52 protein-coding genes and 4 pseudogenes (1 of these 56 cut by a window edge) are annotated in these 57,226 nt (G+C 59.3%); 28 read left to right on the plus strand and 28 right to left on the minus strand.

The genetic code is table 11. The annotated features are described in order from the left end of the window. Positions 1 to 9 precede the first annotated feature (9 nt). On the minus strand, positions 10 to 567 hold the full coding sequence (locus QQL24_RS04095; protein ID WP_284310634.1) for an alpha/beta hydrolase: 558 nt from the start codon (positions 565 to 567) through the stop codon (positions 10 to 12). Beyond that, on the minus strand, positions 564 to 1,712 hold the full coding sequence (locus QQL24_RS04100; RefSeq protein ID WP_284310635.1) for a Gfo/Idh/MocA family protein: 1,149 nt from the start codon (positions 1,710 to 1,712) through the stop codon (positions 564 to 566). Before QQL24_RS04100 ends, QQL24_RS04095 begins: the two co-directional genes overlap by 4 nt. Before the next feature lie 185 nt (positions 1,713 to 1,897). Between QQL24_RS04100 and QQL24_RS04105 the strand changes: the two genes are divergently transcribed. After that, a complete protein-coding gene (locus tag QQL24_RS04105) occupies positions 1,898 to 2,719 on the plus strand; it encodes a sugar phosphate isomerase/epimerase family protein (protein ID WP_284310636.1) in 822 nt (273 codons plus the stop codon). A 22-nt stretch (positions 2,720 to 2,741) separates the two neighbouring features. On the opposite strand, the gene QQL24_RS04110 is transcribed toward QQL24_RS04105, so the two are convergent. Beyond that, positions 2,742 to 3,503: a DeoR/GlpR family DNA-binding transcription regulator gene (locus QQL24_RS04110; protein ID WP_284310637.1), complete on the minus strand. Its 762-nt coding sequence runs from the start codon at positions 3,501 to 3,503 to the stop codon at positions 2,742 to 2,744. A gap of 179 nt (positions 3,504 to 3,682) precedes the next feature. Between QQL24_RS04110 and QQL24_RS04115 the strand changes: the two genes are divergently transcribed. From QQL24_RS04115 to QQL24_RS04140, 6 genes are all read left to right on the plus strand, one after another. Further along, positions 3,683 to 4,483, plus strand: a complete 801-nt coding sequence (locus QQL24_RS04115; protein WP_284310638.1) for a class I fructose-bisphosphate aldolase — start codon at positions 3,683 to 3,685, stop codon at positions 4,481 to 4,483. Between the two features lie 2 nt (positions 4,484 to 4,485). After that, positions 4,486 to 5,412 (plus strand): PfkB family carbohydrate kinase, encoded by a 927-nt coding sequence (locus QQL24_RS04120; protein ID WP_284310639.1) that lies wholly within the window; start codon positions 4,486 to 4,488, stop codon positions 5,410 to 5,412. Positions 5,413 to 5,593: 181 nt separating this feature from the next. After that, the gene (locus QQL24_RS04125; protein WP_284310640.1) at positions 5,594 to 6,739 is read left to right on the plus strand and encodes an ABC transporter ATP-binding protein; all 1,146 of its coding nucleotides are present in this window, start codon (positions 5,594 to 5,596) and stop codon (positions 6,737 to 6,739) included. A 361-nt stretch (positions 6,740 to 7,100) separates the two neighbouring features. Continuing rightward, complete coding sequence (locus QQL24_RS04130; RefSeq protein ID WP_284310641.1) at positions 7,101 to 8,348, plus strand: ABC transporter substrate-binding protein; 1,248 nt, start codon at positions 7,101 to 7,103, stop codon at positions 8,346 to 8,348. A gap of 143 nt (positions 8,349 to 8,491) precedes the next feature. Next, complete coding sequence (locus tag QQL24_RS04135; RefSeq protein WP_284310642.1) at positions 8,492 to 9,388, plus strand: carbohydrate ABC transporter permease; 897 nt, start codon at positions 8,492 to 8,494, stop codon at positions 9,386 to 9,388. Positions 9,389 to 9,394: 6 nt separating this feature from the next. Next, positions 9,395 to 10,237, plus strand: a complete 843-nt coding sequence (locus QQL24_RS04140) for a carbohydrate ABC transporter permease (protein ID WP_284310643.1) — start codon at positions 9,395 to 9,397, stop codon at positions 10,235 to 10,237. On the opposite strand, the gene QQL24_RS36530 is transcribed toward QQL24_RS04140, so the two are convergent. The 3 genes from QQL24_RS36530 to QQL24_RS04155 form a co-directional block, all read right to left on the minus strand. Next, positions 10,180 to 10,317, minus strand: coding sequence for a DDE-type integrase/transposase/recombinase (locus QQL24_RS36530; protein ID WP_284310644.1), 138 nt, complete (start codon positions 10,315 to 10,317; stop codon positions 10,180 to 10,182). The genes QQL24_RS04140 and QQL24_RS36530 overlap by 58 nt on opposite strands. After that, positions 10,292 to 10,570, minus strand: a complete 279-nt coding sequence (locus QQL24_RS04150) for a hypothetical protein (RefSeq protein WP_284310645.1) — start codon at positions 10,568 to 10,570, stop codon at positions 10,292 to 10,294. The genes QQL24_RS36530 and QQL24_RS04150 overlap by 26 nt, the downstream gene beginning before the upstream one ends. A gap of 289 nt (positions 10,571 to 10,859) precedes the next feature. Next, complete coding sequence (locus tag QQL24_RS04155) at positions 10,860 to 11,951, minus strand: LacI family DNA-binding transcriptional regulator (RefSeq protein WP_284310646.1); 1,092 nt, start codon at positions 11,949 to 11,951, stop codon at positions 10,860 to 10,862. Positions 11,952 to 12,063: 112 nt separating this feature from the next. Between QQL24_RS04155 and QQL24_RS04160 the strand changes: the two genes are divergently transcribed. The 3 genes from QQL24_RS04160 (at position 12,064) to QQL24_RS04170 (ending at position 15,735) form a co-directional block, all read left to right on the plus strand. Continuing rightward, positions 12,064 to 12,882, plus strand: a complete 819-nt coding sequence (locus QQL24_RS04160) for an ABC transporter substrate-binding protein (protein ID WP_284310647.1) — start codon at positions 12,064 to 12,066, stop codon at positions 12,880 to 12,882. 120 nt (positions 12,883 to 13,002) lie between these two features. Further along, a complete protein-coding gene (locus QQL24_RS04165; RefSeq protein WP_284310648.1) occupies positions 13,003 to 14,550 on the plus strand; it encodes an amino acid ABC transporter permease/ATP-binding protein in 1,548 nt (515 codons plus the stop codon). Positions 14,551 to 14,601: 51 nt separating this feature from the next. After that, the gene (locus tag QQL24_RS04170; protein ID WP_284310649.1) at positions 14,602 to 15,735 is read left to right on the plus strand and encodes an NAD(P)/FAD-dependent oxidoreductase; all 1,134 of its coding nucleotides are present in this window, start codon (positions 14,602 to 14,604) and stop codon (positions 15,733 to 15,735) included. A gap of 201 nt (positions 15,736 to 15,936) precedes the next feature. On the opposite strand, the gene QQL24_RS04175 is transcribed toward QQL24_RS04170, so the two are convergent. The 9 genes from QQL24_RS04175 to QQL24_RS04215 form a co-directional block, all read right to left on the minus strand. Next, complete coding sequence (locus QQL24_RS04175) at positions 15,937 to 17,004, minus strand: ABC transporter ATP-binding protein (RefSeq protein WP_284310650.1); 1,068 nt, start codon at positions 17,002 to 17,004, stop codon at positions 15,937 to 15,939. 2 nt (positions 17,005 to 17,006) lie between these two features. After that, the gene (locus tag QQL24_RS04180; protein ID WP_284310651.1) at positions 17,007 to 18,086 is read right to left on the minus strand and encodes an ABC transporter ATP-binding protein; all 1,080 of its coding nucleotides are present in this window, start codon (positions 18,084 to 18,086) and stop codon (positions 17,007 to 17,009) included. Positions 18,087 to 18,103: 17 nt separating this feature from the next. Next, entirely contained in the window at positions 18,104 to 18,997 is an 894-nt protein-coding gene (locus QQL24_RS04185; RefSeq protein WP_284310652.1) for an ABC transporter permease, read from the minus strand. A 10-nt stretch (positions 18,998 to 19,007) separates the two neighbouring features. Next, complete coding sequence (locus tag QQL24_RS04190; RefSeq protein WP_284310653.1) at positions 19,008 to 19,961, minus strand: ABC transporter permease; 954 nt, start codon at positions 19,959 to 19,961, stop codon at positions 19,008 to 19,010. Positions 19,962 to 20,033: 72 nt separating this feature from the next. Beyond that, positions 20,034 to 21,731, minus strand: coding sequence for a peptide ABC transporter substrate-binding protein (locus tag QQL24_RS04195; protein ID WP_284310654.1), 1,698 nt, complete (start codon positions 21,729 to 21,731; stop codon positions 20,034 to 20,036). Between the two features lie 75 nt (positions 21,732 to 21,806). After that, positions 21,807 to 23,135 (minus strand): NAD(P)/FAD-dependent oxidoreductase, encoded by a 1,329-nt coding sequence (locus QQL24_RS04200; protein WP_284310655.1) that lies wholly within the window; start codon positions 23,133 to 23,135, stop codon positions 21,807 to 21,809. Between the two features lie 36 nt (positions 23,136 to 23,171). Next, complete coding sequence (locus QQL24_RS04205) at positions 23,172 to 23,879, minus strand: SDR family NAD(P)-dependent oxidoreductase (protein WP_284310656.1); 708 nt, start codon at positions 23,877 to 23,879, stop codon at positions 23,172 to 23,174. 33 nt (positions 23,880 to 23,912) lie between these two features. Beyond that, positions 23,913 to 24,455, minus strand: coding sequence for a MarR family winged helix-turn-helix transcriptional regulator (locus tag QQL24_RS04210; protein WP_284310657.1), 543 nt, complete (start codon positions 24,453 to 24,455; stop codon positions 23,913 to 23,915). Between the two features lie 105 nt (positions 24,456 to 24,560). Beyond that, entirely contained in the window at positions 24,561 to 25,880 is a 1,320-nt protein-coding gene (locus QQL24_RS04215) for an NAD(P)/FAD-dependent oxidoreductase (protein WP_284310658.1), read from the minus strand. Between the two features lie 327 nt (positions 25,881 to 26,207). Here QQL24_RS04215 and QQL24_RS04220 point away from each other — a divergent pair. The 4 genes and pseudogenes from QQL24_RS04220 to QQL24_RS04235 all read left to right on the plus strand — a co-directional run. Beyond that, positions 26,208 to 26,327: pseudogene (locus QQL24_RS04220) on the plus strand (IS6 family transposase); the annotation flags it as partial. Positions 26,328 to 26,930: 603 nt separating this feature from the next. Then, a pseudogene (locus QQL24_RS04225) lies at positions 26,931 to 27,726 on the plus strand (IS5 family transposase); the annotation flags it as partial. 17 nt (positions 27,727 to 27,743) lie between these two features. Then, a complete protein-coding gene (locus tag QQL24_RS36535) occupies positions 27,744 to 28,016 on the plus strand; it encodes a hypothetical protein (RefSeq protein ID WP_431310638.1) in 273 nt (90 codons plus the stop codon). A gap of 85 nt (positions 28,017 to 28,101) precedes the next feature. After that, positions 28,102 to 29,160, plus strand: a complete 1,059-nt coding sequence (locus tag QQL24_RS04235; protein WP_284310659.1) for an acyltransferase family protein — start codon at positions 28,102 to 28,104, stop codon at positions 29,158 to 29,160. Positions 29,161 to 29,908: 748 nt separating this feature from the next. On the opposite strand, the gene QQL24_RS04240 is transcribed toward QQL24_RS04235, so the two are convergent. Further along, positions 29,909 to 30,316: a MerR family transcriptional regulator gene (locus QQL24_RS04240; RefSeq protein ID WP_284310660.1), complete on the minus strand. Its 408-nt coding sequence runs from the start codon at positions 30,314 to 30,316 to the stop codon at positions 29,909 to 29,911. Between the two features lie 505 nt (positions 30,317 to 30,821). Between QQL24_RS04240 and QQL24_RS04245 the strand changes: the two genes are divergently transcribed. From QQL24_RS04245 to QQL24_RS04255, 3 genes are all read left to right on the plus strand, one after another. Then, on the plus strand, positions 30,822 to 31,064 hold the full coding sequence (locus QQL24_RS04245; RefSeq protein WP_348536425.1) for a GDCCVxC domain-containing (seleno)protein: 243 nt from the start codon (positions 30,822 to 30,824) through the stop codon (positions 31,062 to 31,064). A gap of 409 nt (positions 31,065 to 31,473) precedes the next feature. Continuing rightward, positions 31,474 to 34,044 (plus strand): hypothetical protein, encoded by a 2,571-nt coding sequence (locus QQL24_RS04250; protein WP_284310661.1) that lies wholly within the window; start codon positions 31,474 to 31,476, stop codon positions 34,042 to 34,044. Further along, a complete protein-coding gene (locus QQL24_RS04255; RefSeq protein ID WP_284310662.1) occupies positions 34,014 to 35,099 on the plus strand; it encodes an NAD(P)/FAD-dependent oxidoreductase in 1,086 nt (361 codons plus the stop codon). Before QQL24_RS04250 ends, QQL24_RS04255 begins: the two co-directional genes overlap by 31 nt. Before the next feature lie 384 nt (positions 35,100 to 35,483). On the opposite strand, the gene QQL24_RS04260 is transcribed toward QQL24_RS04255, so the two are convergent. The 4 genes and pseudogenes from QQL24_RS04260 to QQL24_RS04275 form a co-directional block, all read right to left on the minus strand. Beyond that, positions 35,484 to 36,191: an IS6 family transposase gene (locus QQL24_RS04260; protein ID WP_284310663.1), complete on the minus strand. Its 708-nt coding sequence runs from the start codon at positions 36,189 to 36,191 to the stop codon at positions 35,484 to 35,486. Positions 36,192 to 36,200: 9 nt separating this feature from the next. Further along, on the minus strand, positions 36,201 to 36,467 hold the full coding sequence (locus QQL24_RS04265; RefSeq protein ID WP_284310664.1) for an RpiB/LacA/LacB family sugar-phosphate isomerase: 267 nt from the start codon (positions 36,465 to 36,467) through the stop codon (positions 36,201 to 36,203). Between the two features lie 485 nt (positions 36,468 to 36,952). Next, complete coding sequence (locus tag QQL24_RS04270; RefSeq protein ID WP_284310665.1) at positions 36,953 to 37,627, minus strand: protein-L-isoaspartate(D-aspartate) O-methyltransferase; 675 nt, start codon at positions 37,625 to 37,627, stop codon at positions 36,953 to 36,955. Between the two features lie 239 nt (positions 37,628 to 37,866). After that, a pseudogene (locus QQL24_RS04275) lies at positions 37,867 to 38,205 on the minus strand (DDE-type integrase/transposase/recombinase); the annotation flags it as partial. Between the two features lie 479 nt (positions 38,206 to 38,684). On the opposite strand from QQL24_RS04275, the gene QQL24_RS04280 reads away from it, so the two are divergent. Next, on the plus strand, positions 38,685 to 39,221 hold the full coding sequence (locus QQL24_RS04280) for a peptidoglycan-binding domain-containing protein (protein WP_284310666.1): 537 nt from the start codon (positions 38,685 to 38,687) through the stop codon (positions 39,219 to 39,221). Between the two features lie 317 nt (positions 39,222 to 39,538). Here QQL24_RS04280 and QQL24_RS04285 read toward each other — a convergent pair whose 3' ends face one another. Together QQL24_RS04285 and tnpA are read right to left on the minus strand one after the other, a co-directional pair. Beyond that, positions 39,539 to 40,165, minus strand: a complete 627-nt coding sequence (locus QQL24_RS04285) for an HAD-IA family hydrolase (RefSeq protein ID WP_284310667.1) — start codon at positions 40,163 to 40,165, stop codon at positions 39,539 to 39,541. Positions 40,166 to 40,311: 146 nt separating this feature from the next. Further along, the gene (gene tnpA / locus QQL24_RS04290; protein WP_284310668.1) at positions 40,312 to 40,740 is read right to left on the minus strand and encodes an IS200/IS605 family transposase; all 429 of its coding nucleotides are present in this window, start codon (positions 40,738 to 40,740) and stop codon (positions 40,312 to 40,314) included. A gap of 149 nt (positions 40,741 to 40,889) precedes the next feature. Here tnpA and QQL24_RS04295 point away from each other — a divergent pair, with 149 nt between their 5' ends. The 3 genes from QQL24_RS04295 to glmM all read left to right on the plus strand — a co-directional run bounded on the left by QQL24_RS04295 (position 40,890) and on the right by glmM (position 43,653). Then, positions 40,890 to 41,327, plus strand: a complete 438-nt coding sequence (locus tag QQL24_RS04295; protein WP_284310669.1) for a hypothetical protein — start codon at positions 40,890 to 40,892, stop codon at positions 41,325 to 41,327. 229 nt (positions 41,328 to 41,556) lie between these two features. After that, positions 41,557 to 41,775: a hypothetical protein gene (locus tag QQL24_RS04300; protein WP_284310670.1), complete on the plus strand. Its 219-nt coding sequence runs from the start codon at positions 41,557 to 41,559 to the stop codon at positions 41,773 to 41,775. 537 nt (positions 41,776 to 42,312) lie between these two features. Next, a complete protein-coding gene (gene glmM, locus QQL24_RS04305) occupies positions 42,313 to 43,653 on the plus strand; it encodes a phosphoglucosamine mutase (RefSeq protein WP_284310671.1) in 1,341 nt (446 codons plus the stop codon). 597 nt (positions 43,654 to 44,250) lie between these two features. Here glmM and QQL24_RS04310 read toward each other — a convergent pair. Continuing rightward, a complete protein-coding gene (locus QQL24_RS04310) occupies positions 44,251 to 45,147 on the minus strand; it encodes a glycosyltransferase family 2 protein (protein ID WP_284310672.1) in 897 nt (298 codons plus the stop codon). Between the two features lie 27 nt (positions 45,148 to 45,174). On the opposite strand from QQL24_RS04310, the gene QQL24_RS04315 reads away from it, so the two are divergent. The 7 genes and pseudogenes from QQL24_RS04315 to QQL24_RS04345 all read left to right on the plus strand — a co-directional run bounded on the left by QQL24_RS04315 (position 45,175) and on the right by QQL24_RS04345 (position 50,981). Continuing rightward, a complete protein-coding gene (locus QQL24_RS04315; RefSeq protein WP_284310673.1) occupies positions 45,175 to 45,369 on the plus strand; it encodes a hypothetical protein in 195 nt (64 codons plus the stop codon). Positions 45,370 to 45,654: 285 nt separating this feature from the next. Beyond that, entirely contained in the window at positions 45,655 to 45,873 is a 219-nt protein-coding gene (locus tag QQL24_RS04320) for a hypothetical protein (RefSeq protein WP_284310674.1), read from the plus strand. 386 nt (positions 45,874 to 46,259) lie between these two features. After that, the gene (locus QQL24_RS04325; RefSeq protein WP_284310675.1) at positions 46,260 to 47,249 is read left to right on the plus strand and encodes a DUF535 family protein; all 990 of its coding nucleotides are present in this window, start codon (positions 46,260 to 46,262) and stop codon (positions 47,247 to 47,249) included. Positions 47,250 to 47,493: 244 nt separating this feature from the next. Then, positions 47,494 to 47,928, plus strand: a complete 435-nt coding sequence (locus QQL24_RS04330; protein ID WP_284310676.1) for a Ros/MucR family transcriptional regulator — start codon at positions 47,494 to 47,496, stop codon at positions 47,926 to 47,928. A 157-nt stretch (positions 47,929 to 48,085) separates the two neighbouring features. Continuing rightward, positions 48,086 to 48,913, plus strand: a pseudogene (locus QQL24_RS04335) (DDE-type integrase/transposase/recombinase); the annotation flags it as partial. Between the two features lie 126 nt (positions 48,914 to 49,039). Further along, entirely contained in the window at positions 49,040 to 49,870 is an 831-nt protein-coding gene (locus tag QQL24_RS04340; protein WP_284310677.1) for an alkaline phosphatase family protein, read from the plus strand. Positions 49,871 to 50,600: 730 nt separating this feature from the next. Next, complete coding sequence (locus QQL24_RS04345; protein WP_284310678.1) at positions 50,601 to 50,981, plus strand: phage integrase N-terminal SAM-like domain-containing protein; 381 nt, start codon at positions 50,601 to 50,603, stop codon at positions 50,979 to 50,981. Positions 50,982 to 51,184: 203 nt separating this feature from the next. Here the strand turns inward: QQL24_RS04345 and glmS are convergent, their stop codons facing one another. The 5 genes from glmS to QQL24_RS04370 form a co-directional block, all read right to left on the minus strand. Further along, positions 51,185 to 53,011: a glutamine--fructose-6-phosphate transaminase (isomerizing) gene (gene glmS / locus QQL24_RS04350; protein ID WP_284310679.1), complete on the minus strand. Its 1,827-nt coding sequence runs from the start codon at positions 53,009 to 53,011 to the stop codon at positions 51,185 to 51,187. Positions 53,012 to 53,155: 144 nt separating this feature from the next. After that, positions 53,156 to 54,070 carry a hypothetical protein gene (locus QQL24_RS04355; RefSeq protein ID WP_284310680.1) on the minus strand — a complete coding sequence of 305 codons (915 nt, stop codon included), beginning with the start codon at positions 54,068 to 54,070 and terminating at the stop codon, positions 53,156 to 53,158. Beyond that, positions 54,067 to 54,819, minus strand: a complete 753-nt coding sequence (locus QQL24_RS04360; RefSeq protein WP_284310681.1) for a hypothetical protein — start codon at positions 54,817 to 54,819, stop codon at positions 54,067 to 54,069. Before QQL24_RS04360 ends, QQL24_RS04355 begins: the two co-directional genes overlap by 4 nt. A 14-nt stretch (positions 54,820 to 54,833) precedes the next feature. After that, the gene (locus tag QQL24_RS04365; RefSeq protein WP_284310682.1) at positions 54,834 to 56,372 is read right to left on the minus strand and encodes a hypothetical protein; all 1,539 of its coding nucleotides are present in this window, start codon (positions 56,370 to 56,372) and stop codon (positions 54,834 to 54,836) included. Continuing rightward, a protein-coding gene (locus QQL24_RS04370) for a Wzz/FepE/Etk N-terminal domain-containing protein (RefSeq protein ID WP_284310683.1) crosses the window boundary here: on the minus strand, positions 56,369 to 57,226 show its 3' portion. 918 nt of this gene lie beyond the right edge of the window; 858 of the gene's 1,776 nt are visible here — the last part of the coding sequence; the start codon falls outside the window, past its right edge — the gene reads right to left on this strand; its stop codon occupies positions 56,369 to 56,371. The genes QQL24_RS04365 and QQL24_RS04370 overlap by 4 nt, the downstream gene beginning before the upstream one ends.

Consider the following 57,226-nt stretch of genomic DNA (forward strand, 5'->3'; position numbering starts at 1 on the left):
TCGACAACCTCAATCTTCCCGGTCGCTTCCGAATGGACAACCTCCTGAAAGCTCACACCTAGCCATTAGAGCAAGTACGGCAGCAAGGTTTCCGCCGGAGCTGTCCCCGCCTACCGCGATCCGCCTCGGATCGAGCCCGAGCCTTGATGCATTTCGATGGAGATACCGCAGCGCATCCGCACAATCCTCGAGACCTGACGGGAAAGGCGCCTCCGGGGCCAGACGGTAGTCCGGCGCCGCGACGACGGCCCCTGCAAGATTGGCGATCCGGCGGCAAATTTCCTCATGCGTTTCGGGCGAACCGAACAGCCATCCACCCCCATGCAGATACATCAGCGAGGGAGCACCAGCCACCGGAGCCGAAATCCCGCGCCAACATTTCAAGCGTACCGTGCCGCACCGGATCTCTTCGATTTCGGCGACGGGCTGGAGGGGCGCCTGATCCAGCGCAAATCCATCATGAAAGCGCTTCCGCGCCGCCGCCGCTGAAAATTCGACAAGCGAAGGAAGTCGCGCCGCCTCTGCTCGTTTCAGAAATGTCGCGGCCGAAGGGTCGAGCTTGCTCATGCCAGCAACTTCCGCGCATCTTCTTCCGGCAAAGCCTCCGGCCGGCATGACGTAGGGGCGATATCTTGTGGTCCTCCGGACTCGCCTGCGGTCAGGATCGCCTCCATGACTTCAAGGACGTGGAGCGCAAGGTCGCCGGATACGCGTGGCTTGCGTCCCTCGCGCAAGCCGGCGGCAAGATCGGCGAGCCCCAGCATGCGGTAGTTTCCCCGATCTGGCGCCTCGGCCGGCCAGTTCAGCGCGCCGAACGGCAGAGCGCTGGTGTCCACGTTCGACCACGGCCCGCCATGGTCCGACAGGCTGACGATGCCGCTGAAATTGTCAGGATCTGGTAGCCCTATTGAGCCCTCCGTCCCATGCAATTCAATGGGCCGGTTGCTATGACGGAACACATCCCAGGACGCGCCAAACGTGATCTTTACGCCGGAGGCGAATTCCAAGAGTGACAATAAGCTCGTGGGCGTAGCAACCGGGACGCGAGTGCCTTTGCGTGGGCCCTCAGCGGTAATCAACCGTTCAGGGTATGCGCTGGTCGCGATGGCGTGGACGCGACGGATCGGGCCAATCAGATTGACAAGCATGCTCAGGTAATAGGGACCCATATCCAGCACAGGGCCACCGCCTGGCTGGTAGTAGAAACCAGGATCGGGGTGCCAGTGCTCCATGCCCCGGCCCATCATGAACGCGGTGCCGATAACCGGCATCCCGATTTTGCCGCTCTCGACAAGCATGCGCGCATGACGCCCGGCAGCACCCAAAAACGTATCAGGAGCGGAGCCAATGACCAGCCCATATTTTTCGGCAGTCTCCACGAGCATCCGCCCTTCCTTCGCCGTGGCACTCAGGGGCTTTTCGGTAAACACATGCTTGCCCTCATTGAGGGCCCGCATTGATATTTCGAAATGCGCGCTCGGGACCGTCAGGTTCAGTACCAGATCGACGCTGGGCGACTTGATCAACTGATCGCTGTCCAACGCCTGCAGTCCGAAAGCCTCAGCCTTCTCTTTCGCCGCCGCAGGGTTCAGATCGGCACAGGCAACGATCCTGACGCCGTGAAAAAGAGGTGCATTCCGCAGGTAGGCGAGCGAGATACTTCCGCACCCGACGACGCCGATCCGCAACTGGTCGCTCGTTCCTTTTGACATTGTCTTTTCCGTGCCCCCTTGTCGGCAGATGACACTCTTTCGCCGTTTGACCAAATTAATTGACAGATTGTAAAATTCTAAATTACATTATGCAAGAAAAAGGATAATAGGAAACGCGCTGAAAGCCTCGTTCGGAGTGGCGATTGAACGCCGACCATGGACGCGCGTCGCGCAGGAGGACGATGATGAGTAAAAACGCTTTAAAATACGGTTGCCAGACGTTCACTTGGGAAATGTTGGGCAGCAATTGGACGGGCAGCCCGGATGATCTCGTTCAGGCCATTAGCGCCGGGGGCTACGAGGGCATCGAAATCACTGACAAAATGATCGGAGACTATGCCCACCGTCCGGCGGACTTCTCAACCCGGCTGGCAGATGCCGGTCTCAGGCTCGTCTCCTTCGCCTATGGTTCGGATGGCGGCTTCACTGAGCCAAGCCGGTTCTTGTCCGATCTTGATACCTGCAGAAAATGGGCCGACTTCGCCTCGCATTTTCCCGGCGCCCTGTTGTCAATGGGATCGGCGACGGTGATATCCGCCGGTTCGCGGAATGATAAGTTCGAAACCGCCGCCGAAATCTATAATCGGTCCGCCGAGATCGGGCGTGGTGTGGGTGTGACGGTGGCACTTCACCCCTCCTCGCACCACAACACACTTTTGTTCGACAAGGCGGACTACGATCTCATGTTTTCCCTGTTGGATGAGGGCTTAGGCTGGGTGCCGGATACCGGTCACATCCTGCGCGGTGGTCAAAGCATGGCCGAGACACTGACCGCATTCGCGGAGCGCATCCGTTACGTGCACCTGAAGGATGTGGATGCCGCTGGAAACTGGACGATGCTGGGCGAAGGGGTCTGCGACCTGGCTTTGGTCCTCGATAGGGTCTGCCATGCGCCGGAGTTCAACGGCTGGGTAGTGATCGAGGAGGAGTCCGACAGCGCCAGAAACGACCCTGCCGCAGCGGTCAGCGCAAATCTTCGGACCTTGCGCGCATTGAATTTTGTCTGAAGGGCCGGCAACCCCGGTGGCTTCAGGCATAGATGACCTGGGTCCCTATCCGATCCAACTGGCTTCGTATTGTATCCGGAAGACCGTCGTCGGTGATGACAAGATCGACGGATGAAAGCGAAAATGCCTTGGAAGTCGCGCTGATGCCCCACTTGCTCGAATCGGCAAGGAGGACAACACGCCGGGCCATGCGAACGAGGTTCCGCTTCGTTCGCGCCACATCCTCACTTACGTCGACCACATCCAATGACGAATCTATGGCATGCGCCCCGACGAAGACCTGATGGGCGACAAGCCCGCCGAGGGCTGCCTCGGCGTCGGTGATCAGTGTGCTTATCGTGTCGGGATAGACCCGGCCACCGATCATATGCACGTCGAGCCCTGGACGATGCATGAGATGCTGCACGACGTTCATGGCAGTGGTCGCAAGCACAACATTGTTGACCGGAGGCAACTGCATTGCCACCTGCAACAACGTCGAGCCTCCGTCGAAGATCACCGACTGGTTATCCTCGAAAAACTCGACCGCTGCCCGGGCGATGCGCTTCTTTGCCTCGAGATTTGTCTGCATCCGCGTGGCAAAGGCGGCCGAGGTCGAGTCGGTGGTCCGAGTTACCGCCCCCCCGTGGATCTTGGTCAGCAGCCCTTTGCGGTCCAACATCTCCAGATCCGCACGCACAGTGACTTCCGAAACGCCAAAACCATCTGACAGGTCCTTCGTGCGAACCTGTCCATTGCGCTGCACTTCATTCAAAATCAGCTGTCTTCTCTGCTCGGTCAACATTGCCGGCTTACACCTCCACGTCCTGGCCGAACCGTCCCGTGCCAAGCGTCCGTTTGTGACCTCAACCCGAACAGCCCAAATAAGCAAATTCGAAAGATTTCGAAATATTGCATTTTTCTTTCCTTTCGCACAAGACTGATCATGGATTTCAAATCCTTCGAATAAGGAATTCGTCACTCATGAGTTTGGGAACCAAAGTGCGCCTTGCGCGCCTCTTTTCGCATCCATCGGGGAACCTTTTTGGTGGTGCGGTCGATCACTTCGTCGGCTATGGCGACGTGCGCAAGGGCGGCCTTGCCGATCTACCCGGCGCTCTGGCACGAGTAATGGCGGGCAAACCCGACTACGTCAGTATCCAGCCTGGCGCGGCGCGCCACCTGTGGCCGCAATATGCGGGCAAGGCTTCCTTAGTAATCCAGGCGGGGTGCTTCACGGCGGACGATCGGATTAGCGAGTTGATTGCCACGCCTGAGGATGCGGTGCGTGCTGGGGCCGATGCATTGGCCGTGGCCATTCCGGTGCGGGGCGCGACTGAAGGTAAGTACATCCGCTGGCTGACCGATTCGGTGAATGCGGCGGCCCGCTACGGGATGCCGGTGGTGGCACATATCTATCCTCGCGATTTCACCGATGGAGCAAAGATCGTGTTCACGCCAGAGGAGATCGCCTATGCCGCGCGCATCGGCTATGAAACGGGCGTGGACGTGATCAAGATCGGCTACACAGGGGATTTTGAGTCCTTCAAGGAGACAGTGCGGACCTGCCCTGTACCGGTTGTGATCGCCGGTGGCCCAAGAACCGAGTCCCTGCTCGGTGCGCTTCAACAGACTGCAGATGCCCTTCGGGCCGGAGCTCGCGGTGCGGTAGTGGGCCGCAATCTCTGGGGGCATGGCGATCCAGCCAAGGCAGCACATGCCTTTCGGAGCGTCATACACGACGGCCTTTCGGCGGCAGATGCCATCGCGAAGGCAGGCGCCTGAACATGCCGGCGGTGCCTTCAATTCTGGGCTTCGGCTCCATTGCCATCGACGAACTTATCTACGTTGATCAGTCGTTGTCGGCGGGCAAGGGGAAGGTGCTGCATAGCACCCAGGCTTTCGGTGGTAATGTCGCGACGGCCCTTGCCGCCGTCGCGCGTCTCGGGGGAACCGCGGGGTTCGTAGGGTGGCTCGGCAACGCGACGGATGACCTTGTACTGTGCGATCTCGCCGCTAGCGGTGTCGAAACGGCATTCGCGCCACGCCACCCCGGCGCCCGTCCGATCCGGTCGCGAATTATCGTCGGCCCAGACGGAGACCGATTTATCGCCTATGATGACGACGCAATGCTGGGCACCGCCTCAGATCTGCCAGACGAAGTCCTGGGTAGCGCTGCGGTTCTGATCATCGATAGCTATGCGACGCAGTCGTTGGACGTCGTGGCTCGGGCTCGAAATCTTGGCGTAGCAATCCTGGGCGATATCGAATGGGGCAGCGGTCCAGCCACGGACAGGCTAATTGGGCTCTGTGATCACCTGATCCTTCCTCTGGGCTTTGCACGGCTCGCGACAGGCTGTTGGTCGCCCACCGAGATACTTGATGCACTCTGGTCGCCATCGCGGGCCGATGTGGTTCTGACCGATGGCGAGAGGGGCGTCTATTTTCGCGGGCGCGACGAGACAAAACTCTGGCACCTACCGGCTCACTGCGTCCCTGTCGTTGACACGACCGGCGCGGGGGACTGCTTCCACGGTGCCTATGCCCATGCATTGACCCGCGGAGCCGACAGTGCAGGCCGGGTCGCCTTCGCAGCTGCTGCTGCGGCCCTGTCGATAAAGGGGCGCGGCGGGCGCGAGGCACTTCCGACCTGCGATGAGGTCGCGCAGCTCCTCGCATCCGCTGACGCTCCGTCCGCAGCCGAATTGAAATAAGGGACGCTCTGCCGTCGTCATCAAAAAAATTTCTGATATGTAATTAATATTTTACTTTCTGTAATATTTGTGCAATAGGAAAAAATAAGGGAGGCACGGGACGCGGAACACTCTTCCGCGAGTTCCGAGCAAAATGGAGTTGCCACCGCAGTGGCACCCGTAACGCTTGTGGAGGGAGGATATGGCGGAAGTCATTCTGGAGAATATCTACAAGACCTACGGAAACAAATTCCACGCGATCAAGGAATTGAATCTCTCGGTGAGGGATGGTGAATTCTTGATTCTCGTCGGGCCATCCGGCTGCGGCAAATCCACCGCCCTGCGGATGATTGCGGGGTTGGAGGACATCACCACTGGTAGCCTGCGCATCGGCGGTGTCGACGTGGCCGACATGCCTCCCAAGGACCGCGACATCGCAATGGTTTTCCAGAGCTATGCGCTCTATCCGCATATGACGGTGTCCGAAAACATTGCCTTTTCGATGCGGCTGGCGGGCAAGTCAAAGGCCGAACGTAAAAGGCGTGTGGATGAGATTGCCAAAACCCTGCAACTGACCTCGCTTCTGGATAGCAAGCCCGCGAACCTGTCCGGCGGGCAGCGTCAGCGGGTCGCCATGGGTCGCGCGATGGTACGCGAGCCCGCCGCCTTTCTCATGGATGAACCTCTGTCCAACCTTGACGCGAAACTGCGCGTCCAAATGCGCGCGGAAATCACCAGCCTCCAAAAGCAACTTGGCGTAACAACGATCTATGTGACCCACGATCAAGTCGAAGCAATGACAATGGGGGACAGGGTCGCGGTCATGAAGGGAGGCGTGCTCCAGCAGGTCGACACGCCCAAGAAACTCTACGAGTCGCCAGTGAATGCTTTCGTTGCGGGCTTCATCGGTTCCCCTTCGATGAATCTTTTCGAAGCGACGCTGAGGAGCGGTGAACTCTTGTTTCGTGAGTGTGCCATCCGGCTACAGGACACAGCCTTCGATCGTCGGCCAGGCTTGAAGTCATATGAAGGGCGCAAGGTCGTGTTCGGCATCCGACCGGAGGATCTTTATGACAGCGATCTCGAGTCGGGCCGCAAGTATCAGACGATACCGGCTAAGGTGACTTCGATGGAGGAGCTCGGGTCTGAACATATCGTCCATCTCAATATTGATGCAGTCCGGGTGGACTCGGGAGATCCGGACGCGGTTGACGATTTCGGCTTGACGTCAAACGCGGTGGCGAAATTCGAACCCGTTAGTGTTGTTCGGGCGGGCTCGGAAATCCGGCTGGCCCTGGACAATGCCAAGCTTCATTTCTTTGATCCCGAGACGCATTTGGCGATCTGACTTTACGCTGGGGTCCCGGCCGGAAGGACAGTGACTCCAGGATAAGTCCAAGTTGACGTTTCATTCGCGAAGGCCGGCCTGTCAGAAGGTCTCGCAGAAGGAACTGCCCAATGCCTGTTTGATGGTTGGGCATCCAGTGAGGGAAGGCGTGTTGTGCCTTTACGTCGTATCCGTTTGCAAGTGTCAAGAGCGTAATTGAAGAATCTCGTTAATTAACAATGCTGTAGCAGGCAGAAGTTTCAAGTTTGGAGATACTAGTTACCAAAATGCCAACCAAATATCGAGAGATGTCGCAATTGAGCTTCTAAATTAACCAGATGTCGGCCGCACTGGGCGTGCCGTCTTGAAGAGGGAGGAAAAAATGACATTTCGGGTACATCCCGCAACGCTAAAACTGGCGGCCGCCGCCTGGTTGCTCGGCGCAACAGGCGCCATGGCGCAAACCACACTGGAGTTCACCCAATGGTGGGAACCCGAGCTGCCGCCTGGCTCCCTGCGGGCGATCATGGATGACTTCGAGGCCGCGAACCCTGGAATCAAGGTGACGTTGGTCAGCGGTCCTTACGCGACCACGCGGGACCAGATTTCGGTCGGCGCCGCTACTGGGACCCTCAGCGACGTCGTCGGTCTTGACGGCGCCTGGGTGAACAATCTGAATGCCCAGAATGCGCTCGCCGACATGAATCCAATGATGGATGCGAGCAAGTTCGACAAGAGCCAGGTCGCGGATATTATCAAGGTAGACGGCAAAGCGGTCATGTTTCCCGTGGCTTCGTTCGTCTATCCGGTCTTCGTGAACTTGGATCTTGCCACCCAGGCAGGCGTGACCAAGCTGCCGTCGACCCGCTCCGACTTTCTCGAAGCTGCCAAGAAGATGACTCATGCCGACAAGAACCAGTATGGCTGGGTGCTTCCCCTCTCGCTGCAGTCTCCGTCTGGTGTCCAGAACGACATGATGTCCTGGGTTTGGGCATCCGGTCAATCGATGATGACGAACGGCAAACCCAGCCTGGAGGGCAAACCGGTCGTCGATATGCTCACCTACGTCAAGTCACTCAATGACGCAGGCGTCATCTCTCCAGGCATCGCCAACAAGAGCGAACAGGAGAAGGTCGAGGAATTTGTAAACGACCGGGTCGGAATGATGATCGACTCGCTTGCGCATGTGAACCTCATCCGCAAACGCAATCCCAAACTCAATTTCGACATCATTCCGATCCCGGTCGTGGAAGGATACACCGGAAAGCGCGGCCTTCCCTATGCCTCATGGGGCATCGGCATCTCTTCGGCCTCGAAGCACCAGGAGGAAGCCTGGAAACTCGTCCAGTATCTGATGAGTGAAAAGGTGAACGCCCGGCTCGTATCCCTTGCTAATGCTTTCCCGGGGAACGTGAATGCCAAGCCTGACTTCGTGACGTCCGACAAGGCATTCGGCAAGGCGTTCGACATCTTCAAGACGGGCTATCTCGCCAACGAGTTTACCGGCCTGCCCGTCGCCGAAGACCTTATGACCCAGTTCGACGTGGAAGCCCAGAAGATGCTCGCCGGCGAGCAAACGCCCGAACAGGCTGCGGGCGCCGCCCAAACGAACTGGATGAAGCATTTCTGAATGGCGTTAGGCATTTTTGCGATCCGCTTGTATCGGGTGGTCTGCCTTTGGGCGGGCCACCCGGCAACAACAGATCTGCAACGCCAGACGGCAGGGTTCCGAAGCTTGCCTCATCCCTTGAAGGCGTACCCTAAGGCTGACACATGACCCGGCAGAAACGCCCCTATTACAAGCTGAAACGAGCGGCCGCACCGTATCTTTATCTTTCGCCCTCGCTGCTCATACTCGGCCTCCTAATGTTGCTGCCAATGGTGACGGTGATCACCTATTCTTTTCAGAATAGTGCCATACTCCGTCGCGATCCATCCTTTGCTGGGTTAAAACACTACCAGGCGATCTTTAACGATCCCGTATTCTGGGCCTCGCTGGGCCACACACTTTACTTCACATGCATGAGCGTCATCTTCCACATGATCATCGGCATGGTCTTTGCTCTTATGCTGAATAGTGATCGGATCAATCCGACGCTGCGCAACGTTCTTCGCGTGCTCTATATATTGCCTTGGCTATTTACCGCGGTAATCATAGCGGTGATTTGGCGGCTTCTTTTAGAGCCAAACGGCGTCGTGAATAGTATTCTCATGCAACTCGGCATTATCGGTTCCAAGATCGAGTGGTTTTCCTCGCCTGAAACCGCGCTGCATGCCGTCACCTTCGCCAATATCTGGGCGGGATACCCTCTGTTCATGGTCAGCTTGCTTGCTGGCTTGCAGGGCATTCCCAGGGATTTTTATGAAGCGGCCGATATCGATGGCGCTAAAGCCTACCAAAAGCTGATCTTCATCACCATCCCACAACTCATGCCGATTATCATCAGCATTTCACTGCTCGACTTCATCTGGACGATGCAGGTCTTCCCGCTGATTTGGATAACGACAGGCGGCGGTCCGATCTACGCGACCGAGGTGCTCAGCACCTACACGTACAAGCTGGCCTTTTCGAGCTACAACCTGTCACAAGCGTCAGCCAGCGCCGTGGTCATCTTGCTGCTCTCTCTCGGCCTCACCCTTTTCTATATTCGCTATCAGAGGGCTCGGTAGGACACCATGAGGAAAAGGACCACGCCCAAAGACAGATTGATCACCCTCGCGCTCCACATAGCTCTTGCCGGGGGACTCTTCTTCGCAGCCTTCCCGATTTATTGGATGCTAGGCAGTTCGTTTAAGTCGAATACCGAAATCTTTGCGCTGCCCCCAACCATTTTGCCGAAGGCCTTCACGCTGGAGGCCTATGCAACCATCTTCACCGACCCGGTAAAGCTGCGCTTTTTCTTCAACAGCTACTTTGTGGCGGGGGTGGTGACCGTCCTCACCGTACTGATCGCTTTGCTGGCAGCCTATGGATTCAGCCGTTTCAACTTCCGGGGCAAGGGCAGTCTGAACACACTGATCATCAGTACCCAGACGATACCCCCAATCACGCTTCTTATCCCTTTCTTCGGGCTGGTGGTCTCATATGGCATCTTCGACACCTATGCCGCCCTCATCCTGACCTACCTGGTCTTTACGCTGCCTTACGCGATCCTGTTGATGACAGGATATTTGAATACTTTGCCTCGTGATCTGGACGAAGCGGTCGCTGTCGACGGCGGCACAAGCTGGACGGCGCTCTGGCGGGTGATCGTCCCAATTTCACTGCCTGGCATTGTGGCCACTTCGGTCTACACCTTCCTTTTGTGCTGGAATGAGTTCCTTTTCGCCCTGACCCTGACCAAGTCCACGTCCATGCGCACTGTCCCGATTGGCATTCAGCTTTTGATGGGGCAGCACGCCTTCGAATGGAATCAGATGATGGCGATGAGCGTTCTTGGCTCCCTACCGCTCTTGCTCATTTACCTCTTGGCCCAGCGCTTCTTCCTCGCTGGCATGACAGCTGGCTCGGTCAAGTAGCCTGGAAATATCGCCTCGCCCTCGTGATCGACGGCCCGCCAAAGATAGTGGAGCTTACCGCCGACCTTCACAAAACTCATCGACGTGCCAGCGCCAGCGGCTGAAGTTTCTAGCTCTCACTCGCCTCTTGCGGATATCGCCAGCGAACAATGGGCCAAAACGGTTCCACCAAAACCTCACCGTCTCATCGCAGATGTCGATGCCGCGCTCATGCAGCAGATCCTCCATATTCCTCAATGACAATGGGTAACGCACATACATCATCACAGCGAGGCGGATCACCTCCGGCGACGAATTGAAATGGCGAAACGGATTGGGTTTGGGGCTCACCATCCTCGCTCCCTACCCTTCCAGGCCACCTTCTGCAATTTGCTCTGACAGAGCCCTCACTGGCGATGGGCGGGAGAGCGGCAGCTGTCAATTCGGCGCCGTGCCGGGGAAAATCAGCGCGAGAACTGGCAAAGAACTCAGCGAAGAGGACCGTAAACGGCGTTTTGCGAATCCAGCGCGTATTCGACAGACGGTGCTCGTCTGTGATTGCGACCGCACCTTTGTGTGTTCGCTCCGCAATTGTGTAGCACCAATTTGCGGCAGGCTCCCGTAGGGAGAGTTAGCTCCAACGTCACAGCCGATTCTTGACGTGCAAAGCCGGCCAGACAGATACGGACTCTCGATTAATCAAGGCTGTTTCCAGAACGCAGCGTCGCGGTGCCACCGTATCGCCACTGATCCGGTCGATCAGCATACGCGCAGCCGTGTGACCAAGTTGGTAGGAAGGTTGAGACACCACCGTCACTGTCGGTGATACGGCGCTCGTCCAGTCCGCGTCGTCAAATGTGATGAGCGACAGATCCTGGGGCACGCGTAGACCAAGAGCCCTTGCCGCACGAAAGACTTCAAGCGCGATCTTGCTGTCGGACGAAAGTACGGCGGTCGGCCTGTCGGGCTGGCGCAGGAGTTCCAGGAGGATCGCCTGCGACCGAGTAGTCGTGGATGCACCGAGGCGGATCTGCCGCTCGGATTCGGTCAATCCTGCCGCTGTCGCGGCTTCGAGAAACCCGGCGATACGGTTCTGGACGGTTGTCAGGGCGATCTGTTCTGAGCCGTAGTATCGCGTGTCGGAAGCGGACGTCGCGGTTATATACGCCAGGCGTCGATGGCCCGACGCGAGCAGAAGGTCTGTTGCCTCCCGCGCGGCCGCCTGATCGTCGATGAACGCGACGTCGACGGGCAGGCCCGGCACGTCGCGGTCGAGCAGTACGAGCGGACATCCCTGCGCCAGCGCGTCCTTCAGATGAGCGCCGTCATGCATTGTTGCCGGAGCAACGATCAAACCGTCGACGCGTTTGGTCAGGAAGACCCGTGTGGCAGACTGTTCGGCGGCGAGCGTTTCACTGGAATTGGACAGAATGACGTCGAAGCCGGCTTCGGCCGCAAGATCACTGATCCCACGCACAGCGAGGCCGAAGAAAGGGTTCTCGATGTCGCCGATAATCACGCCGATGGTACCAGAGCGCCCCGTTGCCATGGTTCGCGCGAGTTCATTCGGGCGGTAGTCGAGACGACGGGCGGTCTCGAGGACTCTCTGCGTTACGGCAGCACTGACCGAGCCATAACCTCCCAATGCCCGGGCTGCCGTCGCCTTCGACACCTGCGCGGCCCGCGCCACATCGGCCACGGTGACCGCCCGTCTAGCGATGATATCGTTGTTCATAGCTCGCCACTATCTCCTTTGCCATAGGGGCGTCAATGTAGATTTACGATTGAAGAGACCGGTCTCATTATGCTATGAGACCGGTCTCAACAACATGCCAGGGGATAACGCAATGAAAAGGCTCAATCGTCGCGAGTTGATCACCGCGACGGCGTTCGGTGCGCTGACATTAGCAATGACGGGGCGTGGCTTCGCAGCGACAACCGACAATCCTTACAATCTCATCGACCCAACGACGATCAGCGTCGGCAGCATGGGGGATGCCAAGCCTTATACTTTCACGGATGCCAACGGACAGTTCGACGGCTTCGATGTCGAGCTTTTCCTGGACGTTGCGCGCCGTATCGGCTTCGACAAGGAGCATGTGACATTCACCGGGCAGGACTTCTCGGCCTTGCTGCCTTCAGTCGCGAATGGACGCTTCGATGTCGCGGTTGCTGCGATCGGTACCACCGACGCGCGCAAGAAGACGGTGGACTTCTCGGACGGTTATCTTGCCGGCTACTTGACCGTCATAACGTCCGACGCTGCGATCAAGAGCGCAGACGACCTGGCCGGAAAGCGTGTCGGCACCGTGCAGGGCACGCTGCAGGAAACCTATGCCAAGACCCATTTCACAAAGTCCGACATCGTCAACTTCCCTGACAATAATTCGGCCATCTCGGCCCTCAATAGCGGGACCGTGGACGCACATTTCCTCGACTACGAAGCAGCCAAGCAATATGGCGAGCGCTTCAACGGACTCCACCTCGCCATCAATATTCCCTCTTTCGATGCCCCGGCGGGCTTCGTCGTCAAGAAAGGCAACGATGCCTTCCGCGAGGCCCTGAACAAGGCGCTGCATGAAGCCATGCAGGATGGCACCTGGAAGACACTTTATACCAAATGGTTTCCGGGCTCCCCGATGCCTGAGCAATATCTTCCCAAGTAAGCGCACCCAAGCAAGGACTTCTCGACCAAACACCAGCGGACACCGGCCAGGTCGTGTGCCCGCTGCTGGACCGTCTGGCCACCGTCCCTCATTTTCAAGCATGCCGGGAAAGACAGCTGCATGAGCTGGTTCGAAATCATCCAACGCAGCTTCTTCGATTGGGATTCTATGGCCGCCGTGCTGCCGAACATGCTGATGGTCGGCCTCAAAAACACGTTGCTGCTGGCCGTCGCCTCCACGTTCCTGGGCATTGTCATCGGCATGATCCTCGCGGTCATGGGCATTTCCCGCTCCATCTGGATCCGAACCCCTGCCCGCGTCTACACCGACATCTTCCGGGGCCTCCCGGCCATCGTCACGATCCTCTTGATCGGCCAGGGCCTCGCCGGCATCGGGCGGCAAGTCTTTGGCCCTTCGCCCTATCCTCTCGGCATCCTGGCGCTGAGCCTGATCGCGGGTGCCTATATCGGTGAAATCTTCCGCGCCGGTATCCAGAGCGTCGAGCGCGGCCAGCTGGAAGCCTGCCGGGCCCTCGGGATGACCTATCCCAAAGGCATGCGCCTGATCGTCATCCCCCAAGGCGTGCGTCGCGTCTTGCCGGCGCTCGTCAACCAGTTCATTGGCAATATCAAGGACTCCAGCCTTGTCTACTTTCTCGGCCTCCTGGCTTCCGAGCGGGAGCTGTTCCGGGTCGGACAGGACCAGGCCGTGGTATCAGGCAATCTCTCGCCCTTGATGCTGGCTGGAATTTTCTATCTCCTCATCACGGTGCCGCTGACGCATGTCGTCAATGCCATCGATCGTCAGCTGCGCACGGGCCGCAAGATCTCGACAGTAACCAGCGGGCTCGACGAGGTGAAAGAACTCGCCGACGCTACCCGCGGCCTCGATGAAGCCGGCACGGTCATGCCCGAAAGAGCCATCAGTCCCTCTGCAAAGCTCAAGGGCGCCGCGCTGGACGTCGTCGCTCTCGATATGGCCTATGGCGATTTCAAGGTGTTGCGGGGCGTGAGCCTGAAGGCCGAAGCGGGCACCATCACCTGCGTGATCGGACCTTCAGGGTCAGGCAAGTCGACGCTGCTCCGCTGTCTCAATCGCCTCGCCGAGCCCGTGGCGGGCGACATCCGTCTCGATGGAAAAAGCATCCTGCGCACCAGGGCCGATCTGTTGCGCCGCCGCGTCGGCATGGTATTCCAGCAGTTCAACCTGTTCCCCGATCATACTGCGATCGGTAACGTCCAGCTCGCCTTGCGCAAGGTCCAGGGACTTCCGGCCGCCGAGGCCAAGCGGATCGCTGAGGAGCGTCTTGCCGAAGTCGGGCTCGCTGGCCGCATGAGCCACCGCCCGATCGATCTCTCCGGTGGCCAGCAGCAACGCGTCGCTATCGCCCGGGCGCTTGCCCTGAAGCCGGAGCTGATGCTCTTCGATGAGGTGACGAGTGCTCTCGATCCAGAACTCGTCAAGGGCGTCCTCAATCTGATGGCGGGCCTCGGCAAGAGCGGTATGACCATGGTGGTGGTTACCCATGAAATGAATTTCGCGCGGCGCGTCGCCGACCAGGTGGTGTTCATGGATGAAGGAAAGGTCGTCGAGGCCGGGCCGCCGGAAGCGATCTTCGGCAATCCACAGAGTCTGCGACTCCAGCGCTTCCTTTCAGAGATGCTCTGACCGCGAGCGCTATCACCCTCGTGTTTTTCCAAATGCCTGAAAGTTTTTGAAATGACTGCATGCTCTCCCGTTTCACGCGCCATTGTTGTTGGCGCCGGCATTTTTGGCGTCTCATCCGCCGTTCATCTGGCCCGTCTTGGCGTTTCGACAGTCCTGGTTACGGACGGACAACCGGCGAATGGTGCATCGGGACGGTCGCTTGCCTGGCTGAACTCGTCGCGCAGGCGCTCCGACGCCTATCACCGCCTGCGGATGATCGGCATCGACCGCTATCGCACTTTGGCGGCGAAGTATCCGGATGCCAGCTGGCTCCGTTTCGACGGAGGTCTGACCTGGGACGCCGACGATGACAAGAACGACATTTCCGGGGTTTTTGCCCATGAAAAGACACTTGGATATGATGCCCAGCTCCTGTCGCCCAAGGAAGTCGGCGCGGTTACGCCAGGTGTCGACGCCCGTTCGATTACTGCCCAAGGTGCAATCTTCAATCCGGGCGAAGGCTGGGTCGATCTTCCTTCCCTGATCGGCGTGCTGCTTGGGGAGTTCCAGCAAAGGGGTGGTGAACTGGTCACCAATGCGGGCAAGGCGACGGTCTCGCTCACAGGGGGACGCGCTACCGGTGTTCTGACGGCTGACGGCCGACATTTCGATGCAGACGCGGTTCTTCTGGCCACCGGTGCCGACGTGCCCGCCATTGTCGCCCGGGATGGACACCACATCGCCGATGGCACGCCAATCGCATTGCTCGTTCGCACCAAGCCGGTGGATCATGCGCTGCGTGCTGTCTTGAACACACCCCGTGTCGCAATCCGGCCGACTCCCACGGGAGCATTGGTTCTCGACTCGGCCTGGTCGGAGGAGGAAATTGTCCTTCACCCAGGCGGCGGCTTCGAGATCAAGGATTCAACGGTGCGCGGGTTGCTCGAAGAAGCCTCAAATGTCCTGGAAGGAAATCCCAGCCTTGAGCTGGACTCTTACGGGGCAGGCCCGAAACCTATCCCGGGCGACGGCGAGCCGGTATTTGGACAGTTGGAAGGCATTCCGGGCTATCACGTCGCCTTCAGCCACAGTGGCGCGACCCTTGGTCTTATCGCCGGCGAGTTGCTGGCAGGCGAAATTGCCAGTGGAGAGCCCCACCCCCTTCTTGCGCCCTTTCGGCCTGGGCGCTTTTCCAAATCAACCTGACCTTCGGCTGGATCGTTTAGACGCATGCCCGAGCAGTGGCTCGGCAGGTCGTAAAGGTTCAGCGCAGGATGAGGTGACGTTCGACGTTGAAGGCTGTGGACGCAGCGTAAGCGGGCAAAAAGATGCGCTGATCTATAGTACAGCCAAATGACGCCTTGAGTGACCGTGAGCTGGAAACGATGGCGGGTGTGAGGGTCGACGTCATTTCCTACCTATCCCAAGCCCGGCTGTTTCCGTGACAATGCCGAACTTTGCAATCGGACCGAGATCATCGCGAATGCAACGGATCATGTGGCCGTCGGCGACCTGCCTCAGCGGCGGCACGGCTTCGGCACAGGCCGGCAGGGCATAGCGGCACCGCGTGCGAAAGGCGCACCCCGAGGGCGGATTGATCGGGCTGGGCATGTCGCCCTTCAAGATGATGCGCTCGCGCCGCAGCGTCGGATCGGGAACCGGAACAGCCGAGAACAGGGCCTGCGTATAGGGATGGCGCGGCTGCCGGAACAGGGCGTTGGTTTCGGCGATCTCGACGATGCGGCCAAGATATATCACCGCCACCCGGTCGCACAGATGTCCGACCACCGCGAGGTCATGGCTGATGAACAGAACCGTGAGGTTGAGCCTCTTCCTGATGTCGATCAGCAGGTTGACGATCTGGGCTTGGATGGAGACATCAAGGGCCGAAACAGGTTCGTCAGCGACAAGCAGGCTGGGTTCGGTGATGAAGGCGCGCGCAATGCCGATGCGCTGGCGCTGTCCTCCCGAAAATTCATGCGGATAGCGATCGGCATACTGGTTGGACAGACCGACCAGTTCCAGCGCCTCAAGGACGCGCGCCTGGCGTGCCGCCTCGTCCAGATCCGCCCGCTGGATCACGAGCGGGGCGGCCACGATCTGGCGGACTGTCATACGCGGATTGAGCGAGGAGAACGGGTCCTGGAAGATCAGCTGCATGCGCGGGCGCAAGGGCCGCAACTGGCGCCGGCCCAGGTCCGTGATGTCCTGCCCGTCAAGAAAGATGCGGCCTCCAGTCGGATGGGTCATGCGAAGCACGGCTTTTCCGAGCGTGCTCTTGCCCGACCCTGACTCGCCGACGAGCCCTAGCACCTCACCGCGCCTGATATCGAAGGACACGTCCTCGACGGCGCGGACGAGATCCCTGCGGCCGAGAAAGCCCGAACCGATACGGTACCACTGCCGCAGGTTTTCCACCCGCAGAAGCGGGTCCGCTTTCCCGGCTGTCGTCGAGGAGTCAAAGGCCGCTGCCATCGTCATGCTTCCCCCGCAACAGCCTGCCACCGGGCACAGCGAACCAGATGGCCGGCCGCCACCGGTTCCAACGGCGGAATCGCGCTGTCGCAGATGCCCGGTTCGGCATGGGCGCAGCGCGGCTCGAATGCGCAGCCCGGCGGCGGGTTCAGAGGGTCGGGCACGCTGCCGGGAATTGCCTCCAGCGGGCGGCTTCCCAGCCCGGCGAAATCCATGCGCGGCACGGATCGCAGCAGTCCTTGCGTATAGGGCATGCGCGGCTGTTTCATCACCGGCACGACGCCGCCCTGCTCGACGATGCGGCCGGCATACATCACCATGACCTGGTCGGCGATCTCGGCGACCACGCCGAGATTGTGGGTGATGAAGATGATCGCCATGCCGGTGGCGGCCTGCAGCTCTTTCAATAGTTCCAGGATCTGCGCCTGCACGGTGACGTCGAGCGCGGTGGTCGGTTCGTCGGCGATGAGGATGCGAGGATCGCAGGCCAGAGCTATCGCGATCATCACGCGCTGGCGCATGCCGCCGGACAGATGATGGGGATAGGACGACAGGCGGTGCCGGGCTTCAGGGATGCCCACCCGATCGAGCAGTTCCTCGGCACGCGCCAGGGCGGCACGGCGGCCGATGCCGCGATGGAACATCACCGCCTCAGCAATCTGGTCACCGATGCGGTGAACGGGGTTGAGCGAGGTCATCGGCTCCTGGAAAATCATCGAGATCTCGTTGCCGCGCACCAGGCGCATGGCCTGGCTATCGAGCGTGGCGAGATCGCGCGGTGCTCCGCTGCCCTGCAGGAGCACGGAACCGCCCAGCCTGACCTTGGGCGCCGGCGGCGTCAGGCGCATGATCGCCAGGCTGGTGACGCTCTTGCCCGACCCGGATTCGCCGACCAATGCCAGAGTCTGCCGCGGTCTCAGGGCGAAGGAGACGTCCTGCACGGCACACACGGGGCCGTTCTCGGTCTGGAAGGTAACGGAGAGCTTGCGCACATCGAGGATCGGAGGCTCGCCAGCCGCCGTGACGTCCGCGGTCGGGCCCGGGATCGAAATCGCAGCGGTAGGTTCGGTTTCCGACATCATGCCCGCCGTCCCGCCTCTCATGCCAGGTCGAAGCGAGCGTCGAGCGCATCGCGCAGGCCGTCGCCGACAAAGTTGAAGCTGGTCACCGCCAGCGTGATCATTAGGCCCGGGAAGATGGCGAGCCAGGGGGCGGAGCCAAGATATTGCTGCGCATTGTTGAGCATGTTGCCCCAGCTTGCGGTTGGCGGCTGGATGCCATAGCCGAGGAAACTCACATAGGCCTCCATCAGGATCGCCCGCGCCACAGTCAGCGTGGCTGCGACGATGATCGGCCCCACCGCGTTGCGCAGCAATTCATTGAACATCACATAGCGGCCGGAAGCCCCGAGCAGCTCGGCCGCTGCGGTGAAATCGCGTTCGCGCAAGGTGCGGATCTGGCTTTCGACCACGCGCGCCACTTCCATCCAGCTAGTCGTGGCGATGATCAGGGTCAGCGTCACCACATTGGGATGAATGAAGGCGGCGAGCACCAGGAGCAGGAAGATCGAAGGGAAACAAAGCATTGCATCGACAAAGCGCATCAACGCGATGCCGACCCATCGCCCGTAATACCCCGCCGTCACGCCGACCAGGATGCCGATCGCGGTGCTGACGAGCATGGCCGCAAAGCCGATGGTGAGAGAAATTCGTCCCGCCATCAAAAGCCGGACGAGAAGGTCGCGGCCAAGCTGGTCGGTGCCGAACAGGTGTCCTCCGGCTGGTGGAGGCGCGAAGCGGTAGCGCAGGTCGATATGGAGTTGGTCGAAGGGAATGACCCAGGGCCCTGCGATCGTCGCCAGGACCAGGAGAGCAATCGCACAGGCGCCGAACACCGCGAGCCGATGGCGCAGGAAGCGCCGCAGGGCGCGGCTTCGCGGACGCGCCACTCGCAAAGAGGGCGTGGACGGCAAGGTCACGGCTGGCGTCGCCATCAGGGCCTCCTCATGTGAGCCGGATGCGCGGATCGGCAACGGCGCAGAACAGGTCTGCCAGCAGATTGCCGAGAAGAACCAGCATGGCCGAGAACATCAGCACGCCCATCACCACCGGATAGTCGCGATATCCCAGCGAATCGAGGAAGAGCCGCCCCATGCCGGGCCAGGTGAACACCGTCTCGGCAACCAGCGCGCCGCCGAGCAAGGTCGGCAATTCCAGCCCTGCCAGCGTGATCATCGGCAAGAGCGCATTGCGGAAGGCATGGTGCAGCAGGATGGTCCGTTCCGGTAACCCCTTCGCCCGCGCGGTGCGGATGTAGTCCTGGTTGATCACATCGAGCATGGAGGAGCGCATGTAGCGGCTCCAGACCGCCACTTCGACAAGCGCCAGCACCAGGGCCGGCGCGATGAGATGATGCAGGTAGTCCAGGAATGACCCGCTGCCGCCGATGGTCGTGCGGTTTCCCGCCGGCAGCCACTGCAGTTTGACGGCGAAGACATAGATGGTGATCAGGCCGAACCAGAAGGTGGGGATCGAAAGCGCGATCATCGCACCGACGGTCGCCAGCGTGTCGAATATCGAATAGCGCCGGACCGCGCCCATAATACCGATGGATATGCCGACGACCACGGCAATCAGGATGGCCGTGGTCATCAGTTCCAGCGTGGCCGGCAGGCGTGAGCCGATGACGGCGAGGACAGGCTGGCTGTCGCGATAGGACTGCCCCCAATCCCCGGCCAACAACCTCGAGAACCATTCCCAATATTGGATCGGAAGCGGCCGATCGAGCCCCATCTCATGGGCAATGCGTGCAATATCGGCCTGGGACATGCCGGGCACGAGCGCGAATTGCGACAGCGGCCCGCCTGGCGCCAGGTGCAGCACGGCAAAGCCGATGACGGAGACGATCACCAGCAGGACCAAGCTCTGCACGAGGCGACCGATAAGGAAACGGACCATCTGCGATGCTCCCAGCCGATTGCAGCAGAGCGAGGCGGAGTGATCCTCCGCCTCGCCGGATTGCCGGGGGAATCAGGCCGCCCAGTACCAGGTGTTGGCGTTCCAGCAATTCTCCTGCACGTTGACGTTGGGGGTGAAGCCTTCGAGCTTGGACTTCACCCCCGAGACCATCGCATATTGGAAGATCGGTAGGTAAGGCAGTTCGGTGCGTGTCACTTCCTGCATCTTCTTGTAAGCCGCCTTGCGCTTTTCGATGTCGACGGTCTTGGCGCCCTCGGCAAGCAGGCCATCGACCTCGGCATTCTCGAATTGCGTGGTATTCTGCCCGGCGCCCCCTTTCGCACCGATGGAGCGGCTGGCGAAGAAATCGGTGGCGTCGGGATCGGGGCCGATCATGAAGCCGATGCCCACCATCGCACTTTCGAACTTGGACTGCATCCAGTAATCGCCCCACATCACCGCTGGGGGCAGATTGTTGATGGTCATCTTGGCCCCGATATCGGCCCAGTTCTGCTGCAGCAATTGCTGCGCCTGCTCGCGGACGTGGTTGCCGGCCGTGGTTGAGTTGACGAATTCGAGACGGACGCCGTCCTTGGCCCGCACCCCGTCCGAACCCAGCGCCCAGCCGGCGTCGTCGAGGATCTTCTTGGCCTTCTCCGGGTCGAATTCATGCTTGGGCAGGTCGGGGTTGAAAGCCCAGGACTGCTTGGGCAAGAAGGACTCCGTCTCGCTCGGCAGGCCGTAATAGATCTGCTCGATGACGCTCTTCTTGTCCATGCCGTAGTAGAGCGCCTCGCGCACGGCCTTGTCCTTGAACACCGGCAGGCCGGTGTTGACGGCGATGTTCTCGATGAAGGGCTGCGGCACCGGCATGACGGTGCGGTCGGCCAGGCCCTTGGCTTCGTCGTAGTGATCGGGGGTGATGCCCTGCAGGCCGATATAGTCGATGTCGCCAGTCTGGAACTGGGTGTAGAGCACAGTCAGATCGGGAATATACTTCACGATCAGCCGTTCCAGATGCGGCCCTTCGCCGTGATAGCCGTCATGGGCGGCCAGTGTGATGTGGTCGCCCGGCACGCGCTCGACCCATTTGAACGGGCCGGTCCCCACCGGGCTGGTGGTGAAGGCTGGCTTGTTGATATCGGTTTCCTTTTCCAGGATATGCTTGGGCACCAGGAAGGTCCAGGACAGGATGGCCGGATAGGGCGCATAGGCCTTTTCCATGCGCCAGGTCAGCTCCGTCGGACTGACGACCTTGATGTCGCGGACCAGTTCGTGGCCAGCGCGACGGCCTGCGATGAACTTGGGATTCTGGATCAGCTCGATGTTGAACTTCACGTCATCGGCGGTAAACGGCGTGCCGTCATGCCATTTCACGTTGTCCCTGAGCTTGATGTGCCAGTTGAGACCGTCGGCAGAGATGCCGCCATTCTCTACCGTGGGAATTTCGGCGACGAGATCGGGCTGGAAGGCGCCCTTGGGATCGACGCGCCACAAGGCGCTGAACAGGTTGAAGTAGACGGCCTCGTCCACCTCGATATGCACGAGGAGGGGATGAAAGACCGTCGGCTCCTGCGAGAGGCCGACGATCACCTGGCCGCTCGGCTTGGCCGGAGGGGTGGCGGCATTGGCGGTCTCGACCCAGCCCCGCTGCGGGCCCAGCCACGTGAGAAAACCGGCGGACGCTCCCAGCGCGAGAAGCTGGCGGCGTGAGGGATTGAGAATTGACGTGCCTCGAAGACCCGTCTTGTCCTTGCTATGCTCAGTCATGATGGATGGTCCTCTGTTTTTCTGGTTTTTCGCAGCCTGTGCCATGACCCGCCGCGCCTTGGGCCCCGATATTTCCTAGATCCCCGCAATCGGGCGGGGTTTCGAACCGTCACTGAAACGCGAGAAACGGAACTCGCGGGGGTCGACGACCGGCGTTGCTCCGGTCACGAGGTCGGCGATCAGCCGCCCCGCCCCCGGGCCGATGCCGAAGCCGTGCCCGGAAAAGCCGGTCGCGACGACAAGGCCGGGAACGTCCTCGACCGGCGAGATCACCGGGATGGCGTCGGGCATGACGTCGATGAGGCCGGCCCATTCCTGCACGACCCTCGTCCCGGCAAAGGCCGGATACATGCTGGACAGACTCGCCAGCGCCTTGCGCAGGTAGCGCCGGTCCGGCGCGGGATCGAGCACCCGAGTCTTCTCATAGGGAGAGATCTGGTCCAGCGGCACTGGCGCCGCCTCGCGCCATTCCTGCACGAAACGGCCGTCCGGTCGAAGTTTGAGGCTCTTGTGGTCCGACCGCAGCGCCGGCAGGAAATCGGCAAAGAAGCGGAAGCTGTCAGGGACGATCGGGACGACATTCACATTGCCGTTGGCAATGTTGTAGCCGCCATCGAGGCGCCTGCGAAATGCGAAGTCCTTGCACCACAGCGCTGTCTCCGGCACCCCTTCCAGGGGCGCCGTGCGCATGACGCTCGACCGCACCTTGAGTTGCGGCAAGGTCAGGCCGAGATCCTTGAGGAAGCGCCGCGACCAGGCGCCGCCGGCCACCACCACGCTTTTGCAGCGAATGTATCCGCGCTCGGTCACGGCGGCGACAATCCTGCCGCCCTGCCGGTCCAGTCCCCGAACGGCACAATCGGTGAGAATGACGGCGCCGCGGCGCCGCGCCGCCGCCGCGATGGCAGGCGCCGCCTTCTGCGGTTCGGCCCTTCCATCGGTCCCGCAAAACAGGGCCGCCTTCCAGCGCGAGCCGGCTCCCGGCATCTGCTGATCGAGTTCCGAGCCGGAAATCAACCTGGCATCGATCTGGTAGGGCCGCGCATGGTCGAGCCAGGTCTCGTAGCGCGCGACGTCCTCTTCGTTATCGGCCGCGAATACGATGCCGGTGCGGCGAAAGCCGGTCTCGGCCTCGACGGTCTCGTTCATGCCCTCCCACAGCCGCAGACTCTCGACGATCAAGGGGATTTCGCGTGGATCGCGCCGCGCCTTGCGCACCCAGCCCCAATTGCGGCTCGACTGCTCGCCGGCAATGTGGCCCTTCTCGCAGAGCACCACGGAAACGCCGCGCTGTGCCAGGAAGAGCGCGGCGCTCACGCCGATGATGCCGCCACCGACGATGACGACGTCAGCTTGCGCGGGAATGTCAGGATCTGGCGCGAGGGTGTCGACTTGCGGCCCCATGTCAAGCCGGACCCGGGCAGGAGATACCTATCGCAGTCATAGCATTTCTTCCAATGTTGAATTGATAGGGATTTCCGCAACGCTGGCGGTGTTGGGCAGGTCAAGAATGACGCCTACGAGGCGGGCGATATCGGCAGGCTGGGTCATGTCCTCGGGGGGCCTGGCCGTCAGGCCGATGGCCATATCGGTGGCCACGAAACCGGGGCAGACCGCCGTCGCTCGGATGCCGTCGTCCCACCCCGCATGCCGGACGGCATGCGTCATCGCCAGGGCCGCGAATTTGCTGGTGGCATAAAGCCCGGCCTTTGCTGCCTTCACCCGCAACCCGGAAAGCGAGACGATGGTGATCACTCGCCCTCGCCCAGGTCGAACGAGCCAGGGCCACGCTGCGCGGACGAGGCGCAGGGGCGAGCGCACATTCACCTGGAAGAGATCCTCGAGTTCCTCATCCTCGGCCTCGATCACTGTCTTGGCGGCGGCGACGCCGGCATTGGCGATGACAGCATCGATGCGGCCGAAATGATCGGCCGTCGCCTGCACCCACGCCTTTTCGCTGCTGGAACGTCGAGCATCGAAGTCGTGGACGAGAGTTCGCGCCTTGTCGGCCGGGGCCGAAAGCCGGGAGGGATCGCGCACCCCCAGGCTCAGCCGCCAGCCCTGCTTGGACAGATGGTCGGCAATAGCGGCACCGATGCCGCGATTGGCTCCCGATATCATGGCAACACGGGATGAAAGGTCAGCCATGGCCCCCTCCCCTCTCCCACGTGGCACCTGTCGTCAATCGGCGCTTGGCACCATATCGATATAGGTCTCGTAGACCTTGCGCAGCAGGCTGAGCAGGGTCGCGCGCTCGGCTGGGCTGAGGACGGCAAAAAAGTCGTCGTCCTGGCGCTTGATCACTTCGCGGATCTTCTGGACGACATTGCGTCCCTTGTCCGTCAGATAGAGTTCGCGTGCCCGGCGCTCGACCCGCGAGACCCTCTGCTCGATAAAACCGTCGGTTTCCATCTGCTCGAGCAGCTTGCCCATGGCCGAACGGTCTTTGCGGATGAAGTGCGCTAGCACCGATGGACGCAGGCCCGGATTGGCTCCCGTCAGCAGGATCGTCGAGATCTTTCCCGTACCGCCCGCCAGGCCGAAACTCTCCATCTGGCCATCGAGGTCCTTGCTGACCACGATATTGACCGATCGGATGTAGAAGCTGAGCAGGGAACCGAACACATCGAAATCGATGTTCTGGTAATCGATAGTCTTGGGAACTTTCGCCGGATTGCGCTGCTGCGCCTCGCGCCGACGCCGTGTCAGATCGCCGGAACTCATCGCAACGCCCACTCCCCTGGTGAAACTGTCCTTGTGGTTGCTGATGGCATCCGGTCATCGCACACGCAACTCCTTTCCAGCCTGCTGCATCGACGCACAGTCCCCTCAAAAAGGCGGCGGCGCTGCGCCGCCTGCCCGCGCCAGGCGCTGGTCATTGAAGCGATACCAGGCCAGAAAAAGCCGCGGCACGAAGTTCATGTAGAATGGAGCCGCGCGCAGCGGCTCGAGCGGCAACGCCAGATCCTCGGGCTTGGCGCCCAGCGCCCATTCGGCCAGAACGGTTCCCATCATGGTTCCCGTCGGAACACCGCGGCCCGAATAGCCGAGCGACGCGACGATGCCAGGCGCAAGATTGAATAGCCGCGGAATCGTCTTTGGCTGCATGTCCAGCACACCCAGCCAGTAATAGTGCCAATCAACTTCTGGCACATCCGGCAGCAGCCATTGCAGCTTCTTGGCCATCAGCACCTTGGTGTAGGCCATGTCGCCGCCGCGCCGGCCCTCGACGAAGGCGGACGTTACTAGCCGGCCCTCCTTGTTGTATTTGTAGATCATCGCATCGCCGCGACTGTCGACCACGGTGTTGTTGTTGGGTGCAATGATCTTGCGCAGGTTATCACCAAGGGGTTGCGTCGCCATTACGGCTACGCCCAAACGGCTGAAGCTGCCTTCCAGCCCCGGCCAGAACCCGTTGGTGTAGGCACCGGTCCCGCAGATCACCTTGTCGGCGGTAACCGAGCCCTTCGCCGTCTCGACGCGCCAGCGCGTGCCTTCGGCCTTGATCGCGGTGACCGCGGACTGCGTGAACACGCGCGCTCCGAGCGAAATTGCTGCCCGTGCCAACCCGCGCGAATAGCCCAATGGATTGAGATGACCGCCTTCGGGGTGAAACCAGCCGCCATAGTAGCGGGGTGACCCTGTCAACCGCGCAACCTCCTCGCGGTCGAGCATGCGGGTCGCCTTACCAAGCGACTGATAATAACCGCAACGCTGCTCCATCTTGGGCAGCAGGCCCGGCGCGTGAGCGCTTTGGACATAGCCCGTCTGCACGCCTTCGCAGTCGATGTCGAAACGGTGGATGATATCAAAGACGAGATTGGCGGCATCGGTCTGCCGCTGAATCAGCCGGGAGGCGTAGGGGTCCCCAAGCATCTTCCGGATGGTCGGTATCTCATAGAAATGGAATGTCGGCGTGCAGTGGCCCGCATTGCGACCGGACCCGCCATTGCCAATCTGTTTGGCCTCGAGAAGAACGACGTCTACCCCCTGCTCAGCCAAGTGGAGGGCTGACGAGAGGCCTGTATAGCCACCACCGATGATGCAGACGTCGGCGGTTTCGCGACCCTCCACCTCGAAGGTGTCAGGAGCGGGCGCTGCGGTTGCATGCCAAAGCGAAGCCTCAATAGGTGCATCTTGAATTCTCACCCGACTCGCCTCGCTTTCTGGCGTTTTCGTTGAGACAAAATAATCACTCAGTGTCAAATTACATAATTTGACGACCCATCATTCTCAAATTTCGTCGAGTCTATACTTTAGACAACGCCTAATGATGGTAATCGTCCACTATTCTTTCTGTCAAGTGCCGCCTGGATCGTGCCGTGGTGAAAATGGTGGCAGAAGCCGCTTCTTTGGCGAGCACAGGGGGTGGGCAAAGAAAGTAGGGTTCGAAATCATCCGCCGAGGAGAAGACAGTGAGTGCGCAGGTGGCATATGGCGTCGTGAAGCCCAACAACTCGCTTGATGTCTCCCGAGACCGCCGCTGAGATCATCCTCTCCGGCATCGAGATGATTCACATGATGGGTAAGCAGCAGGCGAGGTATGCCTACAATCCGGCACCTTCACTCGCCGGGCAGTTCGATATCCTTGCCGCCTTGCGAGCCCCGTCAATGGCTCCCATTAACCCGTGTCAGCATTTGCGACACAACCGCGACAGGTGGTGAAATGCGGGGAGTGGCATACTTCAATACGCTTCCAGAAGGCGGCTGACATTCTGAAAGGAAGGCGGCGTCCATACGACTACGATATCTTGAAGAGCCTGCGTCGAGACAGAATGGTGCTCGACGAGTAAAGGATCGAACGGCGACACACTCGGTCCCCTGGTCGGCCGTATCACGGCGGATCTGATCTGCCGCGGCGAAACAGACCGGGATGTTCGTGCCTTTTCCATATCGCGCTTTCGCAACTGCCCGCACGCTACACGGTCACCGAGATACGCGATGCCCCATATGCGCTGTCCGATTTCATGTTCAGATCGACGGCCTAATCAATCAGGCGATCGCCAACTGACATAAACCCCGCTATGCGAATTCGGTGTAGATCAGAGTCTGGGATTGGCGCCGGTGTCGGCAACAGTCGTCCGCGCAGAACCTACAAGCCATTGATATTGCTTGAATATATCAGGTTGGCAAGTATAGTACTTTGCAAGTTCCCACCCGCTTATGCGGGGATTTCCTGCAAAATACGCGGGGTTTTGGATGCGGCCGAAGGAGAGGCGGGACGGTGGCCAGAAGGATCTGTTCAAGTCGCGGCTTGATCAGATCGTCAACCTGGACCACGTGCTGGTGAAACTGTCGAAGCAGATCGATTGGGATTTTCTGGAGAAGAAGTTCGGGGCGGTCTACGACGACGATCCGGGCCGATCGCCCTTGCCGACCCGGCTGATGGCGGGGCTAGCGATCCTTAAGTACACGCACAATCTGTCGGATGAAGTGCTGTGCGAACGCTGGGCGGAGAACCCCTATTACCAGCTGTTCTGCGGCGAAGAGTTCTTCCAGCACGCTCTGCCGCTTGATCGCTCCTCCCTGACGCGCTGGCGCCACCGCATGGGCGAGGACAAGCTTACCGCGCTGATGCAGGAGAGCTTGGCCACGGCGGTACGGGTGGAGGCGGCCAAGCCAGCCGATTTCAAGGCGTGATTGCCGACACCACCGTTCAGGAAAAGGCGATTGCGTTCCCCTCCGATGCCAAGCTGATGCATCGAGCCCGGGAGCGGCTGGTGAAGCTGGCCAAGAGGTACAGGGTCAAGCTGCGCCAGTCCTATGAGCGGATCGGCAAGCAGATCCTGATCAAGCAGCAGCGTTATACGCATGCCAAACAGTTCAAGCGAGCCAACAAGGCGTTGAGGCGCATCCGCACCATGTTGGGGCGACCATCCGTAACATCACCCGCAAGATCGCGGATCGGCCGGAACTGCAGGTTGCCTTCGGGCTGAGCCTGTCCCTGGCCCGGCAGGTGAAAGTTCAGCGCCGGGCCGAGCGCGCCCGACGGGTCGCTGGTACCTGGACGAGATGGTCGTGACGATCGCGGGCAAGCGCTTCCGGCTCTGGCGTGCGGTTGACGGCGAAGGCGAGGTTCTGGGCTTGCTGGTGCGACGAGCGCATCGTGACCTACACCAACCGATATGTTTTCTATCCTTATGGAATCCTTACGGCGACAGGCGTACCTCCGAAAGGAGGTATTGCCCATTGCGCAAAGATAATCGAATATGTGTTCGACTTCATTTAATACTTCGAGGCGCAGACTGCTTTCATGTGAGCTATCACGCTCTAGAGGAAACGTAGAGATTACTGTAAGAGTACAATGAAAAAAACGATTCTCCAAGCTTGGTGCTTAATGCAGAGCAAAATTCGCTCGGAGTGATTTGATATGACGAAGCATATCCGTGCGCTTGATGGCCTGCGTGGCGTCCTTGCCTTCGTGGTCATGATTACGCATACGCACCAAATAACGGGCCACACCATATTTTGGCACGGGCACCTTGCCGTTGACTTTTTCTTTTTGCTGAGCGGCTTTGTAATCACTGAAGCGTATGGGGAAAAGCTAAAACAGGGCACTTTGTCAGCAGAGCGATTCTTCATTGTTCGCGCCACTCGGCTATTCCCCATGGTAGTAATTGGTGCGGCTCTTGCCGGTGGCGTCTCCGCCGTTGTTATGGATGGCCCAGCCCAAACGATTGCCTTGGCCACCATCTCAAGCCTCTTCCTTATCCCGTTTCCCTGGTTTGACGATGCGGGCGGCATAAGAGACCTTTGGAAGATCGATCCACCGTTATGGTCTTTATTTTTTGAAGTACTTAGCAATATAGCCTTTGCATATTTTCTTTATCGTGTGCCTACGCGTTGGCTGTGGCGGTTGTTGGGTGCAGCTTTCCCATTGTTGGTTATAGTAGCTTATTATTATGGGACCTTGCGTCTTGGATACGACGAGTCCAATATTTGGGGCGGTATCCCGCGTATATGGTATGGCTTTGTTGCCGGAATGGTTCTAAATCGGCTTCACCACGCTAATCGCCTGCCGAGATGGCGCATGCCAATGTGGCTTCTGTCGAGTATCATGCTGAGTGTACTATGCATTCCAACAAGGCAATATTTTCCAGAAATTGAATTGTTTATTGTCGTTATCGTATTTCCTATTTTACTTATGGTAGGTCTCAATACAAACGCGGAGAAACCTATCTGGTTGTGGTCTGGCCGTATTTCGTATCCTTTGTATATTACGCACTTCCCCATCCTTCGGCTCATTGCTAGTTTCCACCGTGGATTGCCGTTTGAAAATGTGATGATGGCATTATTTGGGGTGATATGTTGTTTTACGGCGGCTGCAGCTTTTCTAATCTACTTTGATGAGCCGCTCAGAAAGGCCATCACGAAGCGCCTGCAGAAACGCTGGGGGTACCGGGGGTTACAGGCGCATGCCACGCCTTAGCCGGATATATATTATAGAGGGCTCAATGAAACCTCTGTTTTGGCAGGGTTGGCTATGCCGGAGCGAAGTTATTTGTTGTCGATGAGCCAGCCAACTCTATGAATCCTTCTGTTCGGTTCGCAATTGAGTGAATTTGCGTCAGCTTGGTAAGGGCTACCGCCACGGGTGCAGGCCAATAGACATCGTCTATCTTCCGTAGGTTACCGAAAGAGATTATATTGAGGGTCTCGATTTCTGACTCAAGGGGATTCCCCAAATCAGATTGATCTGATGCCATGGCGCCGGGAGGTTCCGCGCCATGCCCTCAGCGGTGAAGCTCCGATTTCACGCCAGCCGATCTCCGGCGACTGGCAGCCAGCTCCAAGCATGCCAATCAGAGCCGCCGGCTGTTGTCACTGGCGGCAGTGTTGGAGGGTCGCAGCCGAGAGGAGGCGGTTTTGACGAATGCTCTTCATTCGTCTTGAAATTGGCGGCATGGACTGTGTTTCAGCGCTCAAGTTTGCCCTCGGGCAATGCGGACCTAATACGCTGAACGTGCAATCGAATCTAGCCTGAGGGTGGCGTCACGATCGGCGCCGATCACGACCCCACCTTGTTTGGCAAATCCATTATACCTCTAGGACTTCTGATAATTTTCCATGGGGTCAAACGTCGGCGTTGAATCACAGATAGTGCCGAACGGGAAAACGATCGAAGGCGGCCAGGGCCTCTCGGGGGCTTCTGCCCGCGCGAGGGCGAATTTCGTCGATTAGAAACCTGCGTCGCTTGCCAGCATATCGAGGACTGGACACGCTGGCGTAACATCCCCGGAGCACATCTCCACGGTCGCCGCCAAGATGCGTTCGAGCTTTAGAAGATCTGAGATTTTAGCGCGCACGTCATCCAGATGGGTCATCGTGAGTGCTCGAGCATCCGCGCATGAGGCATGCCCTGGTTGTGTCATAGCCAGAAGTGTCCTGATTTCATCGATGCTGAAGCCAAGTTCTCGCGCCCTTCTGATGAACGACAGGCGCCGGACGTGTTCGGTTCCATAGCTCCGATATCCGCCTCCGGTCCGACCGGGTTCGGGCATTAGGCCAATGCGCTCATAGTAGCGTACCGTCTCCAGATGAACGCCTGCGGCATCTGCGAGTTTGCCCGTCGTCAGCCCTTTCATGGCCTCGTCACTTTTTCGCTTGAGCCCGTAGTGGGTACGGAGTGCAGCATATTTCTAGGTCGAAAGGAAAAGCACTCATGGCACTTCACGAAATCGTCACCGCTCCGCCTCCCGCTGATGCCTCGCCGCGAGTGGCGAAAACGGGAGGTAACGCCCTGCCCGTCGCCGGGGTCCTCACTGGCCTGAGTGCCATCGCGGCATCTTCTTGCTGTGCCATACCACTGGCACTTGCGTCGCTCGGCGCGGGAGCGGGCGTCTTCGGAGCACTCGAAGACCTCGCGTCCTGGCGAGTTCCTCTTTTGGTGGCAAGCGGTTTCGTGGTCGCCATAGCGTGGCTTATGTGGTGGCGCGCGCCGTTGGCCGCATGCGAAATTGGATCGGCCTGCGTGAGACGCCCTCGGTCGCGAGTTACCCTGCCGATTCTATTGATCGCAACCGCAATGCTCGCGACGGCTGCGGGATGGGACTATATCGAAGTGCCTCTCCTGAAACTGATGCTCGCATCATGATCGAGCTTAAATCAATCCTGACCTGTCCCGTTTGCCGTCATGTGGCGATCGAAACCATGCCGACAGATGCGTGCCAATACTTCTACGAGTGCCAGGCATGCGGCTTGCGGCTCAAACCAAAGCAGGGCGACTGCTGTGTCTTCTGTTCCTACGGCTCGGTGCCATGTCCACCAATCCAAGCAGAGCGTGCAGGCGGAGTACATGGCTCCTGCCGTGCTGGGGTTGCTCCTGCCCAATGAATGCGACACGCGCTCTGTTGCTGTCGCAAGAAGGGAAGATGCTCGCCATTTTAGCGAGGTGGTTTGGAATTAGTGGCGGAAGAGCCTCAACGGTAGTAGAGATCTGCTGCTCGATAGTTTCCTTTCATTTATTTGACCTGCAACGCTGCTCCAGCGCTCGTCGTGATACTCTTGGAAGCGCCGTTACCGTCGCTTTCGAAAATCGCAACCTGATTGCCGCCTCGCTCCATCGAGGAGATTGCTTCGAAATGCAACGAGTCGAGATACTTAGAGTCTTGGAAACTTCGCTGTCCAGCAAGACCTTCGCCCTGAATCGCATTTTAAGTGGCCACAAAGTAGCATCGACTTGCGACATTCGCTTTTCGCAGGATGCTAGCTAGTATCGATAAAAAAATCCGGGGGAAATCTTATGACAACTCGCAGGGCATTTCTGAAATACACCGCGCTAAGCATCGGCGCTTTTGCTTTGGGGCCGGAGCTCGGCGCCTTCGCAGCAGACACTCGCCCCCTGCTCGACGGGGTCTCCGAGGCATGTCGGCGTCTGGCACCGCTCGGATGGCGGCAGATGTTGCTGGACCTCACAGGCGGTACTCTCGACATTTCGGCGACGGACCTGCGGAGTGAACTGGGCAAGTCCCTCGGCCATATCGATCGCGGCTATCCGGGCTTTGGCGACTTTGCAAACTCAGCCACGCGGGCGATCGAGCCAGGCAGTCCGGACCTGAGCCTGCTCTACCACGCGTTCGCCTCGCCGACGGTGGTGGCAGACAGGAACGGGACGGAGCTCGGCGGCTTCCCGACCCTCGCGGAAATAGACGCGATCGAAAGTTACATCTATGGCGTCGAGCCGCCCACCATGGGTGAACTGCAAGCCCGTGTCGACGCAATGTCACCCTTGCTTCTAGGGGGTACGAAGCATCGAAAACTCGGGCTCGTGGTGTACGCCCTGCAATATCGCAATGCGCCGATGTCTGTGCATGGTCGTCATGCCGAACTGTGCTTTGCTCGATCGGGCGTTGCCAGGCTTGGGACGATCGAGCCCCTCTACGACGGACGTGCGCGTAATTTTGTGGGGTTGGATCCGGCACGTCCCTTCGATTTTCGGGTCGTGCCGCGTCGTTTCGCGGTCTATCTCGCCGCACAGTTCAAAGGCCCAGGCGCGTTCGGACCTCAGGATCCGTTGTCCGGCGACGACAAACTGAATTTCTGGATGCCGGTTCACAAGCTCTTCAACGGAACCGAATGTATCGCGGGCCTCAATCTTCAGGTCGGCCTGGAGCGCGGACTGCGCAACGACGAGCTGGCCCAGTTCCACCGTTTCCTTGATAATCAGGGCCTCAAGAACAATTGGTCTGGAGAAGTTCTGGAACAGTTCCCCTTCACCATTAGGGACGAGTTCATCGGATCGATCTCGCAGCAGCCCGACTTCGGCCACGGCGTGCTGGAGCCGCGCCCTTCGCCTATGGCAACGCCGGCCCAATACGAAGGACGCCCGCTCACCTTTCCCGTCGACGGGAGCTATACGTCGGACCGAGCAAACATGCAGCTTTCGTCGATGCAGATCCTGCCGGGTGCCGAACCCACCATCGAGCCGCGCTATATGTACGACGCCGCCCAGACGACGCAACGCGCTGCGCCCGAATACATCAATATCCGCCATCGCGTGCTGCCGAACGGGGAGATCGATGACCTGAATTTGCGCCCCGAAATGAACGAGATCATGAGCACGGGAGGCTATCAGGCCCTCCACTATATCGACGGCGCCGGCGATGGTTGGATCGCCGCGCACTGCCCTCAACTCAAGAGCGTCGTCGAGGACAATCTGCCCGCCTATTGCATGGTCGGATTGCCGGACTTTTTCCCAAAGGTGACACAGCGAGAACTGATGGCGTGGTCGCGCGACAAGGTTCCCAAGCCAATCCGGGACGCGATCTGGGCCATCGATCCACTGGCCTTGTCGCAAACGCGCATCGCCGGCAATATCGCCCTGCCAGCGGGTTTCAGCCTCACGGACACCACCATCACCGCCATCGTATCGCATCCGGTCTCCGATGATGGGCCTGTGCAGACGCCTAATGGCCCATGGAGTATCGAGAAGGCCGGTATGCCGGACGGTGCCATCGGCATGTTTGATCCCGGCTGGGAGACCAGCCAGGGCATTTACTACCAGGGGCCGGAGCTGCCGCTGCAGAAGTTCCTGGCAGGCTATGGGCTGGGATCTCCCTTCATCGAGGATGCGAAGCTCTGCGCCGCACTCGGGGCCTATTGGCCCGGTGTGGCGCCGGATTCCACCCGTCAGTATCAGCCGGACAAAATGATCGGCGGGGCGGTCTACCCCTATCCGACCATCGCGCCGCTCACGGACGAAGAGATTGGGAGCGCCCCCATTGCGGACGACCAGTTCGTGCCGCGCGACGGCATACACGGTCCGCGCCCGACAACGGTCGATGGACGCGAGGTTGCGTTCATGTCCTGGGACGGCGTGCGTGGGCCAAGTGCGACGACGTTCAAGGATCGCCCTGTCGTAGCCTATACGGATGCCACCCGCGTGGACTATATCGACCTGGTCGGTACCATGACGGCAGCGCTGACGTCGCGCATCGACACGGAGGAGTATGTTGCGCGCATCCTTGCGATGGAGGCCGTCTATTGGGGGCTCGGCATCCACGATCCGGATATCACGCCGACCTACAAGGTGGTGCAGCAAAAGGCAGCGTGGGCCGTCGTATCGTTCAAGGTCGTGCTGGCCGATGATTCAGGTCTCGTCGCGGCTGAGCAGGCGGCGGGCGCCAAGCTGTTGGGACCAAGGCGCTATTTCTTCCACGTCTATCGCTGGGGCGAGCTCACACATGACCCGGACAACATGCGTGTCGTCTATATCGACATGCTGGAGCAGGCGTTCGCATACGTTTCCGGCAATACGGCGTTGATCAAGCGCGATGGCAAGTCATGGCAAGTCGATCGCTCGATGCCGACGTAGTGGTCGTCGGCGGCGGCCCGGCCGGCAGCGCCGCCGCGATCGCCTGCGCGACGCGCGGGCTTCGCACCATCCTGTGCGAGCGCGAACGACCTGGCCGTGACCGGCCAGGGGAAACGATGCATCCAGGTATCGAACCGTTGCTGCACCAGCTCGGCGTCGCGGATCGCCTGGCCGGCGTGACAGGGGCCCGCCATCCGGGCATCTGGATCGAGTGGGGCGGACCGCGCCGTTTCGAAGCCTTCGGCGGCGATGCGGGCGGGCCTTGGCACGGGTCTCAGTTCTGGCGCGCTGATTTCGATGCCCTCCTTCTGACGCGTGCCGGGGAGACTGGGGTCGAGGTTCACCAACCCTGTGCCGCCGCTGGCGTTCTGATGAGCGAGGGAATAGTCGAGGGTATCGAGACGGCGGCGGGGCCGATATCGGCGCGAATGGTGGTTGATGCCTCCGGAGCTGCGCGCTGGCTCGGTCGTGCCCTCGACGTGTCCAGCCCGCCGCGGTCGCCCCGCCTGATCGCGCGCTACGGCTATGGGGAAGGTTCGTGCCCGGCCTATGACGATGCGCCCTCGCTTGTCGGGGACGCGTCCGGCTGGACATGGACCGCGCGCGTTCGCCCGAGGCTCTACCAATGGACAAGAGTTTCGTTCGGCGGTCCGCCGCCGTCCGACTGGGTTCCTCCGCATCTCCTTGGCTTGACACCGCGGGGACGCAGCCGCGGGGCGGACGTGACCTGGCGCATGGCCGCGAAGGCCGCGGGCCCAGGTTGGTTTATGGTGGGCGATGCCGCGGCGTCGCTCGATCCGACTTCGTCGCATGGCGTCCTGAAGGCGGTCATGACCGGCATGGCCGCCGGCCATCTGATCGCCGCCGTCCTCCGGGGCAAGGCACCGCCCGAGGACGCGGGGGATGCCTATCACCAGTGGCTTGCCGGGTGGTTTTCCACCGATGCGGCCCATCTCGTGCGTTTTTACAGCGAGTTGGCGAATTTCGCAGACAACTGCGTATTTCAGGATTTCCGCGGTCCTGGCGGCGTCACGCCGCCTCGACCTGGCCCCTAGGGACGCCCGCTTTGCCTGCACATCTCAGTCAGCCCGCTCTCACCGCACCCTGCCCTTCCGTTCGAGCACGCGTTCATGGTTGAGAAGTGGGTCATGGTTCCTTTGCGCTTTCAATCTGGCGTTCGAAGATGGCTCTTTTTGAACTCCAGGCATCCTCGGTTGAGATCTCGGCGATTAGATCCTCATCACGCCGGCCGTCCTTGCCGGGGCTCGATTCCCCCTCGTTTCGGACGTCTCTTCTCGGCTTGGTATGGGATGTCACTGGAGAATTCGACCATGGCGATACTCGACTGCTCCGAACCTGCTGACTGCATGTTTCGCGTTGTTGTCAGACTAACCCTAAGTTGTCCCCGCCAGGTGCACGAAGGCCCATCTGAACCTTGGTTAGCCCGCGACGCCCCGCCACTCGGCCAAGGCGACCGAGCGTCTCTGTTTGTATATTTGTCGGCTGACGAGGTGGCGCTCCGAATTAAAGTGGTTGTGGATCTGACTGTGGACGACGACGAATTTCTGAAGCGTCGTCGTCCTGCGGAATTGGAGCATCGCCGCCTCTCGTCGTCGAAAGGGTTGGTGGGAATTCTCGACCCGATTGTTCCCCCAGCGACCGATTTCGCGGCGTTCGAGGTTGCCGATCTCCCGCATGGCCGCACCATAGGAGTGCAACCCGTCGGTGACGATGATCTCGAGGCGGCCGTAGCGCTTCATGGCTTTCTTGAGGAATTTCAAGGCGACGGCCTTGTCCCGCGTCTTGCTGACGCAGAACGCCAAGACCTCGCCTTCGTGATCGACGGCCCGCCAGAGATAGTGGGGCTTACCGTTGACCTTCACGAAAACCTCATCGACGTGCCAGCGCCAGCGGCTGAAATTTCCAGCCCTCACCCGCCTTTTGCGGATTTCGCCAGCGAACAACGGACCAAAGCGGTTCCACCAAAATCTCACGGTGTCATGGCAGATGTCGATGCCCCGTTCATGCAGCAGGTCCTCCACATTCCTCCATGACAACGGGTAGCGCACGTACATCATTACCGCGAAGCGGATGACCTCTGGCGACGAATTGAAATAGCGAAACGGATTGAGTTTGGGGCGCGCCATCCTCGCTCCCTACCCCACGCCGCCACCTTCGGCAATTTGCTCTGACAGGGCGAGCGAAAGCGCATGTGTCATCGCAACCTGCCCACGCATAAGACCACGATCTGCGTGTCCGAAGTTGATCGCCTGAGCGATCCTGCGACCGATGTCGGGAAAATCAGCTGGCTGCTCATCAGACGAGCCGACGTCAATGACCGTGTGGTCAAGAATCCTTATATGGTCGATGATCGTTGGCTTAAGGACGAAGCCCGCATGGTCAGATCCAATCACGAGGCGCACGTCCGCCCCTTTCGAATGGTTGGGTCAGCCATCAGCAGCTCCAAGGCCGCAGTAACGGTTTGAGTCGAACCTTAGGAGAGCAGCGGTGACATTGATCACTGTCCGCGCCCTCCTGAAAGCGGAAAACGACAGTTGAGGAATTTGGTTTCTCTGCAACGCAGCCGCAGCTAGCTGATTGACCGATTTACTGGGTGGAATGCCCCGGCTATCAAAGTTCAGGCGGCCTGGTCACTTCGAGCCAAACCGACAGCCTGCCCCTGTCCTTCAAACAACAGCGGCGCAGGCGCTGTCAGCGCAACTGCAGGCTGGTTCCCGCAAGTGCAAGAAGGCCAAACCGCATGGGCGATGACCGTTGGCGGAAACCGATGGCGCTTGTAGCTGACAGCGGGCTGGCTCATGCCAAGGCCTCTACCTCATCTGCCGCCACGCCAAAGTTAATGTGACAACGCCGTCCAAACCGCCCTACAAATCCTCATACTCCTGTATTAGGCCGTTTCGAGCCGGCTGAACCGAACTGGGATGAGCTGCCGAGTCTCGAGTTGCCCTGCCTCATCCTTGCCGATGACAGTCAGAAACTGTGCTTCTTCAGATCCCAAAGGCAGAACCAGGCGTCCCCCCGGCTTGAGTTGCTTCAGTAAAGCCGGCGGTGTCTGCTCAGCCGCCGCCGTGACCAGGATCTTGTCGAATGGGGCGTGCTCGGCCCAGCCGCGAGACCCGTCTCCGACACGAATGCCGACATTGGATAAGCCGAGGCCCTGCAGGAGAGCCTCCGCACGGCTTGCGAATTCCTCGATGATTTCGACGCTCCAAACTTGCCCGGCGAGCTCCGCGAGAATTGCGGTTTGGTAGCCCAGGCCGGTGCCGATCTCGAGTACCGCCTCGTGCGGTTGCGGTGCAAGGAGATCGGTCATGAGCGCAACGATGAAGGGCTGCGAGACGGTTTTATCAAAGCCGATCGGCAGCGGCATGTCCTGGTAGGCATAAGGCGCAACCAATGCTGGGACGAAGAGATGCCGCGGCATCCGCCTCATCGCCGCCATTACCCGCGCATCGAGCGCCGCCTTGCCAAGTTCTTCGCTTGCAAGGTCGGTATGGATTGCAATCATCTCGACCATGTGCCTGCGTAGGACCGCGAGATGCTCTTCGGTCATTGGCTTCATTACGGACGGGCTTTCCTCAACCAGGCTTGCTGCCACAGACAGCCTTATATCCCGTTGGTCGCAGCAACGCCCGCCATCGTTTCCAGTTGCGGGTGGGTGTTGTCAGGATAACTGGGAACGTTCGCTGTGCCCTGTGATGATGGAGGTGTTCGGAGGTTTGGGATTTCGGTGCGCGGTCTTGCAGAGTGGTTCTGTCGCAACCGTGGAGTAGCGCCGCGAAAGGGCCAAGGAACCGATGTTCATGCGGCTAGGATCTTAAACTGCTCGGCCAACGACGGCGCCGGATTATAGGCGTACCTCGCCTGCCGTTTGCGCATCATATGGACCATCTCGATGCCGGACAGGATCGTTTCTGCGCAGGCGGGTGATTTGAACCCGAGCATGGGTCCAATTCGGCCTTTGATGCGCCGATGATCCTGCTCGATCCGGTTGTTGAGGTATTGGCTCCGGCGGATACGAATTGGTTTCAGCGGGCGGCAGGATCGGTCCAGCAACCGGCTCTCGCTGTCACAGGCAATGATGGCCTCCCGGTTTGTCTGGCTGCCATCAATGACAATGCGCTCAGGCCGGCCGTGGCGCCTGCGCCCCTGGACGTCTACATCTCTTATGCGCCAAGCCGCCAACTCAGCACCAAGGTGCAGGTATTTGTAGACTGGGTGACAGAGCTCTACAGGCGCATCCAAATTCCAACGACGCCGGCTGCCGAGGAAATGTTAAGGTGAAAGCTTCATTTCGCTAGATGAAGCATCACGGGGTGGTCGCAGACTCACCGATAATCCCGCGTCTTGGCTCCGCTGCTGGCGGGTTGAAGGATCCGGGATATCTGTCGCGCTCAATTATGACATCCATGCTGCTTTCTCCCTGAATGAGATCAAAATGAGTACCAAACAGATCATCGTGGCCGCTAGTTCGTGGCCCCTCCATCTCCTACAGTCGGAGCTCGTCGCCTAGCTTAGCGAGGGAGATATGACGACTTAGCAGGCGCCGAACTCGATTGATCCAGACGTGCCAAGCAGGATCGCAAAGGCTGCGCCGACTGCTTCTTGCCGGCGGACGCGTGGCTCGTTCCGTCGCTTTCGGCAACAATATGCATCTGATCGCGACGGAGCAACAGTCCATGGCTTATACGATGAAGATCAATCTGACGGGAATGCAGCAGGTCTACAATGTAAGCTACCCTGTTGGGCTGGGTATGCCAAATAATCGCGATGACGTGTTGTTGGTGCAGACTCTCATGAAGCTCGCCAATTTCACGAGATTCACGCCGGCGCTCGGCCCCGTCGAAAACAGCGCATCGATCAAGATCGACGGCTATTTCGGCCCGCAGACCAAACGTATGATAAAAGCTTTCGAGGACTATTATATTGGCTTAGGCAAGCTCATGGTTTCTGACGGGATCGTCGAATCTGCCCCCCGAGACGGGTACACTCACTCGGGTGTGCTTTACAAAATCATCCATCTGAATCGTGCGGTTCAAGAGCAGCGCAGCGACGCGTCGCTCAAGTTTTTACCCTTCTCGTCAGACACTCACCCTATACTGAGGGCGTCGTTGATAAAAAACGCGGAGAAGCCTGAGCCTCCCAGACCATTCTAACAAAGTGGCGGTCGTCGAGCGATGCGCTCAATACCCTCCCTGCCAGCTTCGGCAATTTGGCCTGACAGACCCAGCACTCTGCGCACTATCTCAAAGCCCTACTCGTTGCGGCTGTTGAGGCATTGGCTCTGATGGATGGATTGGTTTCAGCGGGCGGCGGGATCGGTCCAGCAATCCGTCCTCGGGCATTGTCAACTTAACCAGTCCCAGTAAGAAATTTGGCAACTTCATTTGGCATAGGCCGCCTCATTTCGGCATTTTAGATCGCATTGAGGCGAAGATTCGACAAGAAATTGCAAGAGTGGGCCGCCAGCCACCTAAGTTGACCGTGTCCCAGGCAGAAGCCCATGTTGCCGCAGCAGACCAGCCAGGGCCTCGACCGAGGTGTGCCGATACGCCAGCAATCCCGCCGCCTCTGCGCCAGCGACGTTCGCAGCATTGTCGTCGATGAATAGGGTTGCCGCAGGCTGCACATCGTGCCGCGCGATGCATCGGCGATAGACCTCAGGATCTGGTTTTCGCGACCCAAATTCCGCCGAGACATTAAAGGCACTGCCGAAGATCAGCGGCATGGTTGGAAAGATGGCGCCGATCTCCCGCGCAACCAGGAAATTATTGTTCGTCAGCGCGGCTATTCGAACGGTTCGGCCCACTTGCTGTGCAAGGGCAAGCGCTGCCGGCAGCGGCGTCATAGATCCCCGGAGCGGCCCCACCCAATCGTTGAGCGTTAGGGGGTACCCGATGCGCTCGCCGAAACCGCTGAGATAGTCGTCCGCCCCCATTGCCCCGATGTCGGCACTGTCCTCATATCCCGAGTCCCAGATCGCTGCTTTGATGACCTCAGGCTCTCGGCCCGCAATTGCTGAAAGCCCTGCGATCCGCGTGGCTCTGTCATAGCGGCAGAGCACGTCATTCATGTCGAACAGGACGAGGGAAATTGACATGCTTGAAGTTCGACGACTCCTGTCAGGATGTTAGGTCACTTCATAAATAGGCGCTACAGACTTTCCTCCCGGCGTGAATGCTCCACCGGCTAAAGCCGGTGGCTTCATGATTTGATGTCTGAAGCCATCTCGTCGACAGTTGTCGACTACAGCACCTCAAAGTCATCGTCCGGAGTTGCTGGCTGCTGATCCTCGATATAACGCTTCCAGACTTCGTCTGTGACGTTGCCGCTCGATGCAACCCAGTACCCTCTGCCCCAAAGATGCTGCCCCCAGTAGCGCCGCCGCAGGCCGGCAAACTCTGACAGCAGCTTGTGCGAACTCTTGCCCTTGAGGAACTGCACTGCTCGCGACACCGATAGTTGCGCCGGAATGCCGATCAGCATGTGAACATGGTCGCGGTTGATAGCCCCGGCAGAGATCGTCATCTCATGGCCGCGCGATATCTCGCGCAGCAGCTCACGACAGCGCTGCCCAACATCACCCCCTAGGATCGGGTAACGATACTTCGTTACCCACACCACGTGGTATTTGCAGTCCCATACCGTGTGACTTCCACTCTTAGGATCGCGCATGCTCCCACGTTAGCATCTCATCCCTGCCGCCTTAAGGCGGGGGGTTACGGATCTCCAAGAGGGGACTCTAAATTGGCATCCGGGCAACCTCCAGCCAACCTCAAGACAGGATCGCTGCCCTGGAGCAGCGCAAGGCCGAGTTGACCAGCTTGTTGACGACGACCGAGGACCCGCCACCCCTGCTTCATCCGAACATGGCGCACCTCTATCGCCAGCGCATCGCCGCTCTGCATGAGAGCCTGCAGGACCAATCCGTCATCGCTGAAGCAGCGGCGATCCTGCGCCCCCTGGTCGAGAGCATCACCCTGGTCCCGGAGGCGGGCACGCTCGCCATCGTGCTGCGCGGCGATCTCGCCGCCATGCTGCGCCTGGCCACGGCCAAGCAGAACCCGGCCGCGCTGCAGGAGTTCGAGGCCCTCGACCGCCTGCTTGGTCCAGCGAGCAAGGCGGTCGTAGCCCAGCGCCCAAACGCAAAAACCCCCGCCTTTTCAGGGGCGGGGGTTTTGCAAGGATCGTTGGTTGCGGGGGCTCGCAACACCCGATTCTTGCGATTGGTCGAGCGGCATATTCCCAGGCTCGCTGCTTAGTAGGGGTGCCGGCAGCTTCCCTCCAAAGGGAACGAGCTCCGCGGGTGCCAATCTTGACGGAAGGTCGACCCAGCCTTGCTTGGTCGGTCCATTATGCCTCAAGAACCTCTGATTATTTGCCACGGGGTCAAACTTCGGCGCTGAATCACACACCTATGGCGAGATAGAAGGTGGGCCGGTCCTTATTTGGAACTCTGGTCATCAAAAGCACCGACTGAGGACCGTGGCGATGGTCATTGAATATCGCGTCTTCGAAAATAGAAGGCTCATCTTCCGCAAGGCGATTGTGGTGCTCGATCTCATGGATGAGACAGTCGTCCAAACGTCCACCAAAATTGCGCCGACGGCATTTAAGGAAGAGCACCCGCAAGTGAACTTGTCGGCCTCAAATGTGAGCACCTCCTGGTACAGACCTAACGTTCCGCCTCCGCTGGAAAGCATGACATAGGTCTCGTGATGCATACTCCCACGACGCAAAATGGTTGAACTCGTGGGTTGGAGGGTAGCGATAGTCTCGTCCCAAAGAAGTTGAGTTCGATATTCAGACCCTTATTTCAATGAATGGCTCAGAGTTTATTGGCATGGGGGGACTCGTTTGAGGATACGAGGACTAGATTTGCCTGAGTCGACGACCCAATTTCGAAGAACGCCGAGCTTAAGGAGGGCTTGTCCCCTAATACTTTTGTATATTGTTGTCAGCGAGGACGTACGCAAAGAGCGCCAAATGGCTGTATACTTCCAGAATTGACTCTTCTCATGAACTACAAGTGCACTCCAAATATAGACTGGTGCTGCGTGCTAATTTGTTCATGATCTATCGGGGAGTGGATTTCAATGCGGGCGAAAAACAAATCTTTAACGCAGAAATTCCGCGATGTAGAGCTGTTCAACAAGCAAGGGCAAGGCGAGCGCAAGATCGTAGGACGGATCAAGCGAGTGTGCGATCTATTGGCATAATTGGTTCAGGAAACCTCGAGGTTGATCGATGAGTCGCAAATATTTCGGCACGGACGGTATCCGTGGCCGAGCCAACAGTTTCATCACGCCTGAACTCGCCATGAAGGTCGGCATGGCCACCGGCCTCGCCTTCCAGCGCGGCGAGCATCGCCATCGCGTCGTCATCGGCAAGGATACCCGCCTCTCCGGCTATATGATCGAGAATGCCCTGGTCGCCGGCTTCACTGCCGTCGGCGTCGACGTGATGCTGCTCGGCCCGATGCCGACGCCGGCCGTCGCCATGCTCACCAATTCGCTGCGCTGTGACATCGGCGTGATGATCTCCGCCTCCCACAACGCCTATGACGACAACGGCATCAAGCTGTTCGGCCCCGACGGCTTCAAGCTCTCGGACGAGACCGAACGCTCGATCGAGGCCCTGATCGACACCGATCTTTCCGCCAGGCTCGCCGGCTCGCGCGATCTCGGCGGCGCCCGCCGCATCGACGACGTGCGTGCCCGCTATATCGAATTCGCCAAGCGCACCCTCCCCCGCCAGATGCGCTTCAACGGGCTGCGCGTCGTGGTCGACTGCGCCAACGGCGCCGCCTACAAGGTCGCCCCCGAGGCGCTGTGGGAGCTTGGCGCCGACGTAATCCCGATCGGCGTCGAGCCTGATGGTTTCAACATCAACAAGGACGTCGGCTCCACCGCACCGGATGCTCTGTTCCGCAAGGTGCGCGAATTGCGCGCCGATATCGGCATTGCCCTCGACGGCGACGCCGACCGCGTGGTGATCGTCGACGAGAAGGGCCATGTCGTCGATGGCGATCAGCTGATGGCCGTGGTCGCCTCGGCCTGGCAGGATGACGGGCGCCTCACTCAGCCCGGCATCGTTGCCACCGTGATGTCCAATCTCGGCCTCGAGCGCTATCTCGGCGGCCTCGGCCTGATGCTGGAGCGCACCGCCGTCGGCGACCGCTACGTGCTCGAACGCATGCGGGCGCAGGGCTACAATGTCGGCGGCGAGCAGTCCGGCCACATCATCCTTTCCGACTTCGCCACCACCGGTGATGGCCTGGTCGCCGCGCTGCAGGTGCTGGCGGTGCTCAAGAAGGCCGACAAGCCGGTGAGCGAAGTCTGCCACCGCTTCGACCCGCTGCCGCAGATCCTCAAGAGTGTGCGCACGCACGGCGGCAAGGTGCTGGATGATCCCAAGGTCGTCACCGCCATCGACGGCGCCCGCAAGCAACTCGGCGACAGCGGCCGCCTGGTCATCCGCCCCTCCGGCACCGAGCCGATGATCCGCGTGATGGCCGAGGGCGATGACAGGAAGCGCGTGGAGAGTGCGGTGGACGATGTCATCGAGGCGATCTCCACGGCGGCGTAGCTGGGAGCGCGGACATCTTGTCCGCACCTTGAACCTCGACATCTCAAAGAAAAGCGAAGGGCGAATTCGCGAGGCTTCGCCCTTTTCGTCAATCGTCCCGGTTCAAGGGGCGGACAAGATGTCCGCGCATCCGGGAAGATTACGCCGCCGCCTGCTCCTCAATCCGGATCGGCTGCGATGACCGGCCGTACCATTATTTTTGCCAGTTCGTCGCATAACATCGCGTCCCCGTAAGAGAATTCTCCGGAAGAAACGACGTTAGCAATAATGCCGCAATCTCGGGCACGATATCGTGTCTCAAGTGCTAGCGTCTCGTGCCACATAAAATGCCCAAAAGGACAAGCGGCCAGACGTACATCCTAAGCGGCATAATGAAGAACCATGACCTTACCCCTTCATGTTGGAATTCCCACCGCTGACAGCTCAAAATATCACGGACAAATTGCAACGTTTTCAGGGCAGTGTAGTTCCGGGAAGGGCTATAAAACTCGTCGACCCAGCGCGTCGCACCGGCCCTCGAGCCGCCACCTTTCGCCCAAGCTGCGGGTGTTCGTGGACTTCATGGCGGCGAACCTGTTCCCCGCCTGAAGCACCTTCCTACATCTTCTCGATCTTGCCAGGATCGAGCCTGCCTCTCACCAGATCCCACAGAGCCAGCAGATTGCCGACAAGCCGGCCGCGCCGATCGGCCCAGGGCTCGGGATTGAAGCTCTTGAGGAAGTTCGAGGAGAGGTTCCACACGCCGCCTTCCAGGGCACCGCGCAGGCTCATATTTCCCTTGCGCGAGATATAGACGCGGTTAGCAATCTGCGAATAACCCAGGCGCCGGCCCGGGCTGCGGCCGGCCTTCTTGGTGCCGAGATGAACGCCGCGCAGGCGCTCGCTCCTCACCACGCGGCCGTAGCGCGCGATGGCGCGAGAGAAGTCGACATCCTCCAGCCAGGAATAGAGCGGCAACCTTTCGTCGAAGGTGAGACCGTGGCGGCGCGCAAGGTCGAGTCTGACGGCCATGTTGCAACCATAGGCATTATACACCTCGCTGAGCCGGTCCGGCGCCCGGTTCGGCCCCGCGTCAGAGAGGGCTTTCAACCCGGTGTTCATATCGATCCCGGCGCCACGAATGCCATCGGCCAGCACGCAGCCCGTGGCGATTGCCACGTCCGGATTGGCATGGAAGAGCTTCTCGATCTCCACCAGGAAATCGGCATCGGGCAGGAAGTCGTCGTCGAAGAACACCATCACATCGGCATTGCTGGCTGCCATCAGCGCATTGCGCTGACGGCACAAGCCTACCGGGCTCGACACCGTGGCGAGTTGGGGATGCGCCTGTCGGAGCGTCTCTACATCGGCATCCTCGGGCCTCGCCGGGCAGATCAGGAACTCCTCTGGCGGGCGTTCCTGGTTGCGCATGAAGAGCACGGTATCGGCAAGCACCTCCCGGCGGCCGGCTGTGGCGATCGCAATGGCGATCTTCAGCTTGGCGGGCGACGTCACGGTCGCCTCTCTCCAGGGAGTGCCACCATGGATCGCGGCGTTGCGGGAATAGTGATCATGAAAATTGCGCAAAATCTGTATCATCGCATCATAAGAGAATTGCCATTGCGCCGACATCGCTACATTTCGAGGCGGCGAACCAAAGGCCATATTCCCCTGTGGAATAGTGCGACCGGCATCCTGTGGCTCGCCATGCTTATGCTTAATGTATGGAGAAAATAGAGGGCCTTTGAATCCTACCGGTTCTCATTTGCATCGCAAATTGCTAAAGGCGACTTGGCTTCTAATAGCCTCCTAATTATACATGTACCTAATTAAGCAAAAGATCTAGCAGGGATCCTAGCAGGGATCGTGGCCGCGCGCCGCACCCGTCGGGCTTCGGGTGCAGCTATTTTAGGCAAGCATGGCGACCAGATCAGGTCAAAACACCCCTATGGACAGATAGAACCTAGGCCGGTCCTTATTTGGAACTCTGGTCACCAAAAGCACCGACTGAGGACCGTGGCGATGGTCAGCGAATATCGCGTCTTCGAAAATAGAAAGCTCATCTTCCGCAAGGCGATTTTGGTGCTCGATCTCATGGATGAGACCGTCGTCCAAACGGCCACCAAAATTGCGTTGAAGGCGTTTAAGAAAGAGCACCTGCAAGTGGACTTGTTGGCCCCAAATGTGAGCGCCTCCTGGTACAGACCTAACGTTCCGCCTCCGCTGGAAAGCATGACATAGCTCTCGTGATGCATACTCCCACAACGCAAAATGGTTGAACTCGTGGGCTGGAGGGTAGCGATAGTCTCGTCCTAAAGAAATTGACTTCGATATTCAAACCCTCATTTCAATGAATGCCTCCTAGTTTATTGGCATGAGGGGACTGGTTTAAGGATATGAGGACCAGATTTGCCTTAGTCGACGACCCTCTTTCGAAGAAAGCCAAGCTTGAGAGGGGCTTGCTTCCTAACACTTTAGTATATTGTCAAGAGCGAGGATGTACGCAAAGAGCACCAAATGGCTGTATACTTCCAGAATTGGCTCTTCTCATGAACTACAAGTGCACTCCAAATATAGGCTGGTGTTGTGTGCTAATTTATTCATGATCTATCGGGGGGTAGATTTCAATGCGGGCGAAAAGCAAATCTTTGACGCAGAAACTCCGCGATGTAGCGCTGCTCAACAACCAAGGCCAGGGCGAGCGCAAGATCGTCGGACGGATCAAGCGAGTGTGCGATCTATTTTCTCATCCCGTACGTCACAGGCGGGTCGCTAAGGCATTGAGCAAACCCGTTTTTCGTAACATTCTGAAGCGACAGCCGCAGCTTACTATAAAATATTTGCACTATCGGCATTTGGTGAGGGGGATATCGACCGACGAACGTGCCGCGACCATGATCCATCATTATGATTTCCTCGGAGCTAAATTCGCTTCCGCGTTTGTCGCAACAGTTCTCGATAAAGAAGCCTGTCTTTGGGACTATCCAACCGAGGCTGGCCGCCATCGCGTTGTTCTCAAATTTTCGGATCCTACTGACAATGAGGGCGAGCTGACCTTCGAATATCAATTCGAAGGCGTTTTGATTTATCTTCTATCATTCAGTTTTGCGCCTGGGTCGCTTGCGGGCCTGCCGGCAGAAACGGTGGTCTTGCTGACCCGCCTTCAAGGCACCAAGAGCGATTTCGAACTACTCCGAACCGCCATGAAGTCGTTGCGCGGCCTCTCCGCTCCGGCTGTCCTGATCGCTGCGCTCCACGGCCTTGCGGACGGCTTGGGCTTAGTGACAATTCTGGGCGTCTCCGCCGAGGCCCAGGTATGTTACTACGACGGACAACCATCAGTTTTCGTTGCTGCCTATGATGACTTCTTCACGAGCCTTGGTGGATCGAAGCTAACGTCCAAGTTCTACGCCTTGGCATTGCCGCTGGTGGAGAAACCCATCGACGAGGTCAAGTCGAATAACCGCTCTCGGACCAGGGCGCAACGCGATCTGAAGAAGTCGATCGCCGGTTCCGTTCAAGACGCAATTATGCAGAATCTAGAGACTGTTCCAGGGACGACCATCCGGAGTAGTAGCGTTGCCCCGACTTCCCAACTGAACTGTTCGTTGAACTAAACCCGCTCCCTGGTGAAACAATGTATCCGAAACGCAGTACAGTCGTGGTCGTCTTCACCGCGGCTTTTGCGGTCGCCGCTGGCGGCTTGTCCGTAACCCTCGCATCGTCATCTTGGACCATTCATCCGCTTAACCCCAAAGTGCTATGATTCTATAGCGATTGATAACTTGAACCTTACTACCCGCTTGGCGCATGAAATAGACAGCTGCGGGGCGCCCAATATCTACCGGAGAACACTATAAAATGAACCAGGGTCTATCGGCGAATGCTGATCTAACGAGAATTGCTGCCGATGTCGTTGCGGCTTATGTCGCAAACAATTCTGTTTCCTCTGCCGATCTTCCGCGGCTCATCGCGGAGGTCCACGCAGCGTTGGCACGCATTGAGAAGGGAGAAATCTCTCAGGAAGTCGAGGCTGCTAAGCCAGTTCCCGCCGTGCCGATCAAGAAGTCCGTAACGCCCGACTTCCTCATTTCGCTCGAGGACGGCAAGAAATACAAATCATTGAAGCGGCATTTGTCGAGCAGCTATGGCATGACGCCCGAAGACTACCGAGCAAAATGGGGCCTTCCGGCCGATTACCCCATGGTCGCACCAAACTATGCCAAGCAGCGTTCCGAACTCGCCAAGACGATGGGACTCGGACAGGGACGCAGATTGACTCGCCGACGCAAATGACAGAGATCCGTTAGCCAGATCTGATCGTCGGTACAGGCGCATATGCCTGCGCCCAGCAGGAACGGGCAAGTAGGGGCCGGCCATACACTCCGTGACACGGGGTTTTGGTCCCGGGGAGTTGTGGCACTATTCTGACGCGAGAGACGGAAGATGCGCGATGGCAGTTTTTCTTCACGGCAGCGCCCGCACAACGCCGAGAATTCGAGCCGAACTCCAAGCGTCGCAAGAGAAGACAGGCGTCCTCGCCCACCGATCTCGGCTAAGCCGGACAACGATTGCAAAGTGGTGCTCCCGAACCTCTACTGGCGATGCGCCCATGGGACCTCGCCACCCCAAGAACACGCTTCTCACCGCTGTCGAGGAGGCCATGATCATCGGATTCCGGCGCAGAACGCTCTTGCCGCTCGACGATGTCATGGGGTGTCTGGAGGACATTATTCCGAAGCTGACACGATCAAGTCTGCATCGATGTCTCGAACGGCATGGCATATCTCGCCTCCCTCAGAGCGAGGAAAAGGCCTCAAAGCGAGGCAAGTTCGCGGAGACCGCCATTGGCTATGTTCATATCGCTTCATGTGAACAGCGTGTGGCCGAAGGCAAGATCAACATGTTTCTTGCCATCGATCGTGTTTCTAAATTCACCTTCGTCGAGTTCTACGACAAAGCCGACCAAATGAACGCCGCCGACTTCCTGAGGAATGCCGTGGCGTCCTTTCCCTACAAAATCCACACCGTGCTCACGGATAAGGGTGTCGCCTTCGCTGATCTGCCCAAGAATTGCGACAACCCAACGATCCTCTTTTTTGGCGGACATCTCTTCGATGGCGTCTGCCAGGAAAACAACATCCAACACAAACTCACCAAGCCGTATCACCCTTGGACGAACGGCCAAGCGGAGAGAATGAACCGGACTATCAAGGATGCAACGATAAAGGCCTTCCGCTACCCTGATCTCGAAAGCCTGAAGGCCCATGTTCTCGCATTCGGTTGCGTCCGACCGCTTCAAGGCGTGGTGTGGCATTGATCGTGTCAAGGCCCGCTTTCCGAATGCCGTTATTCCCTGATCACCCCTACGTCCTTCCGCCTCTTTCGTTTTACCCGGGAGGCCTTAATGCCTACCAGCACCAGACGAATCTCCAATCCTTGCAAAGGCGCGGCTATTTGGCTTTTGCGCGCCGGTGTGGCCATTTTGGCGACGGGCATCGCCGCTGCGTCAGCTGCCGCCCCGCTTCCAAAATATGACCATATCCTGGTCGTGATGATGGAAAACCACTCGTTTGATCAGATCTTCAACGGCGGCAAGGCGCCTTACTTGCGAAGCTTGGCCAAGGAGAGTGCGGTTTTCACCAACTCATATGCGGTCGCCCACCCGAGCCAGCCGAACTATTTGGCACTGTTCAGCGGATCGACGCAGGGCGTCAAAAATGACTTAAATTACGACTTTGACAAACCGAACCTGGCTACAGAACTCAATGCCGCCGGCAAGCATTTCGTCGGCTACATCGAGGCCGGCTCACCCAGGAAACACAATCCGTGGGAATCCTTCGCCAACGCCAAGGGTGTCGAACAACCGTTGACGGCATTCCCCGGCAACTTTGCCTTGTTGCCAGCAGTCGGTTTCGTTATTCCGAACCTGTCAAACGACATGCACGACGGCCCCATCGAACAGGCCGACGAGTGGCTGCAACAGCATCTCGGTGACTATGCCACTTGGGCCAAGAGCCATAGAAGCTTGCTGATCATCACGTTCGACGAGGATGATAACCACGCGGGCAACCAAATCTTCACGTTGTTCGGCGGAGCAGGCATAGTGCCAGGCCAATACGCAGAAAGGATCGACCATTACAGCGTGTTGCGGACGATCGAGGATATCGAAGGCATGCCTCCGCTCGGCACCAGTACCGCTAGAGCCGCGATCTCGGGAATCTGGGGTGCACCATGATCGAGACTCAATGTTCCGTTCCCGCTAGCGCGGCGTCCTGGCGCCGATCCATCGGAGCCGTCGTGTTGGTCGCAATCTGCGCCATGCCGGCGGTACTGTGTGGGAGCGCCGCGTTTGCGGACTTATTGCGTCCCAATGACAAACCATGGGACGCTGGCGACGGCTTCAGTTTCGATGCCAAGCCGACGAAGACGCGCAAATCGGTGAGTGGAATCGGCTGCCTAACCGACGGCAAACAGCATCGCTGCGTAGTTGCATTCGATGAAGGTACGCGGCGCGCACGGTGATCCTGCACAATGGTGACTGCTCGATCGAAAGCGAGCGTATCCTCCTACTGCCTCCGTGGCGCCCGATGCCGGACTCGACGCCGAAGCGGCGGCAACCCATGGGCAATTCGTCTCTGTGACCGGCTCGCATTCAGCGAAACGCGACGACTGCGCCAACAATCCGGACACCCGGCACGTGTTCCGCTTCCGGATTGATCCCACGACGGGAAAAGTTCTGCGCGAGCCTTCCAACGATCCAAATGGTGCATTGATGGGTTACTCTCACACGCAACGACTGTGGCCCCTCATGGCGTCTTTTCCGGCATTTCGTCGGTGACCGTGAATGCCTTGGCGCGGCGGGTTCGCGCGGTCCCGGGTTCGCTGTTAGGTCCCGCCCCTTCCCTGGGGCTGTCCGCCCCCGTCAGATTGGCACGTTCACGTGTCCAAGTGACGGGAGTTTAGCAATGACTAAGCCCGTCTCACCGCTACGCCAACGCATGATCGACGACATGACGATCCGCTACATGTCGGCGAACACCCAGAAGATCCACCTCCGAGCCGTCGTCGGCCTCAGCGCCTTTCACGGCCGGTCGGCCGACAAGCTCGCCCTCGAAGACGTGCGTGATTATCGAGGCCATTTGGTGACACGCGGTCTCAAGCCGGCCTCGATCAATATGTCCATGTCCGGCCTGCGGCTCTTTTACGCGACGACCCTTGGGCAAAAACATCTTCTCATGGTACGCAAGGCCGATACCTTGCCCACGGCTCTTTCGCGCGAGGAAGTCGAGCGTTTGGTCAAGGCCCTCAAGACAATGAAGATGCGCGCGGCCTTCATGACCATCTAGGCCGCGGGCCTGCGCGTATCGGAACTCACCACCCTGACCGTCGGCGACATCGACAGGGCGCAGACGGACATCAATGTGCGGCAAGCCATCCGAAAACCTTCACAAGAGCTGGCATTGGTAGCACGCTTGGTACCGGACATTCTGCTTCGCGCCATCAAGGCTCGAAATTGGTTCTCCCGACAGCGAATGTGAGACCTCCGCCCTCACTCGACGGTGACACTCTTGGCGAGGTTGCGCGGCTGGTCGACGTCGGTGCCGATGATCACGGCCGTGTGGTAAGCCAGGAGCTGGATCGGGACGGAATAGACGATGGGTGTGACCACCGCCGGCATTTCGGGCAGGACGATGGTCTTAAGCGTTGCCATGGCGGCGGCTTCGGCCCCCTTCGCATCGGTGATCAGGATGATGCGGCCGCCGCGCGCGGCCACTTCCTGCATGTTCGAGACTGTCTTCTCGAAAATGGCGTCGAAGGGAGCGATCACGACGACCGGCATGGTCTCGTCGATCAGGGCGATCGGGCCGTGCTTGAGTTCGCCTGCCGCATAACCTTCGGCGTGGATGTAGCTGATTTCCTTGAGTTTCAGCGCACCTTCGAGCGACAGCGGGTAGCTCGTGCCGCGGCCGAGATAGAGCACGTCCGAGGCCTTGGCAAGGTCACGCGAGAAGGTCTCGATCTCATGCTCCAGGCGCAGCGCTTCGGCCATCAGGCGCGGTGCTTCGATGAGCGCATGCACGAGTTCCCTCTCCTCCGCGGCCGATAGCGTGCCGCGCGCCTTGCCGGCGCCGATGGCAAGCCCCGCCAAGGCGGCGAGCTGGCAGGTGAAGGCCTTGGTGGAGGCGACGCCGATCTCCGGGCCGGCCAGCGTCCGCACCATCACCTCGGCCTCGCGCGCGATGGTCGAGGTCGGCACGTTGACCACGGCGAGCGTGTGCTGCCCCTGCTCCTTGCAGTAGCGCAGGGCCGCCAGCGTGTCGGCCGTCTCGCCCGACTGCGAGACGAAGATCGACAGCCCACCCTTGTCGAGCGGTGCTTCGCGGTAGCGGAACTCGGAGGCGATATCGACTTCGACCGGCAGGCGCGCATAGCGCTCGAACCAGTATTTGGCGATCATGCTGGCGTAGGAGGCCGTGCCGCAGGCCGAAATGGTGAGGCGGTTGAGATCCTTCCAGTCGAAGGGAAGGTCCTCCGGCAGGCGAATGGTCTCGCCCACCACGTCGATGAAGGAAGTCAGCGTATGCGAAACCACTTCCGGCTGCTCATGGATCTCCTTCGCCATGAAGTGCCGGTGATTGCCCTTGTCGACGATGGTGGCGGAAGCCTGCGATTTCTGGATCGTGCGATGCACACGCTTGAAGGCGGCGTCATAGATGGTGGCTGAGCTGCGCGTCAGCGCGACGCTGTCTCCATCATCGAGATAGGCGATGGTGTTGGTGAAAGGAGCCAGCGCAATGGCGTCCGAACCCAGGAACATCTCCCCTTCGCCATAGCCCACCGCCAGCGGCGAGCCGAGGCGGGCGCCGATGAGCAGATTGTCCTCGCCCGAGAACAGGAAACCGAGCGAGAAAGCGCCGCGCAGCCGCCGCAGACTTGCATGCACCGCTTTGATCGGCGTCTTGCCGCGATCGAGCTCGCGCGTGACGAGATGGGCGACGACCTCGGTATCCGTCTCGCTCTGGAACCGCGCGCCTTCAGCGATCAGCTCTTCGCGCAGTTCCCGGAAATTCTCGATGATGCCATTATGGACCACCGCCACCCTGCTGGTGGCATGGGGATGGGCATTGCCCTCCGTCGGCTTGCCGTGGGTGGCCCAGCGGGTGTGCCCGATGCCGATGAGGCCTTCGAGCGGTTCGCGGTCGAGCTTGCTTTCGAGGTTGCGAAGCTTGCCCTCGGCACGCCGGCGGGTGATCGCGCCGTCCTCGAGGGTGGCGATGCCGGCCGAATCGTAACCGCGATATTCAAGACGCCGCAGCGCATCGACCATGGGCAACGCAACCGCTTCTTTTCCGAGAAGACCGACAATGCCGCACATACGCTCTACCCCTTACCGATTCGCATCAGACTAGCTGCGAGCCCTCCGCTCGAAGCTCCTCCTCATCAACGTTCTTCAACCTGGCCAAAATCGCAGCTTCGGGCCGACTGGGCCAACATGCGGATGTCGTCTTCGCCACGGAACTTAAGGATGATACGATTCACTCCTACGCGATTGCCGGTTGTGGCGCATAAAAACCCTCTGAAGCTCCAGCGACGACGCGAGCGACTGGTCCGCCCGTTGCGGGCCCCAGGAAAAGGCGTAGTCGAAAACCGGATTTGGGACGAACCTCTGCCACCGTTCAAGCATCGACTCCATTTCGCTGAAGGTCGGCAGGCGGTATTTGCCGCCGCTGTCGGTCTGCCACTCTCCCCCTCCGAAGGTCTGGAATGTCGGGACGACGCGATCAACGGATATGCCGGCCGTCTTAATCGCTGCGACATAGCGGTCGATCATTTCATAGTCGCACTGCGACCATTCTGTCCGGCAAGGGTACGGCGCGATACCGAATAGATCGATGTGCGAGGCCTCCGGGCGGTATTCCGAACTGAACTGCGGTGTCGCCGAGGTGCCGACGTTCATCAGTGCAACAAAGGTGACCGCGTCTGACCGGCGATTGTGAATCCAGTCGGATTCGGCGCGCAGATCTGAGGCCTTGCAGCGGGAACGCCAGCGGCCAGAAGGGTCCGGGTCGTCTACAAGATAGAAGCCGAACGTCTTGGGATGGTCGATCACGGCACTAACGACGCTCTCGAAACGTGGTGTGACGCCTTCGCACTGTCCGAGCCACACAAGCCCCTTTGTCCCCTCCGACAAAGCGTCGAGCTCCTGCTTGCTCGAAACGTCCGCAAGATTGAACCCTGCACGCGCCGGTGCGAACGTTAGGTCCGCAGTAAAATTTGTATTGGGTGAAAAATGCCAAAGCTGCGGGATCTCCCTCGCCTCGATGCCGATGACCGCCGGAAGCACATTTGCAACAATACCAATCAACATTCCGCTGAGCACGAAACGTGCGCGCCATCGCTTATCCCGTAGGGATGAATCGTTACGCTCAATCATTTCCGTGCCTCAAGACAATGAATTTGTTCGATTTTAGAGCAGATTCGCTCAACCTCGACCAAAAGTGTGTCCCTATCCGTGGAATGGACGTCGACCGCGGTGCGACCATAGCGTTGCAATCCGGTCTTCACGCGCTCACAGGTCTGCGCCCAATCAATGGGTGCACCTGACTTGGACTCTAAAAACCTACCGATCCGACCGATTGCCTGTGCGCGTGCCGTGAGACGGGTCCCGACCTCTCCGAGTGGTGCTTCGACCCTGATCGCGAGGTCGCAGCGTGGCGTAATGGCGATGAGGTCTATGATGTCCCCGTCCTCAAGCTGTTTGGAGGCGATAAGGATTGACACAATCGCCTGCACATAGGCTTGATCGAAGATAGCGACGCTATTCGAGTGTTGCGCCTCCCGCCATGCTGACGACAGGCGAATTAAATATTGCCTCATGCGCAGGGCGGTGACCTGATGATTTTTTGGAAGCTTTGCAACCAGACTTCGTATGCTCGTGTCTCCATTGCTCGCCGCCTTGGCGACGATCAATTGCAAGATCGGGCGCGTGATCCGCAGCAATGGATCCGAGAATGTATGCCAACTCACGTTATGATGTGGGAGTCCGAACTGCGACCGGTCTTCGCCCGGCCGCAAACTCAGGTGCATCTTCGTGGCGTTGCCTCGCTCCCGCAAGCGCACATCGAGAGCCATCGCAAACGTTGTCTTGCCCGCTCCAGGCGGCCCAAAAAGCTCGACGATCACCCTTCGCACTCCAGTCAGAGTACAGCCCAGATTGCGCGCCTCGCGATCTGCGTCACCTCGGGCAACGGCCTCGCTCCATCGATGGTGACGACACTCGCTCCATGAAAGGTCAAGTCATCGAACCAGGCGACCCTCTGCAGGATGACATCGTGGCGCATATCTGGTTCGCGTTTCGCAACGGCGTCAGGCCCGACCCGCAACTTAATGATGAGATCGGGCGCTGCGCACCTGGCAGCCGAATAGACCGACATTTCGAGCTGGCGCAGCCATCCGGGCACCCATGTCAGCCTGTGCAGCAGCGGGCCGTCATTGAACCGCGAGTTTTCATCCTGAGGGTAGCGATCTGCGATCACGACGAAGCCGCGAGCGATAGCCCGCTGCGCAGTCGCGAGTTTGTGTTTCTTGTCGAGTGCAACCGCGATTGCCCAGATCGCAAAAAGCAGGGAATAGAGAGGAGCTGGTGGACGATCCGACACGTTTCCGTGCGAGGCCCCTTTCGGCTTGACCTTGATCAGCCGCGCCGCGAGTCGGGCCACCGCTTTGAACGGCCGAAAGAACAAAGAGGGCGCACCGTCGCCCGTGCCAAAATAGAGTGGAAAGACATCGATCTCCGAGCCGAGCCACTTCCGCGCTCCCGACACCTGGGTGCTTTTCCCGCTTCCATCGACGCCAACGAAGGCAATGATGATCCCTCCCCCTGGAGCCCGGCGCCGCGGCAGCCGCGGCACTCCGAACAACCGCCGATTCGTCGCGCTCGTGACAAGCGCCAGAGACCGCCACGCGCTACGAAATGTCATCTCGACATCGCCATAGCAGCGGAAAATGGAAAGCTCGCGAGCGATCGAACGCCTTAGTCCCCCGTTGCGCAAGGAACGGGCATCGAAACGACTAGCAATCGATTCTGCGACTGCCGGCGAAAAGAATTCGACGGCGCGGACATTGATCGTATGCGCCTCTGTCCGATCGCGAAGGAAGACGAGGTCCTCGGCGTACTTGGCTTTGAGGCTCCGCCATCGGCGAAGCACGATTTGATCAGCGACTTGCATGTCAAGATTCGCGCGGACAATCAAAAGCAGGGCCTCGTCTGCGGGATGCAGTATGCGGATCGGCAGCGAAGCGTGCATGACGCTGCGCGCAAGGAGTCGCTCCTCGATCGGCAGGCGGAAGCTCTTGAGCAGTGAATGGCCTAGAACAAGCCGAAAATGGACGTGGATGTGACGAATTGCGCCCTGGGCCTCATCATATCCCAGGAAGCTCATGAGTGCCGGGTGATCCCGCCCTGGGCTATCGAGCCATGGCTTGAATCCCAGCTCCGTAAGGATTGCAGTTGCACGTTGCCGGTCCGCCCGCGCTACCAAGAGGTCGAGATCGGAGGTGCCTTCAAGCAAGACCGGAAGACGGCGCGAGCTCTTCCAATAGCAGTAGGAGACGCCCTTCATCTCGAGCGCCATGCAAAGCGCAAGGAGCAGTCCAGCGGACTCTTGAGTGTCGGCAACTGCGATCCCAATGGCAGCGCTAGGGGATGGAAGGGGCAAACGCTCGGCGATCGTCATGGCTGGGGATCCTCCAAGCTGTGCGAAATGGTCGAATGCGGCTTCCTACCCCCAGGCCGCCTCGCGTTTCTGCCCTTGGCGTCAGCTAAAGGAAGCGAGTCGCTTTCCCTCGCGCTCGACTTCACGAAGCGTTTGTCGCGGAAACTCCGGGGTAGCAGGCGAGCCGGCGTATCAATGAGTACGGCAGAGACCGGCGCCAATCCCTCGTCACAGGTGCCGGAAGGCATCGACGAAGCCAGATCGCGCAGTGCCGCGGCGACCGTTGAAAACTTGGAAACTTCGGCTCTCGTAAGAAGTATCGTGCGATCGACGGCTCCCGCGACGAGCCGGGTCTCGCTTCTTCCTACGATCGGAGGGGCGAGTATGACTATCCAGTCGTAGCTAGGTCGCAGTTCGGCGAGGAAGTGCTTCAGCCTATCGCCTGCGATGAGCGCAAGCGCGTCTGGTGCGCTCTCGCGACCACCAGCCATATAGTCGAGTCTCGTCTCCGGAACAGTACAGATCGCTTCGCGCACGTGGCAGGCCCCAGCCAGAACGTCGAAAACGCCAAACTTTCGCTCGAGACTGTGAAGGCAAATTGGGTGCTTACGTATTTTTGTCGCGTCCATGTCGACCAACAACGTGCTGCGGATTCGCGAGGCAGCGGTGGCGAAGTTCAATGCAAAATCAAAAGCCTTGTCATTGTCCTCGCTCGCGGTGAGGAGAAGTGTGCTTCGCAGGACCTTTTGCATAAGAAGCGTCGAGGCAAGCACTGAGTCGACGGCCCTCATGTAACCGGCGGTGCGCGTCGAAGAGCGCCCGGAGCGCGGCCTGAACCAGCGTCGCCGGTCTGGAATTCCGACAACTCCGGAGAG

This window comes from Labrys miyagiensis, from assembly GCF_030160835.1.
GTDB classification, from domain to species: Bacteria; Pseudomonadota; Alphaproteobacteria; order Rhizobiales; family Labraceae; genus Labrys; species Labrys miyagiensis.

Bases quoted from the DNA above. Each gene is read 5' to 3' on its own strand.
- QQL24_RS04095 (WP_284310634.1), bottom strand. From the start codon at position 567: ATGAGCAAGCTCGACCCTTCGGCCGCGACATTTCTGAAACGAGCAGAG.
- QQL24_RS04100 (WP_284310635.1), bottom strand. From the start codon at position 1,712: ATGTCAAAAGGAACGAGCGACCAGTTGCGGATCGGCGTCGTCGGGTGC.
- QQL24_RS04105 (WP_284310636.1), top strand. From the start codon at position 1,898: ATGAGTAAAAACGCTTTAAAATACGGTTGCCAGACGTTCACTTGGGAA.
- QQL24_RS04110 (WP_284310637.1), bottom strand. From the start codon at position 3,503: ATGTTGACCGAGCAGAGAAGACAGCTGATTTTGAATGAAGTGCAGCGC.
- QQL24_RS04115 (WP_284310638.1), top strand. From the start codon at position 3,683: ATGAGTTTGGGAACCAAAGTGCGCCTTGCGCGCCTCTTTTCGCATCCA.
- QQL24_RS04120 (WP_284310639.1), top strand. From the start codon at position 4,486: ATGCCGGCGGTGCCTTCAATTCTGGGCTTCGGCTCCATTGCCATCGAC.
- QQL24_RS04125 (WP_284310640.1), top strand. From the start codon at position 5,594: ATGGCGGAAGTCATTCTGGAGAATATCTACAAGACCTACGGAAACAAA.
- QQL24_RS04130 (WP_284310641.1), top strand. From the start codon at position 7,101: ATGACATTTCGGGTACATCCCGCAACGCTAAAACTGGCGGCCGCCGCC.
- QQL24_RS04135 (WP_284310642.1), top strand. From the start codon at position 8,492: ATGACCCGGCAGAAACGCCCCTATTACAAGCTGAAACGAGCGGCCGCA.
- QQL24_RS04140 (WP_284310643.1), top strand. From the start codon at position 9,395: ATGAGGAAAAGGACCACGCCCAAAGACAGATTGATCACCCTCGCGCTC.
- QQL24_RS36530 (WP_284310644.1), bottom strand. From the start codon at position 10,317: ATGAGTTTTGTGAAGGTCGGCGGTAAGCTCCACTATCTTTGGCGGGCC.
- QQL24_RS04150 (WP_284310645.1), bottom strand. From the start codon at position 10,570: ATGGTGAGCCCCAAACCCAATCCGTTTCGCCATTTCAATTCGTCGCCG.
- QQL24_RS04155 (WP_284310646.1), bottom strand. From the start codon at position 11,951: ATGAACAACGATATCATCGCTAGACGGGCGGTCACCGTGGCCGATGTG.
- QQL24_RS04160 (WP_284310647.1), top strand. From the start codon at position 12,064: ATGAAAAGGCTCAATCGTCGCGAGTTGATCACCGCGACGGCGTTCGGT.
- QQL24_RS04165 (WP_284310648.1), top strand. From the start codon at position 13,003: ATGAGCTGGTTCGAAATCATCCAACGCAGCTTCTTCGATTGGGATTCT.
- QQL24_RS04170 (WP_284310649.1), top strand. From the start codon at position 14,602: ATGACTGCATGCTCTCCCGTTTCACGCGCCATTGTTGTTGGCGCCGGC.
- QQL24_RS04175 (WP_284310650.1), bottom strand. From the start codon at position 17,004: ATGGCAGCGGCCTTTGACTCCTCGACGACAGCCGGGAAAGCGGACCCG.
- QQL24_RS04180 (WP_284310651.1), bottom strand. From the start codon at position 18,086: ATGATGTCGGAAACCGAACCTACCGCTGCGATTTCGATCCCGGGCCCG.
- QQL24_RS04185 (WP_284310652.1), bottom strand. From the start codon at position 18,997: ATGGCGACGCCAGCCGTGACCTTGCCGTCCACGCCCTCTTTGCGAGTG.
- QQL24_RS04190 (WP_284310653.1), bottom strand. From the start codon at position 19,961: ATGGTCCGTTTCCTTATCGGTCGCCTCGTGCAGAGCTTGGTCCTGCTG.
- QQL24_RS04195 (WP_284310654.1), bottom strand. From the start codon at position 21,731: ATGACTGAGCATAGCAAGGACAAGACGGGTCTTCGAGGCACGTCAATT.
- QQL24_RS04200 (WP_284310655.1), bottom strand. From the start codon at position 23,135: ATGGGGCCGCAAGTCGACACCCTCGCGCCAGATCCTGACATTCCCGCG.
- QQL24_RS04205 (WP_284310656.1), bottom strand. From the start codon at position 23,879: ATGGCTGACCTTTCATCCCGTGTTGCCATGATATCGGGAGCCAATCGC.
- QQL24_RS04210 (WP_284310657.1), bottom strand. From the start codon at position 24,455: ATGAGTTCCGGCGATCTGACACGGCGTCGGCGCGAGGCGCAGCAGCGC.
- QQL24_RS36535 (WP_431310638.1), top strand. From the start codon at position 27,744: ATGGTCGTGACGATCGCGGGCAAGCGCTTCCGGCTCTGGCGTGCGGTT.
- QQL24_RS04235 (WP_284310659.1), top strand. From the start codon at position 28,102: ATGACGAAGCATATCCGTGCGCTTGATGGCCTGCGTGGCGTCCTTGCC.
- QQL24_RS04240 (WP_284310660.1), bottom strand. From the start codon at position 30,316: ATGAAAGGGCTGACGACGGGCAAACTCGCAGATGCCGCAGGCGTTCAT.
- QQL24_RS04245 (WP_348536425.1), top strand. From the start codon at position 30,822: ATGATCGAGCTTAAATCAATCCTGACCTGTCCCGTTTGCCGTCATGTG.
- QQL24_RS04250 (WP_284310661.1), top strand. From the start codon at position 31,474: ATGACAACTCGCAGGGCATTTCTGAAATACACCGCGCTAAGCATCGGC.
- QQL24_RS04255 (WP_284310662.1), top strand. From the start codon at position 34,014: ATGGCAAGTCGATCGCTCGATGCCGACGTAGTGGTCGTCGGCGGCGGC.
- QQL24_RS04260 (WP_284310663.1), bottom strand. From the start codon at position 36,191: ATGGCGCGCCCCAAACTCAATCCGTTTCGCTATTTCAATTCGTCGCCA.
- QQL24_RS04270 (WP_284310665.1), bottom strand. From the start codon at position 37,627: ATGAAGCCAATGACCGAAGAGCATCTCGCGGTCCTACGCAGGCACATG.
- QQL24_RS04285 (WP_284310667.1), bottom strand. From the start codon at position 40,165: ATGTCAATTTCCCTCGTCCTGTTCGACATGAATGACGTGCTCTGCCGC.
- tnpA (WP_284310668.1), bottom strand. From the start codon at position 40,740: ATGCGCGATCCTAAGAGTGGAAGTCACACGGTATGGGACTGCAAATAC.
- QQL24_RS04300 (WP_284310670.1), top strand. From the start codon at position 41,557: ATGGTCATTGAATATCGCGTCTTCGAAAATAGAAGGCTCATCTTCCGC.
- glmM (WP_284310671.1), top strand. From the start codon at position 42,313: ATGAGTCGCAAATATTTCGGCACGGACGGTATCCGTGGCCGAGCCAAC.
- QQL24_RS04315 (WP_284310673.1), top strand. From the start codon at position 45,175: ATGGATCGCGGCGTTGCGGGAATAGTGATCATGAAAATTGCGCAAAAT.
- QQL24_RS04320 (WP_284310674.1), top strand. From the start codon at position 45,655: ATGGTCAGCGAATATCGCGTCTTCGAAAATAGAAAGCTCATCTTCCGC.
- QQL24_RS04325 (WP_284310675.1), top strand. From the start codon at position 46,260: ATGCGGGCGAAAAGCAAATCTTTGACGCAGAAACTCCGCGATGTAGCG.
- QQL24_RS04330 (WP_284310676.1), top strand. From the start codon at position 47,494: ATGAACCAGGGTCTATCGGCGAATGCTGATCTAACGAGAATTGCTGCC.
- QQL24_RS04340 (WP_284310677.1), top strand. From the start codon at position 49,040: ATGCCTACCAGCACCAGACGAATCTCCAATCCTTGCAAAGGCGCGGCT.
- QQL24_RS04345 (WP_284310678.1), top strand. From the start codon at position 50,601: ATGACTAAGCCCGTCTCACCGCTACGCCAACGCATGATCGACGACATG.
- glmS (WP_284310679.1), bottom strand. From the start codon at position 53,011: ATGTGCGGCATTGTCGGTCTTCTCGGAAAAGAAGCGGTTGCGTTGCCC.
- QQL24_RS04355 (WP_284310680.1), bottom strand. From the start codon at position 54,070: ATGATTGAGCGTAACGATTCATCCCTACGGGATAAGCGATGGCGCGCA.
- QQL24_RS04365 (WP_284310682.1), bottom strand. From the start codon at position 56,372: ATGACGATCGCCGAGCGTTTGCCCCTTCCATCCCCTAGCGCTGCCATT.